This window comes from Enterococcus dongliensis, from assembly GCF_031927985.1.
GTDB lineage: Bacteria > Bacillota > Bacilli > Lactobacillales > Enterococcaceae > Enterococcus_A > Enterococcus_A dongliensis.
Window position 1 is genome coordinate 1 of the sequence record NZ_JARPZC010000012.1, and the last position, 57,671, is coordinate 57,671.

52 protein-coding genes (1 of these 52 running past the window's edge) are annotated in these 57,671 nt (G+C 37.8%); 25 read left to right on the forward strand and 27 right to left on the reverse strand.

Features of this window, described 5'->3' with window-relative positions:
- Positions 1-238: 238 nt before the first annotated feature.
- Positions 239-1,798 (reverse strand): NlpC/P60 family protein, encoded by a 1,560-nt coding sequence (locus P7D84_RS09355; protein ID WP_311806220.1) that lies wholly within the window; start codon positions 1,796-1,798, stop codon positions 239-241.
- A 244-nt stretch (positions 1,799-2,042) separates the two neighbouring features.
- Here P7D84_RS09355 and P7D84_RS09360 point away from each other — a divergent pair, with 244 nt between their 5' ends.
- Both P7D84_RS09360 and P7D84_RS09365 read left to right on the forward strand, forming a co-directional pair.
- Positions 2,043-3,005, forward strand: a complete 963-nt coding sequence (locus P7D84_RS09360; RefSeq protein WP_446493934.1) for a GIY-YIG nuclease family protein — start codon at positions 2,043-2,045, stop codon at positions 3,003-3,005.
- Positions 3,006-3,075: 70 nt separating this feature from the next.
- Positions 3,076-3,570, forward strand: a complete 495-nt coding sequence (locus P7D84_RS09365) for a GyrI-like domain-containing protein (protein WP_311806222.1) — start codon at positions 3,076-3,078, stop codon at positions 3,568-3,570.
- A gap of 341 nt (positions 3,571-3,911) precedes the next feature.
- Here the strand turns inward: P7D84_RS09365 and P7D84_RS09370 are convergent, their stop codons facing one another.
- Positions 3,912-4,526 (reverse strand): histidine phosphatase family protein, encoded by a 615-nt coding sequence (locus tag P7D84_RS09370; RefSeq protein ID WP_311806223.1) that lies wholly within the window; start codon positions 4,524-4,526, stop codon positions 3,912-3,914.
- Positions 4,527-4,792: 266 nt separating this feature from the next.
- Here P7D84_RS09370 and P7D84_RS09375 point away from each other — a divergent pair, with 266 nt between their 5' ends.
- Together P7D84_RS09375 and P7D84_RS09380 are read left to right on the forward strand one after the other, a co-directional pair.
- The gene (locus P7D84_RS09375; protein ID WP_137604139.1) at positions 4,793-5,053 is read left to right on the forward strand and encodes a DUF6442 family protein; all 261 of its coding nucleotides are present in this window, start codon (positions 4,793-4,795) and stop codon (positions 5,051-5,053) included.
- A gap of 89 nt (positions 5,054-5,142) precedes the next feature.
- The gene (locus P7D84_RS09380; protein ID WP_311806224.1) at positions 5,143-5,877 is read left to right on the forward strand and encodes a YdcF family protein; all 735 of its coding nucleotides are present in this window, start codon (positions 5,143-5,145) and stop codon (positions 5,875-5,877) included.
- Positions 5,878-5,916: 39 nt separating this feature from the next.
- Here P7D84_RS09380 and P7D84_RS09385 read toward each other — a convergent pair whose 3' ends face one another.
- Complete coding sequence (locus P7D84_RS09385) at positions 5,917-6,171, reverse strand: hypothetical protein (RefSeq protein ID WP_137604137.1); 255 nt, start codon at positions 6,169-6,171, stop codon at positions 5,917-5,919.
- Positions 6,172-6,572: 401 nt separating this feature from the next.
- On the opposite strand from P7D84_RS09385, the gene aspD reads away from it, so the two are divergent.
- Positions 6,573-8,168, forward strand: coding sequence for an aspartate 4-decarboxylase (gene aspD / locus P7D84_RS09390; protein ID WP_311806225.1), 1,596 nt, complete (start codon positions 6,573-6,575; stop codon positions 8,166-8,168).
- Between the two features lie 175 nt (positions 8,169-8,343).
- Here the strand turns inward: aspD and ilvD are convergent, their stop codons facing one another.
- Positions 8,344-10,047, reverse strand: a complete 1,704-nt coding sequence (gene ilvD, locus P7D84_RS09395) for a dihydroxy-acid dehydratase (RefSeq protein ID WP_311806226.1) — start codon at positions 10,045-10,047, stop codon at positions 8,344-8,346.
- 184 nt (positions 10,048-10,231) lie between these two features.
- Here ilvD and P7D84_RS09400 point away from each other — a divergent pair, with 184 nt between their 5' ends.
- From P7D84_RS09400 to P7D84_RS09435, 8 genes are all read left to right on the forward strand, one after another.
- Positions 10,232-10,573, forward strand: a complete 342-nt coding sequence (locus tag P7D84_RS09400; protein WP_137604134.1) for a metal-sulfur cluster assembly factor — start codon at positions 10,232-10,234, stop codon at positions 10,571-10,573.
- A gap of 237 nt (positions 10,574-10,810) precedes the next feature.
- The gene (thiD, locus tag P7D84_RS09405; RefSeq protein ID WP_311806227.1) at positions 10,811-11,629 is read left to right on the forward strand and encodes a bifunctional hydroxymethylpyrimidine kinase/phosphomethylpyrimidine kinase; all 819 of its coding nucleotides are present in this window, start codon (positions 10,811-10,813) and stop codon (positions 11,627-11,629) included.
- A complete protein-coding gene (locus tag P7D84_RS09410) occupies positions 11,619-12,167 on the forward strand; it encodes an ECF transporter S component (RefSeq protein ID WP_311806228.1) in 549 nt (182 codons plus the stop codon). The genes thiD and P7D84_RS09410 overlap by 11 nt, the downstream gene beginning before the upstream one ends.
- Positions 12,168-12,507: 340 nt before the next feature.
- Positions 12,508-12,654, forward strand: coding sequence for a hypothetical protein (locus P7D84_RS09415; protein WP_170999801.1), 147 nt, complete (start codon positions 12,508-12,510; stop codon positions 12,652-12,654).
- 307 nt (positions 12,655-12,961) lie between these two features.
- On the forward strand, positions 12,962-14,491 hold the full coding sequence (locus P7D84_RS09420) for an ABC-F family ATP-binding cassette domain-containing protein (protein ID WP_137604131.1): 1,530 nt from the start codon (positions 12,962-12,964) through the stop codon (positions 14,489-14,491).
- Between the two features lie 179 nt (positions 14,492-14,670).
- Entirely contained in the window at positions 14,671-16,239 is a 1,569-nt protein-coding gene (locus tag P7D84_RS09425; RefSeq protein ID WP_311806229.1) for an Nramp family divalent metal transporter, read from the forward strand.
- Between the two features lie 168 nt (positions 16,240-16,407).
- The gene (locus P7D84_RS09430; RefSeq protein ID WP_137604129.1) at positions 16,408-16,677 is read left to right on the forward strand and encodes a hypothetical protein; all 270 of its coding nucleotides are present in this window, start codon (positions 16,408-16,410) and stop codon (positions 16,675-16,677) included.
- A gap of 85 nt (positions 16,678-16,762) precedes the next feature.
- Positions 16,763-17,665 (forward strand): DNA/RNA non-specific endonuclease, encoded by a 903-nt coding sequence (locus tag P7D84_RS09435; protein ID WP_311806230.1) that lies wholly within the window; start codon positions 16,763-16,765, stop codon positions 17,663-17,665.
- Between the two features lie 144 nt (positions 17,666-17,809).
- On the opposite strand, the gene fsa is transcribed toward P7D84_RS09435, so the two are convergent.
- Complete coding sequence (gene fsa / locus P7D84_RS09440) at positions 17,810-18,463, reverse strand: fructose-6-phosphate aldolase (RefSeq protein WP_311806231.1); 654 nt, start codon at positions 18,461-18,463, stop codon at positions 17,810-17,812.
- 217 nt (positions 18,464-18,680) lie between these two features.
- Between fsa and P7D84_RS09445 the strand changes: the two genes are divergently transcribed.
- From P7D84_RS09445 to P7D84_RS09465, 5 genes are all read left to right on the forward strand, one after another.
- A complete protein-coding gene (locus P7D84_RS09445; RefSeq protein WP_311806232.1) occupies positions 18,681-19,055 on the forward strand; it encodes a YxeA family protein in 375 nt (124 codons plus the stop codon).
- A 297-nt stretch (positions 19,056-19,352) separates the two neighbouring features.
- Positions 19,353-19,667: a PadR family transcriptional regulator gene (locus P7D84_RS09450; protein WP_137604125.1), complete on the forward strand. Its 315-nt coding sequence runs from the start codon at positions 19,353-19,355 to the stop codon at positions 19,665-19,667.
- Positions 19,664-20,248, forward strand: a complete 585-nt coding sequence (locus P7D84_RS09455) for a DUF1700 domain-containing protein (RefSeq protein WP_311806233.1) — start codon at positions 19,664-19,666, stop codon at positions 20,246-20,248. The genes P7D84_RS09450 and P7D84_RS09455 overlap by 4 nt, the downstream gene beginning before the upstream one ends.
- Positions 20,245-20,406: a hypothetical protein gene (locus P7D84_RS09460; protein WP_170999800.1), complete on the forward strand. Its 162-nt coding sequence runs from the start codon at positions 20,245-20,247 to the stop codon at positions 20,404-20,406. Before P7D84_RS09455 ends, P7D84_RS09460 begins: the two co-directional genes overlap by 4 nt.
- Positions 20,407-20,650: 244 nt before the next feature.
- Complete coding sequence (locus P7D84_RS09465; protein WP_311806234.1) at positions 20,651-21,283, forward strand: pentapeptide repeat-containing protein; 633 nt, start codon at positions 20,651-20,653, stop codon at positions 21,281-21,283.
- 130 nt (positions 21,284-21,413) lie between these two features.
- Here P7D84_RS09465 and P7D84_RS09470 read toward each other — a convergent pair whose 3' ends face one another.
- Positions 21,414-22,055, reverse strand: a complete 642-nt coding sequence (locus P7D84_RS09470; RefSeq protein ID WP_137604122.1) for a carbonic anhydrase family protein — start codon at positions 22,053-22,055, stop codon at positions 21,414-21,416.
- A 36-nt stretch (positions 22,056-22,091) separates the two neighbouring features.
- A complete protein-coding gene (locus P7D84_RS09475) occupies positions 22,092-23,015 on the reverse strand; it encodes an alpha/beta fold hydrolase (RefSeq protein WP_311806235.1) in 924 nt (307 codons plus the stop codon).
- Between the two features lie 123 nt (positions 23,016-23,138).
- Here P7D84_RS09475 and P7D84_RS09480 point away from each other — a divergent pair, with 123 nt between their 5' ends.
- Complete coding sequence (locus P7D84_RS09480) at positions 23,139-23,507, forward strand: YccF domain-containing protein (protein WP_311806236.1); 369 nt, start codon at positions 23,139-23,141, stop codon at positions 23,505-23,507.
- Between the two features lie 35 nt (positions 23,508-23,542).
- On the opposite strand, the gene P7D84_RS09485 is transcribed toward P7D84_RS09480, so the two are convergent.
- Positions 23,543-23,713 carry a hypothetical protein gene (locus P7D84_RS09485; protein ID WP_311806237.1) on the reverse strand — a complete coding sequence of 57 codons (171 nt, stop codon included), beginning with the start codon at positions 23,711-23,713 and terminating at the stop codon, positions 23,543-23,545.
- 483 nt (positions 23,714-24,196) lie between these two features.
- On the opposite strand from P7D84_RS09485, the gene P7D84_RS09490 reads away from it, so the two are divergent.
- Positions 24,197-25,657 (forward strand): helix-turn-helix domain-containing protein, encoded by a 1,461-nt coding sequence (locus tag P7D84_RS09490; protein ID WP_311806238.1) that lies wholly within the window; start codon positions 24,197-24,199, stop codon positions 25,655-25,657.
- Between the two features lie 62 nt (positions 25,658-25,719).
- Positions 25,720-26,256, forward strand: coding sequence for a prolyl-tRNA synthetase associated domain-containing protein (locus P7D84_RS09495; protein ID WP_311806239.1), 537 nt, complete (start codon positions 25,720-25,722; stop codon positions 26,254-26,256).
- Between the two features lie 34 nt (positions 26,257-26,290).
- Here P7D84_RS09495 and P7D84_RS09500 read toward each other — a convergent pair whose 3' ends face one another.
- On the reverse strand, positions 26,291-27,241 hold the full coding sequence (locus P7D84_RS09500) for a hypothetical protein (RefSeq protein WP_311806240.1): 951 nt from the start codon (positions 27,239-27,241) through the stop codon (positions 26,291-26,293).
- 179 nt (positions 27,242-27,420) lie between these two features.
- Between P7D84_RS09500 and P7D84_RS09505 the strand changes: the two genes are divergently transcribed.
- The gene (locus P7D84_RS09505; protein ID WP_311806241.1) at positions 27,421-29,988 is read left to right on the forward strand and encodes a transglycosylase domain-containing protein; all 2,568 of its coding nucleotides are present in this window, start codon (positions 27,421-27,423) and stop codon (positions 29,986-29,988) included.
- Positions 29,989-30,043: 55 nt separating this feature from the next.
- On the opposite strand, the gene P7D84_RS09510 is transcribed toward P7D84_RS09505, so the two are convergent.
- Positions 30,044-31,006, reverse strand: coding sequence for a hypothetical protein (locus tag P7D84_RS09510; RefSeq protein ID WP_311806242.1), 963 nt, complete (start codon positions 31,004-31,006; stop codon positions 30,044-30,046).
- Positions 31,007-31,445: 439 nt separating this feature from the next.
- Between P7D84_RS09510 and P7D84_RS09515 the strand changes: the two genes are divergently transcribed.
- A complete protein-coding gene (locus P7D84_RS09515; RefSeq protein ID WP_137604114.1) occupies positions 31,446-32,846 on the forward strand; it encodes an amino acid permease in 1,401 nt (466 codons plus the stop codon).
- An 89-nt stretch (positions 32,847-32,935) separates the two neighbouring features.
- Here P7D84_RS09515 and P7D84_RS09520 read toward each other — a convergent pair whose 3' ends face one another.
- From P7D84_RS09520 to P7D84_RS09530, 3 genes are all read right to left on the reverse strand, one after another.
- Complete coding sequence (locus tag P7D84_RS09520) at positions 32,936-34,054, reverse strand: AI-2E family transporter (RefSeq protein ID WP_137604113.1); 1,119 nt, start codon at positions 34,052-34,054, stop codon at positions 32,936-32,938.
- 216 nt (positions 34,055-34,270) lie between these two features.
- On the reverse strand, positions 34,271-35,443 hold the full coding sequence (locus P7D84_RS09525) for a pyridoxal phosphate-dependent aminotransferase (RefSeq protein ID WP_311806243.1): 1,173 nt from the start codon (positions 35,441-35,443) through the stop codon (positions 34,271-34,273).
- Positions 35,440-35,934 (reverse strand): Lrp/AsnC family transcriptional regulator, encoded by a 495-nt coding sequence (locus tag P7D84_RS09530; protein ID WP_137604111.1) that lies wholly within the window; start codon positions 35,932-35,934, stop codon positions 35,440-35,442. Before P7D84_RS09530 ends, P7D84_RS09525 begins: the two co-directional genes overlap by 4 nt.
- Before the next feature lie 238 nt (positions 35,935-36,172).
- Between P7D84_RS09530 and P7D84_RS09535 the strand changes: the two genes are divergently transcribed.
- Complete coding sequence (locus P7D84_RS09535) at positions 36,173-36,502, forward strand: hypothetical protein (protein ID WP_137604110.1); 330 nt, start codon at positions 36,173-36,175, stop codon at positions 36,500-36,502.
- A gap of 115 nt (positions 36,503-36,617) precedes the next feature.
- On the opposite strand, the gene P7D84_RS09540 is transcribed toward P7D84_RS09535, so the two are convergent.
- From P7D84_RS09540 to P7D84_RS09585, 10 genes are all read right to left on the reverse strand, one after another.
- The gene (locus tag P7D84_RS09540; protein ID WP_170999798.1) at positions 36,618-37,166 is read right to left on the reverse strand and encodes a hypothetical protein; all 549 of its coding nucleotides are present in this window, start codon (positions 37,164-37,166) and stop codon (positions 36,618-36,620) included.
- A 94-nt stretch (positions 37,167-37,260) separates the two neighbouring features.
- Positions 37,261-38,202: a TMEM175 family protein gene (locus P7D84_RS09545; RefSeq protein WP_311806244.1), complete on the reverse strand. Its 942-nt coding sequence runs from the start codon at positions 38,200-38,202 to the stop codon at positions 37,261-37,263.
- 76 nt (positions 38,203-38,278) lie between these two features.
- Entirely contained in the window at positions 38,279-39,202 is a 924-nt protein-coding gene (locus P7D84_RS09550; RefSeq protein WP_311806245.1) for a DMT family transporter, read from the reverse strand.
- A 115-nt stretch (positions 39,203-39,317) separates the two neighbouring features.
- A complete protein-coding gene (locus P7D84_RS09555; protein ID WP_311806246.1) occupies positions 39,318-41,708 on the reverse strand; it encodes a Xaa-Pro dipeptidyl-peptidase in 2,391 nt (796 codons plus the stop codon).
- 161 nt (positions 41,709-41,869) lie between these two features.
- Entirely contained in the window at positions 41,870-42,235 is a 366-nt protein-coding gene (locus tag P7D84_RS09560; RefSeq protein WP_137604106.1) for a PqqD family protein, read from the reverse strand.
- A complete protein-coding gene (locus P7D84_RS09565; protein WP_137604105.1) occupies positions 42,228-44,147 on the reverse strand; it encodes an OPT/YSL family transporter in 1,920 nt (639 codons plus the stop codon). Before P7D84_RS09565 ends, P7D84_RS09560 begins: the two co-directional genes overlap by 8 nt.
- A gap of 85 nt (positions 44,148-44,232) precedes the next feature.
- Entirely contained in the window at positions 44,233-45,651 is a 1,419-nt protein-coding gene (gene pepV, locus P7D84_RS09570) for a dipeptidase PepV (RefSeq protein ID WP_311806247.1), read from the reverse strand.
- A 625-nt stretch (positions 45,652-46,276) separates the two neighbouring features.
- Positions 46,277-48,892: a pyruvate, phosphate dikinase gene (gene ppdK, locus P7D84_RS09575; protein ID WP_137604103.1), complete on the reverse strand. Its 2,616-nt coding sequence runs from the start codon at positions 48,890-48,892 to the stop codon at positions 46,277-46,279.
- 195 nt (positions 48,893-49,087) lie between these two features.
- Complete coding sequence (locus P7D84_RS09580; protein ID WP_311801459.1) at positions 49,088-49,600, reverse strand: YehS family protein; 513 nt, start codon at positions 49,598-49,600, stop codon at positions 49,088-49,090.
- Positions 49,601-49,734: 134 nt separating this feature from the next.
- The gene (locus P7D84_RS09585; protein WP_311806248.1) at positions 49,735-51,489 is read right to left on the reverse strand and encodes a glycoside hydrolase family 13 protein; all 1,755 of its coding nucleotides are present in this window, start codon (positions 51,487-51,489) and stop codon (positions 49,735-49,737) included.
- Between the two features lie 549 nt (positions 51,490-52,038).
- On the opposite strand from P7D84_RS09585, the gene abc-f reads away from it, so the two are divergent.
- Positions 52,039-53,535 (forward strand): ribosomal protection-like ABC-F family protein, encoded by a 1,497-nt coding sequence (gene abc-f / locus P7D84_RS09590; protein ID WP_311806249.1) that lies wholly within the window; start codon positions 52,039-52,041, stop codon positions 53,533-53,535.
- Between the two features lie 254 nt (positions 53,536-53,789).
- On the opposite strand, the gene P7D84_RS09595 is transcribed toward abc-f, so the two are convergent.
- The 4 genes in view from P7D84_RS09595 to iolG are tightly spaced (at most 29 nt apart) and all read right to left on the reverse strand, a layout consistent with a single transcriptional unit that may run on beyond the window.
- Positions 53,790-54,104 carry a PTS cellobiose transporter subunit IIC gene (locus P7D84_RS09595; protein ID WP_311806250.1) on the reverse strand — a complete coding sequence of 105 codons (315 nt, stop codon included), beginning with the start codon at positions 54,102-54,104 and terminating at the stop codon, positions 53,790-53,792.
- 29 nt (positions 54,105-54,133) lie between these two features.
- Positions 54,134-55,729 carry a solute:sodium symporter family transporter gene (locus P7D84_RS09600; RefSeq protein ID WP_311806251.1) on the reverse strand — a complete coding sequence of 532 codons (1,596 nt, stop codon included), beginning with the start codon at positions 55,727-55,729 and terminating at the stop codon, positions 54,134-54,136.
- A 22-nt stretch (positions 55,730-55,751) separates the two neighbouring features.
- On the reverse strand, positions 55,752-56,642 hold the full coding sequence (gene iolE / locus P7D84_RS09605; protein ID WP_311806252.1) for a myo-inosose-2 dehydratase: 891 nt from the start codon (positions 56,640-56,642) through the stop codon (positions 55,752-55,754).
- 4 nt (positions 56,643-56,646) lie between these two features.
- On the reverse strand, positions 56,647-57,671 hold the 3' portion of the coding sequence (iolG, locus tag P7D84_RS09610) for an inositol 2-dehydrogenase (protein WP_311806253.1). The gene runs 10 nt beyond the window's last position; only the last 1,025 of its 1,035 coding nucleotides appear in the window; its start codon lies off the right edge, out of view; the stop codon is at positions 56,647-56,649.

Genomic DNA, 57,671 nt, shown 5'->3' on the forward strand with positions numbered 1-57,671 from the left:
ATTATCGAACACCTTTGGAAGTATTTTTGAGTTACGTAAGTATTGATGATTTGTCTAACTTAATTTGACAATTAAGATTATTAAATAGCAAAAGCTCGTGCCTATAGGAAAAAATTGAAATAATTATGTAAAAATAAAAGATTTTTCACCGCAGAAGAGCCATTATTTTTAGTTATATACACAAAAAAATCCAAGAAGAACAACTACTGTCTTCTTGGACACTATCATTAGATTAAGTTTAATATACACGTACACCAAAGTCTGGAGTATAATATTGAGTCGAACCGTACTTCACGTTTTCTCCTGGCTGAGGTGCATGAATGTATTGATCACCACCAGCTGAGATCGCAACGTGATAGCTTGAACCTTTATCTCCCCAGAATAACAGATCTCCTTGTTGCGCTTGACTCACTGAAATCTGTGTACCTGAAGACTCTTGAGCAACTGTCCAGCTACCAATATCTTTTCCTGTCACTTGTTTGTAGACATATTGTGTAAGACCAGAGCAGTCAAAACCACTAGTGTCTTTTCCTCCCCAAACGTATGGAGTCCCAATATATTTTTCTGCTTCGTTAACAACTTGCTGACCTTGAGAAGTTTCTGTTGTTTGTTCAGGCGCTGTTTGTTGTTGATCTTGCCCTTGCTCTGGTTGTGTTTGTTCCGGTTGCACTTGTTCTGGTTGTGCCTCAGGTGTTGTAACTGGTACCTCCGGAGTTGGCGTCGCTTGTGTTGCTTGTTCTTCTTGTTGAGTATTCTCTTGTTGAACAGGAACTGTTTCTTGTTGAACTACTTCTTGAGCAGGTGTTTCCTGAACTGGTGTCACGTCTGCTACCGGTGTAGTATCAACAATTGGTTGTACAATTGGTGTGGTGTTTTCATTCGGTGTTTCAATCGGCATTGGATTTTCAATGGTCTCTGTTTGAGTAATCGGAGCAGTTTCGCTAGTTGCATCATCACCGACTACTACAGTTTGACCAGCATAAATAGTATTGTCATTAATATTATTCCACTCGATAAATTCTTGAATTCCAATTCCAAATTGATCCGTGATAGAATTAACCGTATCACCAGATTGAACAGTGTATTCTTTTGATTGAACAGACGCAGCTGGTTGTGCAACCGGCGGAGTCACTGGCTCAGTAGCATCATAACTTGTTAAATCATGTTCTTGAATTGTAGAAACTAATTTTTGAACATACGTTTCATCACTACTAAACCGTGCTGCTAGTGCAGTTGCAGCTGCTTGGTAATCTTTCGCATTGCTTCTCCAAGCTCCGCTGAAGTAATTTTCATTGCCATCACCAGAAGTTGTTTTTAAGATCTCAATATAATCTTGGACAGCCTCTTTATACGAATCGTATTGTTTCAGTTCTTTTTTCTCTGATTGTCCAGTTTCTGGATTTTCTTTGTCCAGCATCGCAGATTTTCCTTGATACTGTCCTTCTAGACCAAATAAATTATAATAAGGGGCTTGCGCATAATCATTTTGTCCCCAACTACTTTCAAGTCCAGCTTGAGCGATCATGATTGAAGCATAAAGATCATGTTTTTCAGCCAATGGTTTGATTATAGTTGAAATCTCATTTATAAAAGCTTTTTTATTTACATTTGATGTGGTGGCGGTCGTTTTTCCTTCAACAGCTTCTACTTCATTAGTGTTCAGCAAAGGAGCCGCTACTGAAACTGTTACTAATGCGGTCCCTACCACAGCCGAACCCTTCTTTAGGTAGCGATAGTTAGTGGCCTTCTGTCGTTTTTGTTGGCGCAGCTCGCGTCGGGTTAAAACTTTATTTGACATTTAACATCTCTCCATTCTTTCTCTCATTGCTTTCTTAACGTAGTTAATTATAACACAATAGAAATTGACGGTCATTGGGAAAGGATTTCTTTTTTGGATATTTCAGATTATTTTTTCAGAAATTAGACTAAAAAGTTGTTTTTATATCAAAAATTGAAAGATTTGAAAAAAATGAATCTAGAATAGTGTTTTTAAAAGTTGTTTAAAAATCTTTTTTTAGATAATTTAAAAATGAGGTGATCTTATACTGAAAGAAAAAATCAAAAATCTGCCAAAAACCCCCGGGGTCTACCAGATGAAAAATACTCGCGGTGAAATTATTTACATCGGAAAAGCGAAAAATTTAAAACAACGAGTCAGTTCCTATTTTGTTAAAAATAAGCAACATTCAAAAAAGGTTCAAGAGATGGTTCGTTGGATCGTAGATTTTGATTATCTATTAGTTGATACCGAATTTGATGCACTCTTATTAGAGTGTCAATTGATTCACCAAATTCGTCCGCAGTATAACCGTATGATGAACTATTATGAGGGCTATGGATACTTCCAATTTATAGATACAGCACCTTATCTAAAAGTTTTAAATGAATGGTCTGATGAAGGTCTGGTGATTGGTCCTTTTTTCAAACAAAGTAAAATTCAAGAGTTAAAGCAGATCATCAATAGTGTCTATCGTTTAGACGGACCTTTAAAATACGTAGCGGGAATTGTGAAAGATTACAATGAATGCTCTCCTGAAGAAGAATTTGATTTGCGGATTCAAGAGATCAAAGAAATACTTTTAGGCCAGTCAACTAGTTTACTCACACGGATTGACCAACGGGTCCAAGCTGCTAGTGAGCGCCATGACTATGAGGCCTCTGCCCAATGGTGGAACAATTATTTAACTGTTCAACGTTTTTTGCGTCGCAACAAACAATTAATCCAAATCATGCAAAATCAAACCTTTGTCGGCATCCTGCCGGAAGAACATGCATACTACTGCTATCTCTATGCTAAAGGAGAGTTATTGAATCGTGTGGTCTACCAGAAAAAACCAAGCTTTCAGCAAGCAAGAAAACGATTAGAAAAAACCATCTCTGCTAAAACTTGGCAACGACTTGAAACAAAAGAACGTTTGGATAAAGCCGATGTAGACGTATTCCCTATCTTCTTTAATTATTTGAATCAACACGGACAAGTCAGAGGATTCCAACCAGAAGAATAGTTCCTGTTTGTATTCGACTATGTTCCTTGTTACAATCACCATAGTAGTTTATGAAATGGGAGGTAACAGTATGCAAATTGAGAAGATCGTCAAACCTGCACAGACAATCGTTTCCATGTCCACTCATATTTCACATGAACACATCCCAAGCTATATCGGGACTTCTTTTGTGGATTTGCTAGAATACATCCAAAAAAATGGAGCAGAACCTGTAGGAACGCCATTTATTTCTTACTTAAATCTCAATGATGCCGGACAACCTAGAGATGAGCTATTAGATGTCGAGATTGGTATTCCAATCAATCAAGAACTTCCTTCCACAGAAAAGTTTCAAAGTTATGTTTTACCTAGTTATCAAGCAGTACGAACATTATATATCGGCGATTATGACGACTTAACAGACTCTTACAAAGAACTGATTACTGCCATCAAACAAGAAAACGGTATTTTTACTTTTCGCAGTTATGAGTATTTTTTAACCGATGCTTCTGCCCCCTTAGAAGAACAAGAAACGATGATCGAATTGACTTACCGTTTAAAACGAAAAGACTTATTTACAAACTAAGAATCTCTATTAAAAAACTAAAACTCCCTTCAAGTATATTTTGAAGGGAGTTTTTTGTACTTATTATTTTTTTTAAAGTCTAATTTTGAAAGGAATTTCTGTTTTTTTATTTGAAAGATTCTCTCAGAAATTTTATATAAAAAAACACAATAATAAAAACATTAAAAAGTTTTTTAAAAGTTATCTATAGTTTTTTTGCTATTTTGACAGTTCTGGCTCTTTTAGAACCTGTCTGGCCTTTACAGAAATTCCTTGGATGCTTTAGAATTTCTTATCTCTATCATAATCCTGTATCTTAACAAACTATTGATTATACTCTTAAAAAGGAATCACTCGTCTCATCAGAATGTTTGGCCCCAAGTTTCAAAAACTGATTTTTCTTTGGAATGATTTAAAATCGTCAAACTTGAATTATCTACGATCCCGCTTTCCCGAATCTTTGCTAGTGGGACTCCTTTTAATGTATTCAACAATGCCATCAGTAAGATTCCATGACTGACTACGAGCACTTTATCATTGGGATGTGTCCTTGTTACTTCTTCAATCACTTTAGTACTGCGAGCAATCAAATTAGGATATGCTTCAGCATGAATTTTTTCTGCATCAAATAAATCAGGCCGCATTCGATAATTCTTTAGCTCTTCAGGAAAATCTGCTGTAATTTGATCAATTTTTTTACCATCCCAATCACCTAAATGCATTTCTCGCAACTCTTCAATAATAGTTAGGATCGGTGCATTGGTACTTTCTGCCAAAATAATTTTTGCCGTCGTCTGAGCACGCATCTGAGGAGACGTCAAGGCCATGTCGAACGAAACAGATTTTAAATGTTGCGCCATCCGTTTAGTAGCAGCGACTCCTGCGGGGATTAAAGGAGAATCGACAGTTCCCCCATTGAAACGTCCTTCTGCGTTGATTTCCGTTTTCCCATGTCGGACAAAATAAAATTGAGTCACATTCTCACCTCTTTTACCCAACAAGTATACACTACTGGTTAGAAATTTCATTCAAAAAAAATGGGAAACGCAGGTAAAAAAACAAAAAATAACTTGTATTTCTAGTATAGAACACTTAGATACGTGACATTGTAATCGGATTCATTTATAATAAAAACAACAGTTTCAACAAAAAAATTTGCCTTTTGCTTGATCATCAGTAAAAAACATAGTACCTATTAATTCAAAAATTATTTGAAAGACTTTTGTATGGATGGAGGGAACCGATGGAAAAAGAACGTAAACAAACTAGTACGGATTTAGCTTTAGCTACAGCTGGTATTTTTAGCCTGATCCTTTTCAGCGTTTTAATGCTTGCACGTCTTGTAGAACATCGTGAAGTCATGGATCTATTCAGTCTCTTGACCGGAGCTGCGGCTGCTTTTTGTTATGGAAAATTTCTGTGGATCAAACAAAAAGTTTGGTTGCTTCTATCCGTTGTCCTCTTTGTCTTATGTATTTTCTTTTTTATTCGATATTTATTTTAATTCATAACCGCTGGTATAGTTTTATCAGTGGTTTTTTTCTTTTAAATTTTTTGCTACTATTGTATACGTATTTATTTAAGGAGGTTGAGATGTCTGATTTTGTTACCCTTGTTGATTATTTAACAACAGCTCCTGAGAATCCTGATTTTCATGCAGATACCTTGCTGATAGCCGGGAATAGTTTGCCTTATCTTATCATTTCTGCTGCAAAGTTTTGTGAAACAACAGCTGAAATACAACGCGTCATCTTTGTTGGTGGCTTTGGTCATGGTACTGCTCCTTTGATCGCAAATTGTCAAAAAAGTTGTCCAGAACTTGTTCGCCCCGAGTGGGAGCAACTCTCTGAAGCAGAGATCATCAAAGAGATATTTTCCTATTACTGTTTGCGTGATCTTTTACTACTTTTAGAAAAACGTTCGACAAATACCGGTGAAAATGCACGTTTTTCCTATCAACTTTTTGATCATGAGCCTCCTCAAAAATTTTGGCTCGTCCAAGATCCACTCGTCCAGAAGCGTTCCCATCTAACCTTTAGTAGGGAATGGCAATTACCGTTATCTGCTATTCAGCCGCTCTTTTTTGAACAACCGAAATTAATTGAGTTTGATCATCGCCCTTATTTTGAAAATGAAAAAATGGATATGTGGTGGACTGCTGATTATTTCTTGTCTTTAGTCATCGGTGAGATTCGCCGACTTAAGGATGATGAGAATGGTTATGGTCCAAAAGGGGCTGATTTCATTCCTCATGTGGACATACCAGAAAAAGTTTTAACGAGTTATCGACGTTGCCAAAAATATATTATCGGAAATCCTCGAATATAAGTAAAAAAGCAGTCAGTTTATAAACTGACTGCTTTTGAATTATTCAATCACTGTACTGACAAAACCGGTAACTTTCTCAAATAAATTGCCAAAGAAAGTTGAAATACTTTGCCATAGGCCAGCAAAATTAGGTTCAGCAATAAATTGCTGGATTTGCGAAAGGACTTGATCTTTATAAAGATAGATGATAAATAGCAAAAATAAGACCCCAGCTATCCGCCACAAGACTGAGCCGACTTTTACAACAAAGAAAATTAGTAATGCAATAAACGCAATAGCAATCAATTGTTCCATCTCTGATTCCTCCTGATCCATAATAAGTTCTGACAACTACTGTTACTACCCTTTGATTACACTTTTAATCAACTTGCGCTAGCAGACTCCCTTGTAATTAAGTGACACTTCGTTGGATAGTCATTAGTTTCTATATATAGTATGCCGATTTTTTATCTATTTAACATGGGTCGAAAGTCTGATATCTTCCTTAAAAAAACTCTAAATTCGTAATTCTTAGAATTTTGTAAGCGGTAACTTTATTGTCATATTAGCATTTGTAACCTGTTTTGAAAAAAACAACCATTATTTCTTTGTTTTTTAACAGAAATTTTCTCACAAACTCTAAGCGTATTTACGCTGTATTAAAAATTATTCTCGTTACTATAGACTTAAAATAAAGCGTAGAAGGAGTCATATTTGTGTCAACAATTGCCGAACAAGCCTTAGAAGAGTTAAGCCCTTTCGAATTGAGTCTTTTTTTAGAACAAAAAATTCATGAAAATAAAACTGTTACTAATCTTCTGAACGCTGGACGTGGAAATCCAAATTGGACTGCACCGACACCACGGGAAGCCTTCTTTTTACTAGGACAGTTTGCTACGCAAGAAACCTTATATGGCAGTGGTGAATTAACCGCTGGAATGATCCAAGCTGATACTGATTGTAGCCAACGTTTTGTAGAATTTTTAGCAGCGCATCCTGGTAAAGGAGCCGACTTTTTAAAAAAAATCTGGTTTTCTGATAATAATTATCTAGGGATGCCCAAAGAAGCTTGGCTAACAAGTATGCTCGATCACATTATTGGGGACAATTATCCAAATCCCGTGCGGTGCTTGAGTGCCTGCGAAGGTCCTATCAAAGCCTACTTGAATCAAGAACTTTTTTCTGACAGCACCGTGCCTTTTGATATTTTTGCTGTGGAAGGCGGAACTGCAGGAATCTGCTATATCTTTGACACTTTGCTTAATAACTTCTTATTAAATCGTGGAGATAAGATTGCATTGATGTTGCCGACATTTGCGCCTTATTTGGAAATTCCTGAACTGCCAAAATACTCATTTGACATCGTCAAAGTCCAAGCGGAACAAACGATGGTCGCCGGTAAAATGACTTATCAATATCCTGATGAAGAAATCAATAAGTTACGAGATTCTGATATCAAAGCAGTTTTTGTGGTAAACCCAAGTAATCCAACAGCCAACGCACTTTGTCAGCCAACCATCGATTTATTAAAAGATATCGTAGCTACCGATAATCCTGAATTGATGATCTTAACGGATGATGTATACGGTACGTTTGTACCCGTCTTTACTTCCCTGTTTTCAGCGATTCCTTATAATACTGCTTGTATCTATTCCTATTCAAAATATTTTGGTGCGACTGGTTGGCGTGTAGGCACAATTGCGGTAGCCAAATACAATCTTTTTGATGAATTGATCGCCCAGTTATCTCCAGAAAAAGTTGCCCAATTGAATGCACGTTACGCTTCGTTAACAGCAGATCCGACAACGATTACCTTTATTGATCGGATTGTCGCCGACAGTCGTGATGTTGCTTTGAATCATGCTTCTGGGCTTTCTGCTCCACAGCAAGTAATGATGGTCATGTTTAGTTTATACAGCTTATTAGATGAAGGCAAGGCTTACAAAGCCGAAGTAATGGATATTTGCCGCCAACGAGAACGCCTATTATTTGATACATTGGGACTCCAAGCACCATTAGAAGATTTAGATACTGCTTATTATTGCGAGATCAATTATGAAGATTGGAGCCGGAAACGCTATGGCAATGATTTTGCAGACTATTTGAAAAATAAATGGACAGTCACAAAGGTCTTGACTTCCCTAGCTGAAAAAGAACAATTAATGTTGTTAAAAGCCAATGCTTTCGGCAGCAGCGAATGGGCCGTCCGTGTTTCATTAGCAAACTTAGCAACGAATCAATACTCAGAAGTCGGCAAACGAATAATCCGACTAACAGATACTATCCGTGATCAATGGATCAAAAATCAATAAAGATATTTTGACGATAGCTTTTTGTAACCTAAGTTACGATTTTAGTTATCTTGACTACCTGTTTATCCCAGATTTATGATGCTTCATTAATCAAGCAATCTAAAAAAGCAAAGCTAGTTTTTGTACTAGCTTTGCTTTTTATTATCTTTTAACAACTAGCAATGAGTTTATTTGACTAGTCTTCTTTTTCCCAAAAATCAGTAATTGCCCCTTCAGCAGAACTGGAAACCAGATGTGCGTATTTTCCTAGAACACCACGAGTATGCAATGGCGGAATCACAAGATCTGCTTGGCGTTTTGCAAGCTCTGCTTCAGAAACTTTCATTGTAAGTTCTTTAGTATCTTGATCGATTACAACGATATCGCCTGTTTTTAACAAAGCAATCGCTCCACCATCTTGTGCTTCAGGCGCAATGTGCCCGACAACAAGTCCATGCGTTCCGCCTGAAAAACGACCATCTGTCAACAAGGCCACTGTCTCACCTTGCCCTTTTCCGACAATCATACTAGATAAAGACAACATTTCTGGCATACCAGGTCCACCTTTTGGTCCTACATAACGAACAACAACAACATCGCCATCAACGACTTCATCCGCAAGTACCGCATCAATTGCATCTTCTTCATTGTTGAATACTTTAGCTGGTCCTTCATGTCGGCGGACTTTCACGCCGGAAACTTTAGCGACTGCACCTTCTGTCGCTAGATCACCATGCAAGATGATCAACGGACCATCTTTACGTTTTGGATTTTCTAACGGCATGATGATTTGTTGGCCTTCTTTTAGTGAAGGAACGTCTGCTAAGTTTTCTGCAAGTGTTTTTCCAGTAACCGTCAAGCAATCACCATGTAAATAACCATTTTCGTAAAGGTATTTCATAACAGCAGGTACGCCACCAACTTCATATAAATCTTGGAAAACATATTTCCCACTTGGTTTCAAATCGGCTAAATGAGGAACCTTCTCTTGAAAATCATTGAAATCATCTAACGTCAATTCGACATTTGCAGCATGTGCCATCGCCATCAAATGAAGTACTGCGTTGGTCGAGCCACCCAATGCCATAACGACTGTGATCGCATTTTCAAAAGCCTTACGCGTCATGATATCTTTCGGATAGATACCTTTTTCTAATAGTTTCATAACTGCTTCGCCGGCTTCTTCAACATCTTTCAATTTTGCTTCTGTTGTTGCTGGATGAGAAGAGGAACCAGGTAAACTCATCCCCATTGCTTCGATTGCTGAAGCCATCGTATTTGCTGTATACATACCGCCACAACCACCAGGTCCAGGGCAAGCATTGCATTCGATCCGTCGAACTTCTTCGGCAGTCATATCATGATGATTCCATTGACCGATCGCTTCAAATACAGAAACTAAATCAATGTCTTCTCCATCAAGATTTCCAGGAGCAATTGTTCCCCCATAGACAAAAATCGACGGAATATCTGTATTCGCAATCGCAATCATACAACCAGGCATGTTTTTATCACAGCCTCCGATTGCCACAAATGCATCGCAGTTGTGTCCGCTAATTGCTGCTTCAACTGAATCGGCAATAATATCACGAGACGGCAAAGAAAAACGCATGCCAGGTGTTCCCATTGCGATACCATCTGAAACTGTAATCGTCCCGAATTGTACTGGCCAACCACCAGCAGTGATCACACCTTTTTTCGCAAGTTTTCCTAAGTCAGCTAAATGAATATTACAAGGGGTATTTTCGGCCCAAGTGCTGATCACACCAATAATCGGTTGCTCAAGTTCTTGGTCACCCATTCCCGTTGCTCGCAACAACGCGCGATTTGGTGATTTGACCATATTATCATAAACATTACTTCTGATGCGGATATCTTTTTTTGGCTGGTTATCAGTCATAGTAAAACTCCCCTTTCAAAATAATCGTTATTATTCCGGCATTAGCTTTGAATAATCTAATTGTATTTTAACATAAACATTAAAAAATTCTAAGTTAAAGCAAAAAAATTTCATAAAAACTATTGAAAAAAGGAATGTTTCATGAAAAAATACACATAATCTTTTCTGAAACGGAGGAAAAAAGATGCGAGAAGATATTCTTATTAACGATCGAGCTGCTGCAATCAGTGAACAGTTGATTGAAAAATTTGAAACGATTTATGATCCGGAAATAGGATTAGATATATATAATTTAGGATTGCTTTATGAAGTCGCTTTAGATGAGACTGGGCATTGTAAAGTGGTCGTTACCTTTACTTCAATGGGATGCGGTTGTATGGTAACTGTTCCTAACGAAATCGTTGTGGCTCTTAAAGAGATTACTGAAATTAAGGAAGTTTCAGTTGAAACAGTTTGGTCCCCTAGTTGGAAAGTCACACGAATCAGCCGCTTTGGTCGAATTTCTTTAGGAATTAGTCCAAGATAGATCATCTATTTAAACGTGCTGCTATAAGACAAATCTAGATTCAATACTAGATTTGCCTTTTTTTTATATAAAAGTTGATTTAGCTGGAACTTTTTCACTTTTTTCATAACTAAATTGGCTGAGGTCAAACAAAGCCAATTGGCTCTTTTCTTTAATGAATGAAAAAGATATGCTTTAAGAACGATTCATTATGTAAGAGCGGATTCTTACACGCTTATTGAAAAAAGGAGTGAAATGATGAAAAAAGTTGCAACAATTGCAGGCTCTGACGCTACTGGCGGTGGCGGCTTAGAGGCGGATCTAAAAACATTTCAAGAATTTGGGACTTTTGGCTTAGCTGCAATCACTTCGATTGTTACCTTAGATCCAGAAGATGGTACCCATCACTTACAAAAACTCCCGCTAGAATGGCTTCAAAAACAGCTTGCTTCGGTTTTTGCTGGACCAATCGATGCAATAAAAACAGGATTATTGCCCTCACAAGAAATGATTTATTTAGTAGATAACCAGCTGCCCAAAAATATTCCTTTGATTGTCGATCCTGTGATTGGAGGTAAAGACACACAAGATTTTATTCAAAGCGAACAGGTTCAGGCTTTACGAAAAAAATTATTGCCTCAAGCATTGATCACCACTCCCAATCTACGTGAAGCGGGTATTTTATCTGAACTAGGAGACTTGACTTCAGAAAAGCAAATGCAACAAGCAGCAAAAGTTATTGCCTCACTAGGTGTTAAACACGTAGTGATCAAAGGTGGGGCACGTTTAGCCAGTCATCAAACCTTAGATTTGCATTATGATGGGAAAAATTTTTATCGCTACCCTCACCCAGTCATTGATACAGCTTATAACCATGGTGCTGGCTGTACTTTTGCAGCTGCACTTACTGCAGCCATTGCTAAAAAATTTCCTGTTGATCAAGCCATTCAACTAGCCATCGACTTTGTACAAGCCGCAATTGCGATGGGTGAAAAAATCAATCCTTATGTAGGCCATGTTTGGCATGGTGCTTATACACACGGAGAAAAACGATTGGAGTATTCAAATGAACAGTGATAAACGAATTCAAACCCTAGTATTAATTGCTCTATTTGCTACCTTGACTTTTATTGGAACAATGATCAAGATTCCTCTACCAACCGGAGCATTTATTCATTTTGGTAATGCGGTTGTCTTATTAGCCGTTTTACTAATCGGTTATTGGCAAGGTTCATTAGCCGGCGGTATCGGTTTTTTTATCTTTGATATCCTAAATGGTTTTGCTAGTGAAGCGCCTTATTTTTTACTAGAAAGTTTTGTCGTTGGTGCAGCGGCCTATGCGGCATTTTCAATTTTCAAACAGAAACCGCAACGTGTCTATCAAATCGTGATTATCGGTGTTTTTGCTGGAATTGCTAAATTTATCATGTCAGTTATCAAAGTGACTGTTATGGGAATGATTGCTGGTGCGCAGTTAAAACCGGCCTTTTTAGCAGCTTTAGCCACTATGCCGGCCACCGTAATTAATATTTTTTCAACTATTCTGATCGTCAGCCTCGTGTTCTTTCCGTTAAGACGGGCGATGCAGCAGATTTTTCACAATCAACCCATTTAATGCTATACTTAGCTTCCTTGGCAGGGGCGCAAGCTTTACAAGTGTCTGAAACCTATGTAAGTATCTTCCATCTATTTTCTAATTGTTGGAAGAACGACTTACTTTAGGTTTAACGACACTCTTTTTTATTATTTTAAATAATCTGCTCTTGTTCCAAAACTGCTGTTACAAAAGAATTATTTTTTTGAATAATTTGGATATGGTTCTTTTACTAAGTCGATAATGTTTCATTTTTTGAATATCTCTAATTAAAATATTCTATAGATACTTCGTCTTTTCATTTTTTAAATATGTTATAATTTGTTTGTAAATTTGTTATTAATCGAAAGGAGGAAGCACTATGGCGTACTTTAAACAAGAAAGACCTTATCGCGTAACATTTGATTTAGAAGAAAATATTTTCATTGTTTATTCGACAAATACGAACCAGCATGGAATCGGTATCACTATTGAACAAGCAATTCATAACTTAAAAAATCCTGCTTAAGGAGCTATCTAAATGATGGATGTTTATAATTAAAAGCCTCTGCTTGAAAATGGAAAGCAGAGGCTTTTTTAGTGTCTTAAATGAAGACCTTAGTTTCTTTTCTACTCTTTTTTAATTACATAATAACTGTTCTTTATTGGTCAGCATCCTTCATTAAGAAAAAAGGAATTGCTCCATCGAGTGATTCCTGTTTTTCCTACACTAGTTGCTAGCGATTAGTTGGACAATCTGAAATTACTGCTTTTTCACTTGACTATCTTTTGTTTTTATTAGATGATGGGAAATTGAGTAAGAAAGTAGGAGAAACATGAGTATCTTAGATTTAACCGGTATCGCACAACAATTTGGCGATAAAATTTTATATGAAGATTTAGAATTGCATTTGAATAAAGGCGAACACCTTGGCTTGATTGGCCAAAATGGTGCGGGAAAAAGTACCCTGATTAAAATCATTACTGGGGAACAATTACCTGATGAAGGCACTGTTGCTTGGCAAAAAAATATCCATGTTGGTTATTTGGATCAATACGTTGAAGTCGATCCCACATTATCTATCAAGGATTTTTTGAAAACAGCTTATGCTGCTGACTTTGCCAAAGAAACAAGAATTGGTGAACTATACATGGAGTATGGGGAAACAATGGATGATAAATTGCTGGAACGAGCAGGACGCTTGCAAACAGAACTAGATCAAGGAGATTTCTATCAAATTGATACTTTGATTGCTGAGATGAGCAGTGGATTAGGATTGGATGTTTTGGGCATGGATACACCGTTAGAAGATTTAAGTGGCGGCCAGCGTTCAAAATTAATTTTAGCAAAATTATTACTAGAAAAACCTGATGTTTTGATTCTAGATGAACCGACAAACCACTTAGATGATGAGCATGTTGCTTGGTTGAGCCAATTTTTACAAGACTTCGGCGGTACTTTTGTGGTAATCTCTCATGATCGCGATTTTTTAAATCAGATTACGACTCACATTGCAGACATTGAATTTGGTAAACTGACTAAATATACGGGGAATTTAACCAAAGCCTTGAAACAAAAGGAACAGTTCCAAGAGACTTATATGAAACAATATGCGGCTCAAAAACGTCAAATCGAAAAAACTGAAGCATATATTCGCAAATATAAAGCTGGCTCTCGTTCAACTATGGCAAAAAGTCGGCAAAAACAATTAGATAAAGTAGAACGCTTGACCCCTCCTTCTACCAATGCTGTTGCTCAATTCGATTTTCCTTATGCCCCGATCGTGACAACATTAGCGCTTGAGACCACGGAACTTGAAATTGGTTATCAAAAACCATTACTTGCACCTATCAATATCACTTTGCGTTATGGAGAAAAAGTTGCGATCCGCGGATTTAACGGAATTGGAAAATCTACACTGTTGAAAACATTGATTGGAACTATTCCAAAAATAGCTGGTGAGTTTCATTTTCCGGCAAATACAACAATCAATTATTTTGAACAAGATTTGCAATGGGAGAATCCTTATCAAACTCCCTTACAGTATTTAAGCGAGCTTTTTCCAAAAGAAACAGTCAAAGAGTTACGCAAACATTTAGCAAAAGCCGGTTTGCCCAATCAATTAGCACAGGAACCCTTAAGTACATTAAGTGGTGGTGAACAAACTAAAGTCAAACTATGCCAAATGACTATGCAAAAAGGTAATTTGCTGATTCTTGATGAACCAACAAATCATATCGATCAAAATACAAAAGACAGTTTACGTAAAAGTTTAGCAAACTTTGCTGGAACAGTTATCGTCGTTTCTCATGAAGAAGGATTTTATCAAGATTGGACAGATCGTGTAATTGAAATCAGTCAATAATTAAGGCCTCCCGAATATTGGGAAGCCTTTTTTTATCTAGCTAAAAAAATCGCCTAAATAGACACACAAACCTAACTATTTTTCAATTATTTTAGGTATGCCGAATTTTTTTCTTCCATTTTCCTTATTTTGGGTGTATGATTGCCTCGTAGAAAAGTTTAGAGGAAGGTGGGAACATCTTGAGTCCAAAAAAACATCCCATTTTAGAACATACTAATGGACTTTCTTTAGAAGAAGTCAACGGCACTATAAACGTACCAAAAGGAAAAAGTTTTTGGCGCACACTACTTGCCTATTCAGGCCCTGGAGCTTTAGTTGCTGTTGGCTATATGGATCCTGGGAACTGGTCAACATCCATTACTGGCGGCCAAAATTTTCAATACTTATTAATGTCAGTTATTTTACTTTCTAGTTTAGTAGCGATGCTTTTACAATACATGGCAGCTAAACTAGGAATCGTCACCCGAATGGATTTAGCTCAGGCCATTCGCGCTCGTACAAGTAAACCCTTAGGAATCGTCCTTTGGATCTTAACTGAGTTAGCGATTATGGCAACAGATATTGCCGAAGTTATTGGCGCAGCCATCGCCTTGTATTTATTGTTTAATATCCCGCTAGTTATCGCTGTATTCATCACTGTTTTAGATGTATTTTTATTATTACTTTTAACGAAAGTCGGTTTTCGTAAAATTGAAGCCATCGTCGTCTGTTTGATTTTTGTCATTCTCTTTGTATTTATTTATCAAGTGGCTTTATCCGATCCTAACTGGCATGAGGTACTAAAAGGATTCGTTCCAACCAATGAAACATTTACCAACTCCCCTGCCATTGGCGGACAAACACCTTTGACCGGTGCATTAGGAATCATCGGAGCAACCGTTATGCCGCATAATCTTTACCTTCACTCAGCAGTTTCACAAACACGAGCAGTCAATCATGCAGATGAAGAAGATGTCGCAAATGCTGTACGTTTCACTACTTGGGATTCAAATATTCAATTGTCGCTGGCATTTTTAGTCAATGCGTTATTACTAATCATGGGGGTAGCTGTTTTTAAAACTGGAACTGTCAAAGATCCTTCATTCTTTGGTTTATACGAAGCATTATCTAATCCTGCCACGATGAGTAATGGGATTTTAATGAGTGTCGCAAAGACCGGTGCGTTATCCACTTTATTTGCCGTAGCTCTTTTAGCTTCCGGTCAAAATTCTACGATCACGGGAACATTAACTGGACAAGTTATTATGGAAGGATTCATCCACATGCGCATGCCCATTTGGTTGCGTCGCTTGGTTACCCGCTTACTATCAGTCGTTCCAGTATTGATTTGCGTTTTGCTCACTCGCGGCAGTACTGTGATTGAAGAACATGAAGCATTGAATAATTTAATGAATAATTCGCAAGTCTTTTTAGCCTTTGCCTTACCTTTTTCTATGTTACCGCTATTGATGATGACGAATAGTCGTGCTGAAATGGGAGAACGTTTTAAAAATAAACGAATCATCCAACTACTTGGCTGGATTTCTGTTATCGGATTGACTTACTTAAATCTAATCGGATTGCCTAGTCAAATCGAAGGATTTTTCGGAGATCATCCTACAACTGTTGAAATCACCACTGCAGACACGATTGCTTATATTTTGATAATCGCAGTTCTGGCATTGTTAATCTGGACGATTGTTGAATTGCATCAAGGAAACAAACGTGTGGCCGAAGCAAATGTTGCTGCGCTGAATGATGAATTATAATAAAAGCAGGAATCGATATGATTCCTGCTTTTTTTTAAAAAAATAAACTATTTCGTGTATATTTCCTCAAATTTACTGAATACCTTACCTGTTATGTCGTTATTAGAGCATTAATCTCACAAAAATGCTAAAATCTAGCTATAGATTTTTATAGAAAGAAGTGATTTTTTGGAAGAGTATCGCGGCCTATTAGAAAAAACCATTTTATTGCAAGAAAAACCGATTATGATGTCTTTATTGATTATGAGCAATGGAGAAGAAAAAACGGAGGTCTTGATTAAAGATCGTTACCTCTCAGGTTATGTCTTCCGCCTGCCAGAAAATAAATATAAAATAAGAATCGAAGGCCGACGGAACAAACGAAACCAGTTGGTGGCAAAACATTTTGAGATCTTAAATCCTGATGAGTATATCAAAATTATCGGTGCCCCTGAATAATCAACGGTTTTATGTACTTGTTTGCTTTATGGACAGCCGATTCTAAGTAAATAAGTGAGAAAGAAATGGAATAGGAGTAATTTTTTTGTCAAAAAAGAGAAAGCTAGCTGCAGTAATTTTTATTTTAGTAGCTAGTTTTGCTGTTTACAGCATACAAAATCAGAGCCACCCATCGAAACCGACAACACAAGATCAGTCACAAGTCGTTGAGTCCCAGCAAGAGTTGGCCAAGCTTGACTACCAAGGAACACAAACGATTGAAATCAATCAGAACAAACCTACTTTTTCCAAAAAAGATTTGTCTATTGCCAACGGACCTTGGGAAAAATATGGTGACTTAGATTCTCTCAATCGTGCAACTGGTGCTGAAGCCTTATTAAATAAAAAGCTGATGCCGACAGAAAAACGCGGAGACATCTCTAGCGTGACGCCTACAGGTTGGCATAGTAAGAAAATCAATGGTCAATATCTTTTCAATCGTTCTCATTTGATTGGCTACCAGCTAACCGGCGAAAATGCGAATTGGAAAAACCTGATCACCGGCACGCGTCAATTGAACAGTCCTGAGATGTTGCGTTTTGAAATGGATGTCACCTATTATTTAGAAAAAAGCGAGAAAAATTACGTCCGCTACTCGGTTGTCCCAATATTCCGCGGAGATGAGCTTCTCCCTCGCGGAGTCCATATGATGGCTCAATCTATCGATAGTAGCGATATTTATTTTAACGTCTATATTTTTAATGTCCAAAAAGGAGTGGAATTAAATTATGCCGATGGTACAAGCACCACAAAACCATCACAAACTACTGACTCTGCTTCTGGAACTGAGAAATATGTCGATAGTTCTGGCAAGGGTCTAATCAAAGGATCAAAAAGTGGGGTCTATCACTTACCCGGCAGTAAGTACTACGATAAGACGACCAATCCAAAAGCATGGTTCAAAACAGTCGATGAAGCGAAAAGAGCAGGCTATCGCCCCGCAAAATAATGGAAATCATTTTTCTTAAAATGTCCTGTTTTTTATCATTCAACTAAATAGCGAATCTGTAAGTCGGATCATCGGTTAAGACATTCGTTAGAATAAATCAATAACAGCGAAAGGATCGGCAAGTTGTCACTCACCGATCCTTTTTTATTTTTGTTTTTCTTGATAAGTTTGCCAATCTGTTTCGAATTGTTGAATTCCATTGGTCGTTAACGGATGACTCCATAATTTAGGAAATAGATTTCCTGGAATAGTTGCAATATCTGAGCCGGCTAAGGCTGAAGCTTCTACGTGTCCAAGATGGCGAACACTCGCTGCAATAATCTCCGTCTCAAAACCATAGATATCAAAAATCTCCCTCAAATCACTAACTAGTTGAATCCCATCAGAAGCAATATCATCCAAGCGACCTAAAAAAGGACTGACATAAGTTGCTCCAGCTTTAGCAGCCATTAATCCTTGAGCCGCTGAAAAGATCAATGTGACATTTGTTTTGATTCCTTCTTTAGAAATCGTGTGAACTGCTCTAAGCCCTTCTTCTGTCATAGGAATTTTTACTACAATATTATCGGCCCATTGATTGATTTGACGAGCTTCACGAATCATTTCTTCACTGGCTAAAGAAGTCACTTCAGCACTGACTGGACCATTGACTAACCCGCAAATTTCTTTGATGACCGTTTCAAAATCCTTGCCTTCTTTTGCGATGATTGTAGGATTAGTGGTAACGCCGTCTACCAAGCCGAGCTGATTGATTCGTTTGATTTCCTCAATGTTTGCTGTATCTAGAAAAAATTTCATGTTCTCCCCCTATACTTATTTTCTTTCCTATCAACACTTTTTAGAAAGCGCTTTCTAAGATGATATATGAAGTATACCACTTTTCTTTGTTTCTTCCTATCCGCTAAATGATTTGTGACAGTTTTGTTAGCTATAAATCAGTCTCTCGTCGGATTTCCCCTTCTCAAAACCTTGATAAGCTAGATTTATCAAGATTGAAGGGAAGATTATTTAAACAATGTTAAAAAAAATACTTAGTATGATTATCGGAATATTTATTTTATTAGTTGGTGCGATGCTCTATTCCAATCATTCAGCTAGCGAAGTCGCCGGTACCTTAGATCAGCTTAATCCCCTAGTACCAAAAGGCGTGCTTTATGTAAAAACTACGGAGCCAGAGTCAGTCAATGGATACGGAACCGCCAGTTACAAACAACTTGCTGCTAATAAAGACGGAAAAACTCGAACCATCCGCTTTAACGGACTCACGCGATTGAAAACCAACCGCTATTTAAAGCTGACCAACAAAGGAGCTCATATTGAAACATATGAAGAGGTACGACGCGATCAAGTACCAGAAAATGCCTTAAAGGAAATTGATCATCGAGCATAAATGTATAATCTGTTTTCTAGTTCTAAAATCGATGGACTTTCTCACTGGCAGTCCCTTTTATAATACATTTAACTGATGCTTTTGATCCAGAAACTATGACCGAAGAACTGTCATAGTTTTTTTGTACCCTAAAAGATAGTCTATCAGGAACCTGTTTATCTTCATCACTTAAAAGCTCGCTATTTCTTCAGTCATTTAGCTAGTAGACTTTCTTACAGTAGTGTTAAAAATAGGTCTTAAGTCGGATAGTTTCACTATACTATGTAATATATAGTATGGGTATAGCGAGGTGTTGGCATGGATAGTCAATTAAAAAAAGGATTAATCGAATATTGTGTATTAGCCTCATTGGTGCAGATAGATTCTTACGGTTATCAGATTATCAAAGAAATTCATCCGCAACTTGAGTTGACGGAATCGACACTTTATCCGATTCTAAAACGGCTAGAAACAACTAAAAAAGTCACTACGTATTCAAAAATCCATAATGGCCGTATACGAAAATATTACCACTTAACAGATTCAGGGTTTGCTAGCATCCAGAAGTTTTTACAAGATTGGTCTGACGTAGAAGCTGTTTATCATTACATTAAGAGGAGTGTTGAAAAATGAATCGTGAAGAGTTTATCAAGGCGTTTAGCAATTATTTAGCTTATGAGGTTAGACCTAATGAGATCCAGCGGTTGATCGATTATTATGATGAAATGATTTTAGATTTGATCGAAGATGGTTACTCTGAAAAAGCAGCCGTCGCAAAACTAGGAGATCCTAAACAACTAGCTGACGAAGCGATTGGTGTAGGTACTGAAGTAAAAGTTCCTCGTCGCTTCACTTGGTTATGGATTGTTCTTTTGATTCTCGGTTTTCCCTTGTGGGGAAGTTTAGCCCTTGCCTTCTTTCTGATACTTTTGAGTATAGATATTGTGATCTGGTGTATTCCGTTTACAGGCGCGTGTTTAGCAGGCGGAACAATTATTGGCGGTGTCGTTGCTGCGTTTACTAGTCCATTTGTCTTATTTGATTCATTCTTTATGGGAATCTCACAACTTGGTATTGGCATGCTTCTTTTTGGTTTTGGTTTATTATGTATGTGGGTGACTTATAAATTCAGTGCCGTCTTTATCACGATGCATTACAACTTAATGCGCATTATCCGCCGAAATATTTTTCAAAGAAAGGTCGTTTCAATATGAGAATAAAACATTTGGTTCCTAAAGTTGCCGCTTATTTAATTGGCAGCGGACTTTTATTGCTATTGTTAGGCTACGCTTTATCAGGCTTTTCCATCGAACAGTATAAAACAACATCTGACCATCATCGATGGTACAATGTTGTAAATTTAGGTGATTAGACGATCAAATCTGGCTGATTCGATTTTTTTACTATGCTTCAGAACGCAAATGACACCTTATTTTTAAAAATAGACAAAACTAATTCTTCCAAAAAGATTCCCATAAAGGATACTCAGCAGAAACTAGTCAACTATTCTCAAATTTGTCTGCGCTTACAATCGTTTCATCGTAGAAATCTGGCTTCTCATGCTATAGGGTGCTAAAATAGCTAGGAAGAAAGGTTTTAGAAAGGACAGGATTTCCATGAGTAACAGACTTAAAGATTATGACTATTCATTTCGCAAGCTAAGAAATGCAGATTTTCATGATATGACCTTCGAAAATGTAGATTTTTCTAATGCAGATCTGACTGGGGCGAATTTCGATAACTGTTTGTGCCGAGATTGTGATTTTTCTAGTGCCCTTTTACAAGGTGCTTCCTTAAAAGGAACTGATTTTCAAGGCTCCAATCTGCAAAAGGCAGATATCTCTGGCGCAAATTTATTTTTTGCTATGTTAGAACATGCAAATTTAGCAGGGATTATCCACGATGAACAGACGCAGTTTTTTGATCTGTATTGTCCAGCAACAGGGCCTTTCATCGGTTATAAGAAGTGTTTCGACTTTCGAATTGTACAATTATTGATCCCGGCTGATGCTCGCAGATCTTCAGCCACAAATACTTGTTGTCGCTGTGATAAAGCCAAAGTATTAACAATCAAAGACATGTATACAATGGAAGATTATGACGAGGCAGTCTCTTATGTTGATAGTGAATTTATTTACCGTGTCGGTGAATGGGTGGAAGCAAAAAAATTCAATCCCAATCGTTGGGCAGATTCTACTGGCGGGATTCATTTTTGGTTGACTCGCAAAGAAGCAGAGGGCTACATGTAATTTTTTTTAAAACAATTAAAAATTCGTTCCCTGCTCTTTTCTTGAGAAGTACATCTCTTTCAAACCGGAATACGCACTAACTTCAAGTCTTACCCAGCACCTAAAACAACAGCGGCCAATTAAGCGGCGATTATTCTTTAAAGCTCAATATTTTCCGATTATTCAGCGCTTGGCATCCACGATTGTTTCTTCCGTGGATAGCAATAAAACGTTGAATCTGCTCTGTCGATACTTCTAAAACGGTATGCATTAAATACCACTCTACCCCTTCTGTCAAAGGCGGTGTCGTCAACGAGCCAATGTAATGATAATAACTTTTATTTTCAGGAATCAAGTGGGTTACCGAGAACTCACCTTCTCCTTGCTGGTGATCATATTGGTTTAAAATATGGTCAAAATCAGGATTGTGTTTTCCTGCTCGATAAAATATTCCCATAACTGCCTGTTGACCATTGGACGTCTGGAATAAGAAATGTCCTTCTAAAGGAAACGTCTGTCCATCAATTCGATGTTCAGAATCGGCATGAAAATGCACTTGAACAAATTGAAACAGGCGCTGATTGAACAATGCTTGTCCGGATCCTAACAATTGCAAATTCTGTCCATTATTAAGAAAGGTAGCAGTCGTTTTAGCAAAGTTTACCTGCACTTTTGCAAGCGCATCGGTTGGTTCAATTCGAGTGGTTTGAATATCAATTGGTGATTGCTGCTGACCACATTGCGGCTGCCAATCCCCTTGGTGACAATAATCAATCAGAAATTCTGCTCTCATACAATCCCTCAAATACTTAGAATTTTTTCAATAATATCATTTTCCAGAATTTTTTTCCATCCATTTGCAAATATCATGAAAAACTGTAAATTTTTGAGCCTCATTTAACAATTCATGTCGAGCTTTTTCATAGAGCTGGACTGTCACGTGTTCTAGCCCGGCAGCTTGATACGTATTCGCTGCTTTCATCACTCCTTTTCCAAATTCACCAACTGGGTCCTCTTTACCAGATAAAAATAATAGTGGCAAGTCTTTAGGTATTTTCTTCAGTAAATTAGGATCTTGTGCCTGAATGATTAGGGTAAAAAGTTCCTGATAACCACTCAAAGTAAATAAAAATCCGCAGTTAGGATCAGCTAAGTAAGCGTCAACTTCTTCTGGCAGACTAACTAACCAATCTTTAGCTGTTCTTTTATTCGAGATTTTACGATTCATATTGCCAAAAGCTAGCTGATCGATGAATCTGCTAGGATGTTTGTCTCCTTGAAGCTTGCCTAATAATTTTGCAGCTTGTTGACCAAAACGCGTCAGCCAGATCGGCTGCTGGCCAGTCCCTACTAGAATGGCCCCTGTAATCGACTGACCAAAATCAGATAAATAATTGCGTAAGACAAATGATCCCATACTATGTCCTAGGATAAAAAGCGGGACATTCGGATAGCGATTATTTCCCCATTGAGTTACTTGATATAAATCTTGAACCATGCCGTGTGTTAGCGTTTGATCATGAAAATATCCTAAGGGCTGCCCTTGAACAGATCCGCCATGGCCAAGATGATCATGACCGATTACCGCGATTTTTTGTGTATTTAAATAATTCGCTAATGACTGGTAACGCAGTAAATGTTCTGCCATGCCATGCGTTATTTGGAGGACTGCCCATGGTTTTTCACAAGGCCAATGATAGCCTTTTAACATGGTTTTTCGATCAACAGAAAGCAATTCAAATTGTTCCAGCATAATAGACTCCTTTCTTCTCAGTTCATTTTAAATGAATTTAGCACAACGATAATTTTTTTGCTAGTGACTTTCTGGTATCTATTTAAAAAATGTTATACTGGTCAACAAATGGAGGAATGACATATGTCTTGTTTAGGTAATTTTATTTGGTTTATCTTTGGTGGTTTGATTGGAGGATTGACTTGGTGTGCTGCGGGGATTTTATGGTGCATCACTATTATTGGTATCCCAATCGGCTTGCAGTGTTTCAAATTTGCTCAGCTGAGCTTTGCCCCATTTGGCAAAGATGTCGTATATCACACAGCTGGTATGAATCTGCTGGTCAATATTATTTGGTTGATTGTTTCCGGTATCCCTTTAGCCTTAGGACATCTAATCAGCGCAGGTCTGCTTGCGATTACGATTATAGGTATCCCATTTGCGATGCAATCATTGAAACTTGCTCGGCTCGCATTGATGCCTTTTGGTGCACAGATTGTGTATACTCATTAAAAAAAAGAGGAACGACGACCGTCTTCCTCTTTTTCTTATCCAAAAATTAAATAGAACAGTCCTGCGACAACCAATACAATATTTAGCGTCACTTGAATATTGACCATCAGCGGAGTCAGCTTTTTTTTCTTTCGACGCGCAAGATTGAGATAGATATTATACGCTCCAACTAAAATGATAAAAATCACTAATATGATTAAATACAAAAAGCCACTTCCTTTTTTTATTGTAGTGTAACGTGAAATAATTGTGTCAGCAAGTAAAGTCCTAAAAATCTAATCCAATTGTTTGAAAAAATAGCATCATTTCTTCTTTAGTAAACAGCCCCACTATTAAAATAGTTTCTGCCTCTTTGATTCTTATCCATTACTCACCTACCATTCTTCAACAAGTTTTCTCTTTATCAGCTTCTATCGATAGAAGCACTCTTTACTCAATTACAATCGCTTGCTGATTAAAAATGATTTCTGAAAAAATAAGAAAACAGTTTATTCACTCTTTCTGAGCAAAAATAAATACTCTTAAATATAACTATAGTTATATTTAAAATAACTATTTTATGATATTTCTTTAGGATAATCCTTAATTTTTTGCCATTTATTAGTGATTAATTTGTATTAACTATTCTTTCATCTTATTATATATAACAGCGCGACTTGTTCTTAGTAAATCAGAATGGAGGAACATTCATGCTTGGGATGGATAGAAATACGCTGTTGAAGATTCAGATTATCGAAATCTTAGATCGTCTACAAATGCCGATCTCCTTAAAAGAATTACAAACACGTATCGGCTCAGCGAGTCTTGGAACGATTCGTGTAAATTGTAAGGAATTACAAACGATCATTGATGTACTTTATGCAGATAAAGATTATTCGTTAAATTTGCGGATAAATAATGGTCGTGGCATTCAATTAGAGCGTTCTTCGACCAATCTCCAATCACTGACCAATTATCTTTATCAACATGATCTTGCTTGTGAGATCATTCATACGATTTTAGCAAAACGAGAGCTGTCAGCTATCCAATTCTGCCTGGCTAAAAATATCAGCGAGTCAAAACTTCGACGAAAAATCAAAGAAATCAACCTTGAACTTAGCGATTATGGCCTTTATATTTCTTGTGCGACAACGATTCGTTTAAAAGGACGCGAAGTAGATATCCGGCGGTTCTATTATCTTTTTATTAGAGAATTCCACCAACAGTTCAGCCAAGTAGACGGAATCGATACGAATGCCTATTTCCAAATTGCTCAACAGCTCGAGAACGATTTAAAGCTCAGAAACAATCCAACAAATCTAGAAATCATCAGTTTTTGGTTATTGATCACGAATCAATCCCTGAGCAAAAAAGGCCAGCTTTGTTTCGATCAAGTCGAACTAAAACAGCTAGCTCGTTTTAGTTATCCTGAAAAACCAACTTATTTAAGAAATTGGAATACCGATGAATGGCAATTTTTTCTTTATGCACTTTATAGTTCCCTTTTGACTAATTTTGAATTACAGCCAAAAAATGCAGCGGAAGATTCATTCTTGGATCAAGCTGTTTTGCAGTGGATAACGTGTTTTACGCAGCATTTCAGGCCTTTGAATGAACAAGAACAAAGATTGATTGCTAAAAAATTAAACCAACATTACGCGGCACTAGAATTTTTCCAGTTAAATGATTTAATGATTGATAGACTTAGAAGCAGCGTGGCACTAAATTGCGTGTGTACTCAATTTCCTTATTATTCTCGCCGCTTTGAAACCTTTTGGAGGGATTTGATTCAAAAAATGCCTGATTATGAGCACAAGCAATTACGTGTCTACTCCTTTTTAACTTGTGTGACTCTTTTTCCTTTAGAGAATTGTTTACCAAAAATAACTGTTTATGTTTTTTCAGAGTATAGTGAGCTTTTCAGTGTCTTCATTCAACAAAAAATCCATTTATATTTCAAAAATCGTTATCAGTTGCACTTTGTTGAAGATCCTCGATCTGCTCAGCTGATAATTGGTACTTCACCATCTTGTAAAAATTTTCTACTAGAAGAGCAGGAATCCGTCATTATCCGGTCAAACATCTCTACTACCGATTACCAAGATATTGAAATTATTTTAGCTGCTCTGGTAAAAAAAGATTTGTCAAAAATCAGCGATCCTTCATCTTGAACTTGAGAACTTGATCAAAAACGGGTATTGTATTATTTATCACAAACAAAAAGGAGACTACTATGGTTTACGTAAGTGAGATGTATACGACCCCGCCGATCACATTTGGTTCTGAATTAGAAGAGTTGACCTACGAAACATTGACAAAATTAGCGATCCCTTTTTATCAAGTGGCCACTGGTGAAGCATTAACAATGAAAGATTGTAGCGCTATTGATGATCGCTTAGGAATCGAAGTAGTGAAAACGATTTTCTTGTGTAATCAGAAAAAAACGAAATTCTACCTTTATATCACACCGGCTGATTTTAAATTTATTACTAAAGATTTTGGTAAAAAATTAGCAATCCCCCGTGTTTCCTTTGCTTCAACAGAACTACTAAAAGAACGATTAGGCGTCATTCCCGGCGCAGCGACGATTTTTGGATTGTTAAACGATCCCGAACATGAAATCCAATTGGTCTTTGACCGCTCTGTTGCTCAACGTGAGTGGTACGGTTGCAGTTCTGGTTCAGTAACAAATTATATGAAATTGAAAACGGCTGACTTATTTGAGACATTTCTCCCTTATACTGGTCATAAGGCTGTCTTGATTGATTAGTGTTAGGAGCGACTACTCCTAACACTTTTTTTGATTAGTTTCGATTAATCGACACGATTTTTTGTTGGAGTCGATCATAGACTACTAGAAATTCTGCGATATTTTTTTCCGAAGTCGGGACACGGAAATAATAATCTGACTGGCCATCTGTCGGTGTATTGGTATGATAAAAGCCCGCCAAATACGCATGTGTCAAATCGCCGCGCGTTTCTTTGAATAAGTCAAAAAATCCGCTTGGATCAGTCAATTCGATGCTTTTTTCTAATGCTTTGAACTCGGTTTGATCACTATTTAGACCTACTTTTTTCATTTCACGATAAAGTTGCGTGTCCGTACCACGACGAACCACTTCCGACCAAGCTGTTTCAAAATCTGCTGACTTATCCAAATAGGTATCATCTGTTGTAATGACTGATTTGACCTCACTGCCTTCTTCAGCTGTCAATTCAGCTAATTCTTGCTCATTAAAACGCAGCCTTACAGTATAATCATGCCGCCTTCCATTTGTATCTGTAAAACTCCATACTTGACGTTGGACCGTCATCGGTTGATCGTTAACTAAGCGCTGACCAAAACCAATCAAATTCACACTGACAAAACCATTTTCTTCTGAACTCACCATAGGATAGATTTTTCGATAAAGGTCAAAACTATTTTTTCCCTCTTTAGCAGAACCGTAGATTTTCTCGATCGTGTCTGCCATTGCTTGTGAGCTTGAAAAGTTGACACTATCTTTAAATGCTTGATTTAAAGCTTCTACTTTCTCCATCTGCTGTTTTAGTAATTCTTGATCATTGACATCTCTAAGTGCTAATATTTTTAGTTTTGGCAATTCTTCTTTTTTCTTTGCTTTATCATCACTGGCAAATACACTAAACGGGATTGCAAATTGTGGGAAATTTCCACTTAATACAATGCCAAAAAAGCCAACGAACAACGCAGCCAGAACGCCCCAAAAGATCAACCATTTTTTTGCTGTGTTCATAGGTCACCTCATTTCCTCCTTATTGTGGCGACTAATTTATCAAGCGTCAAGTATTTCCAACAATTCTCAGACTATTTTAGGGATAATCTAAATTTTTTCTTGGAAAAATATGAATAGGATAGTTATTCTGTACATTTTCTATTACACTAGAAGAAATGATTCGATAAGGATAGGCAAATATGGCAAAAAGACAAGAACGACATCAGAAAAAAATAGAAAAAAAACTAAACACTCCGAAAAAAAAGAATTCCCGAAAAAAAATAGGCAAATCAACTAAAATCTCGCTAAGTATCCTTGCGGCGATTCTTTTATTAATAATCGCCGGAACGATTTTCTTCTTCCAAAAATATGGAAAAGAAGTGACTGCAGCGATTGATGCGGGTGAAGAACACGCCGCAAAAATCCAAGAGAGCGACTTCAAACAGCACCATCCTACAACGATTTTAGATAAAAATGGACAAGTCATCAAAGAGCTCAAGACCCAAGAACGGGATTATCTAACGTATGAAAAGATGGATCCATTAGTCTCACAAGCCTTGATTTCCATTGAGGACAAACGTTTTTATGAACATCACGGTGTCGATACACAAGGTTTGCTGACAATCGGATTGAACGCCGCAACCGGACGAGGGATTCGTGGCGCATCAACGATCACTCAACAATTAGTGAAGAATATCTATCTAACGCCGGAAGTCTCCATCTCCCGGAAAGTTGAAGAAATGGTGATGGCACAAGCTCTAGAAAAACGCTTCACGAAACACCAGATCTTAGAATATTATTTGAACAATGTGTATTTTGGTCACGGAGCTTATGGAATCAATGCCGCAGCGAAAGTTTATTTGGGTAAATCCATCAACGATACTACCTTACTAGAAAAAGCTACATTGATTGGCATCACCAATAATCCTGGGATTTTTGATCCAACAACTAACAAAAAAAATGCATTAAAACGAGCCAAACTAATTTTAAAAGAAATGAACGCACAAGGCTATATCACAAACAAACAATACGAAGAAGCTTTAGCAGATGATTTTTCAGCAAAGATTCACAGCAATGCACTGAATAATCAATTGGACAATAATGAAGTCGCCTTAGCCGTCGATTCTGCAACAAAAGTATTGATGGGACAACAAGATTTCCGTTTCCAATACCAGTTTGATTCAAAGGAAGAAGAAGAGCGTTATAACAAAGAGTACAAAACGGCATACAACAAAGTATATCAACGGATTCTTTCCGGTGGGTATCAAATCAAGACAACCATTGACCCTGCCCTGCATGACCAATTGCAAGGAATCTTGACAACTGTCATGAACGCTTGGCAAGATCGTAACGCTGAAAATGATTTTTATACTAAACAAGCGGCCATGACTGTCATTGATAATCAAACAGGTGACGTCGTCGCAAGTATTGGCGGACGTGGTGAAGAAGGCAATCATTACAATCGAGCCTTTCTTTCTTACCGCCAGCCGGGATCAGCGATCAAACCATTAGTATCTTATGCTCCGGCTTATGAACGCGGCCTGTTAGAAACAAGTACCGTTTCAGACGATCGGCCTAATAGTACGTATCCTAATAATGTGTATAACGGATCAAAAGGAAATTTGACCTTGCGGAATGCACTGGCAATTTCTTCTAATGTCGTTGCGTATAAATTAGCTGAGGAAAATCGAAATGAACTGAAAGAAGCAATCTACCAACCACTTGCACAGATGCAGTTTACTGGCTTAGATGTGGCGGATGATAATCCAATCATCGCTGTCGGTGGTATGACTTACGGTGCAACTACACAAGAAATGTCCAGCGGAATTGCAACTTTAGTAAACCAAGGAAACTACCGTACGCCTTTAAATATCGACACGATTAAGCGCAAAGATACTGGTCAAGAAGTCTTTACTCAAAATGATCTTACACAACAAAAAATTTACAGTGATGATGCCGCCTATTTGACCATCGATACGATGAAAGCTGTCCATCAAAACGCAGATGGAACAGCAGCAAGTTTAAATTTGGCGCACAATCAATATTGGGCCGTCAAAACTGGAACAACTGATGAAGCCAAAGATTTATGGACTGTTGGTGCCACACCTCATTATACCGTGGCCGTCTGGGCTGGCGATGACACGCCACAACCACAAGATAATACCAGCGTTGGTCAGGCAACTAAAGAGATCTTCAAGCAAACGATGGACCTTTTGAACAATGGAAAAGAAGACATTGATTTCCAAATGCCTGCTTCTGTACAAAAAGTTGGCGGTCAATTGATTACACGCTCTAGCCAAACCAAACAAGTTTTACAGACCCGTCAAAACGCGTTACAAACAGCAACAGCTGCGATTGATACATTAGCAAAACAAAAAGCGAATGAATTAACAGCTGCTAAGTTGAATACACCAATGGTCGAAGAAGCTTCTACCTTCAGTAATCAACTAATCGCTGAACGAATCGATACATTGAGTCAGCTTGAGATCATCGTGACCGACTCACAAGATAATTGGCAAATCTTTGATCAATATGCCCAACAAGTCTTCGCCCTGATTCAACAAGTCGAACCATCTGGTGGGACTCTTTCTGATCAATATACTAATGTCTATCGTAATAAAGAGGTCGAATATGCTCATGAAAAGGCCGCACGTGATTCAGAATTAACTACGATAAAAAATCAAATTACTGACACAAAAAATCAGAGCGCTGATCTCGATAAACGAATCAATCAATTAAAGAAAAAATTAGCTGAAGAAAAAGAGTAAAAAAATCTCCAATCAAAAAGAGCAATGATCTATGAGAGATCATTGCTCTTTTTATTTAGTCATCTTCTGCTTCTTCTGAAGAATTTGAGTCTGAGCTTTCTGAACTGGTGTGGGAATCAGAATCATGTGAGCGAGAATCTTCTGCTTCTTTGTGGGAAGACTCTTCTTTTTTACTATCTTCAAGTGATTCGAGAGCATCTTTATAAGAATCATACGTTTCTTGTTTCTTCATTAGCTCTTTTTTCAGCGCTGTCAGTTCCTTATTCCGTTCTGCCAATACTTTTGCTTGGCGTTCTTGATAATTCTTTTTTGCGTTTTCCATGGAGGCATCACTTTGCTGGATTTGGGTAGCAAAGTTAGCATTTTCATTGGCTAATTGGTTTTTAACGGGGGCTAACTTATCTAACAGCTGCTGTTTGAATTTCCCATCTGGTAACACAGCCAATGTTTTAACTCCGGTTAAATAATCTGATAAGGTTAAGTCGCTTCCTTTATTGACCAAATTTTCTACATCGTTCTCAGCACTGGAAAAATCCTTTGATTGGGTCTCAGCGATGCTTAAAAGCATCGCGATGTCTTGTCCCCACTCTTTCTCTTTTGCTGAACTTTCCTTTAACTGTTCCTTTACTGTTTGGATCTGATTTTCTTTAGGCGCTTTTAAAACTGGATGTGCAGACAAATCTAGACCGTTCAACACATCTCTTTCAAAAAGATCATTCAATCTGATTTGAATCTCAAAATTTTGCTTTGCTTGTGCAATATCTTCTAAGGTGCGACTATCTCCTCGTTGATTTTTTACTTCAGTTGCCAAATCATCAAACGTAGCAGACGAGATATCTGGTTTAAAATACCCCGACTGTTGATCTTCGTAAAGTTCAGTCAAGCGTTTATTCAACATTTCTTTGTTTGCTTTTTCTGATTGAATCATTTTTTCTTGATAGATATGGTAGCTGGCAAAACTAACTGCACCAAATACAACCAATCCTAATAATATCCAACCGATTGTCTTTTTCTTCACATCGGTTCCTCCTTCTCGTTATTGGATAATCGTCTCATTTTAGAAGTTTCAAATTTTGTTCCCTTATCATGTAAGGAACTGTCAGTCTAAAACCAAGTAAAAACTGTGCTCATTTCAACAGTTGAAATGAGTATCCTTTGTTGCATCATCAACAGTTTCATCTATCTTGCACTCATTTTTTTCGTTTCTTCTCTTACCTTGATTTACTGATCAGCTAAAATAGTCCCTCTAATATTCTTACATGAATTTTCAATATTATAGCATTTTAACCATTATCAGACATACTTTATAGTAAAATCGTCCATAACTCTTTTTGTTTTTTTGTTATTTTTAAATTTTCGTAATATTTTAATCGTTTTATTATTTTTGGAAGTTTTTTTAAACTAGCTCGTAGATTTCTGATAAAATTCTTTTATTCTTAAAAAAAGGACTGATTTTATTGGAAAGTCATGAAGAATTGGATAGAGGATTAAAAAATCGTCACGTTCAATTAATTTCAATCGGAGGAGCAATCGGTACTGGACTATTTCTTGGGTCTGGGAAAACCATTCAATTGACCGGCCCCTCGATTCTTCTATCATATACAATCACAGGTTGCATTATTTTCTTGATTATGCGCGCGTTAGGCGAATTGATGCTATCTAATTTAAATTACCATTCTTTTCTTGATTTTATTGCTGACTACTTAGGGAAAAAAGCGGCCTTTGTAACCGGCTGGACTTACTGGTTTTGCTGGATTGCTATCGCAATGGCTGATTTAACAGCAACAGGTATGTACGTGAGTTATTGGCTGCCAAATATTCCCCAATGGTTGCCAGAGATTATCGCCCTAGCTATATTATTAGGATTAAATTTAGTCGCAGTAGGTCTCTTTGGTGAATTAGAATTTTGGTTTGCTCTGATTAAAGTAGTCGCGATTATCGCTTTGATCATCGCGGGAGCTTTTATGATCTTCACCGGTTTTAAAACAGGAGCTGGAACAGTTTCGATTAGTAACTTATGGCGACATGGCGGTTTCTTTCCTAAAGGTGCCAGTGGCTTTGCTCTTTCTTTCCAAATGGCAACTTTTGCTTTTTGTGGAGTAGAACTTGTTGGGCTGATTGGCGGAGAAACTTCCGATCCAAAAACAGTCTTGCCAAAAGCAATCGATACGATTCCGCTACGGATTATCTTGTTCTATTTAGGTTCATTATTTGTCATTATGTCCATCTATCCTTGGTCAAGTTTATCTGCAGATCAAAGCCCCTTCGTTCAAGTTTTTTCAGAGATTGGGATTGCTGCGGCTGCTTCAATCGTCAACTTAGTCGTTTTAAGCTCAGCTATGTCTGCTTGTAACAGTGCGATTTATAGTACAAGTCGAATGGTGCGTTCGCTAGCACAAGAAGGCAGTGCTCCGAAAACTTTTACAAAGCTAACTAAAAATCGGGTGCCTGGTAATGCATTGGTTTTCTCAACACTGATCATCTTTCTTGCTGTTTTGATGAATTTCTTTGTACCTAGTCGCATTTTCACCATGATCAGTTCAATCGCGACGATTTGTTTTATCTTCATTTGGGGAATGATCGTCTTTACACATCTGCGTTATCGTAAAACTAATCCAGAATTAGCTGCCAAAAGCACGTTTAAATTACCGCTCTTTCCTTACACTAATTATTTAGTCTTTATCTTTCTTGCTTTTGTTTTGTTTGTTTTAGCACTAGCTACAGATACACGTGAAGCGTTGATTTTCTCTCCCGTTTGGTTTATCGCTCTTTTAGGGATTTACCATTTCAAATTCGAACGAAACAAACCGATATCTAGTAAAATTTTGCAAGATTTTGACAAACAAGATCAAAATTAGTTATTTATTACAACAGTGATTTATGAATATATTTCACAATAAAAGAACCGTCCACCAAATTATTTGATGGACAGTTCTTTTTATTTGTTTTAACTTTCATTATTATCTTTGAACAGCTGGCTTTCTCGACGCAGTTGATAGATTTTATGAATATTGATAATCAATGTTTTAATCACTGCATAAACCGGAATACAGATCAACATACCAAGGATACCGGCAACACTGCCTGCTCCGATCAAAACTAAAATAATCGTTAATGGATGGATATTCAATGACTTACCGAACAGTAGCGGCTTGATCAAATTCCCGTCTAATTGTTGAATAACTAGGACAGACAGTCCCATATAAAGTGCTTGCACAGGCGAAATAAATAATCCGACAATAATCGCAGGTACTGCTCCGATAAAAGGTCCCACGTAAGGAATAATATTTGTAATCCCGCAAAAAATAGCCAACAACAAACTATATGGTTGCTGAAAAATCGTCATCGCAATAAAACTCAATATTCCGATGATAAAAGCATCTAAAACGGTACTGCTGATATAGGCTGAGAGTGTTTCATTCAATTCTCGAACAGTTTGACGTAATTCTTTACGTATCGTTAAAGGAAAAAACTGAGAAACTGCATCCAAAAATTTATGGCCATCTTTAAACATAAAAATCAAAATAAAGGGTACAGTAAACAACAAAACAAAAAATTTCATTGCAAAGCTCACGATTAATGAGAGACTAGAAGTTATACTGACGATGCCCATTTGAATCAAATTATTGATTGTTAGATTTGCTGAAGCCAATTGATCTTCTAAATTGAAATTTTTAAATTCTTCTCGGCTGCCTAGCTCATTCAACCACTGCCCCGTCTCTTCGGCATAAACAGGTAAATTTTGTGTGAGCTGTACGGTTTGCTCAATCATCTTGGGAACGGCATTCATCATGATCAAAATGATTACAACAGCAATTACGATAAATGATAAAAGAAATCCGATGACCCGTGGCACCCCTGCTCTTTCCTCTAAAAAAATAACGATTGGATCAAACATGTAATAAAGAAAACCCGCAATCAATAGCGGCAACAAGATTGCAGAGATCATGCCGATTATTGGTTTAAAGATATTAGGCATTTGTAAAATAAAATAAATTCCTATAATAGTCAAGACAATCTCGACCGTCCAAAAAATGAGTTTTGACTGCTTGAAACGTGACAGCATAAAAGCCTCCTTTGAAAATTTTTATCTCGAGGATATGGCTTCATCTTATCATTTATCAGCAAAAGTAAGAATGCTTTTAGTAAAAATATAGAAGAAGTTTTATTTAAATCACAGATTTTTAGTCATTATCACTGGAGCCCGCCATTGATTGCTTTACTTTATTAATCACCAAGCAAAAAAAGAGTGGATTTCTCCACTCTCAATGAATCTTATTTTTTAAATTTGGGTAGTTAAACGTGCCACAAAACGCTCCAGTCGTTGGATTGCTTCCTTTAATTCATAAATCGAATAGGCATAGGAAAGACGTAAAAAACCTTCACCGCTTTTTCCAAAGGCAGAGCCGGGAATTACCGCTAACTTCTCTTCTTCTAATAACTTCAGTGCAAATTCTTCACTGCTTAAACCAAATTGGCTAATCTGCGGGAAAAGATAAAACGCTCCTTTGGCTTTGTAACAAGGCAAGCCCATCGTCTCCAATGCATGATGCAAATAATTTCGCCGTTCTTCATAAGATAGCCGCATAGATTCAACAGTTTCTTGCCAATTATTTTTCAAACCTGCTAAAGCTGCATACTGACTAGCTGTTGGTGCGGTCATAATAGTATACTGATGAAGTTTCAACAGTTGTTCCATAAATACTTTCGGACCAGCCATAAAACCCAAACGCCAACCAGTCATCGCAAAACCTTTGGAAAATCCGTTAATAACAATTGTTCGTTCTCGCATGCCTGGCAGTTCTGCGATACTAGTGAAAGGCTCATCATACATTAATTCTGCGTAGATCTCATCGCTGATTACTAACAAATCATATTTTTTCACAACATCAGCAATTTTGATTAATGACTCGCGATCCATCGTGCCTCCTGTGGGATTATTAGGATAGGACAAGATTAAGATCTTGCTATTTTTAGTTACTACACTTTCAAGTTCTTCAGGTGTCAATCTAAATTGATTTTCTGCCTTAAGATCAATCGTCACCGGTGTTCCGCCAGCCATTTGTGTAATCGGCTCATAACAAACAAAACTTGGTTGTGGGATGATTACTTCATCACCTGCATCCACAAAAATCCGCAACGCCAGATCAATGGCTTCACTTCCACCAACAGTTACTACTACCTCTGTTTTAGGATCATACGTGACCTTATTCCGAAACGATAAATATTCGCTGATTTTTTCACGTAATTCAAGTAATCCGGCATTGGCAGTATAAAAAGTACGACCTTCTTGAAGTGAACGGACACCTTCTTGAACCATATGAGAAGGCGTATCAAAGTCCGGTTCACCCACTCCTAAAGAGATCGCATCTGGTTGTTCAGATACAATATCAAAAAATTTACGAATACCTGACGGTTGAATATCTGTGATTCGTTTGGTTAAAAAATTTCTCATAGGCTCACCTGAATTCTAGGATCAGAGTCAGATTGATACAGATCAATTCCCCATTCTTTGTACTTATCTAATACAAAATGCGTCTGAGTTCCCGAGACATCTGGGATTGATGCCAGATTGGTCGAGATAAATTTTGAGATTTCTTTGATATTGCGGCCTTGTAATAACAAAATAAAATCAAATCTGCCACTGACAAAAAAGAGGGATTTGACTTCAGGAAATTTGCGAACCCGCTCAGCGATCTCTCGATAGCCTTCTTCTCCTTTAGGAATTGTTTGAACCTCAACGAGAGCCTCGATCCAATCATCTTCCACTTTATCCCAATCAATCAAGGCACGATAACCGCAAATGATTTTTTCTTGTTCCAATCGTTTGATTTCTGCAATAATGATTTGGACCTCTTCACCCAACATGATTGCATATTCTTCCATACTTAATCGACAATCAGATTCGATTAGTTTTAGTAATTGTTTGCGCTTTTTTTGTTCCATAGGACATCTCCTTTGATTCAGCAGTTTATCAGATGATTTTAATCTTTTGTCTATTATTCCCAAAAAATGATTAATTGTCAAATTATTTTGAAAATTCATGAATCAATGACCAAATAAGTACCAGTCCTTCTTTTGTTTAAAAAATTTTATTTTTTTTATAACACAAATAACTAGTTTCATAGTACAATAATTAAGATGAGTACTATGAAAAATATGCGTAAAGTCAGGGGGATTGTGAATGGAACAAGTAATCGAGCTATTTATTGAAAAACAGCGTCAGCGATTGGCAGACGGCAAGATCCGGCAAGAGGAATATGAAGCTTTTTTAGATGGGATCAATGATGCCCTTTCTTTTTTAGGATTACATTATGTGAATGGTTCAGAAACTGTAGAAAAAAATGAACGTAAACCTGTAACTTTTAATGAGATCGAAGAAAAGTACAAAAAACTTCATGAGTTGGCGATGTACAAAAATAGTTTCTTACGCGTAGCAGATATCATTAAACACTCTGGTCAAATGACTGATAACCTAAAAAAAATCACTGAAACTGTTCGAGAAGAACTCTAAGAAATGAAAGAAGCGATTACTCGCTTCTTTTTTGCTTATTTGTGGAAGAATCCAAAAATATTCATAGCGCAAATTGAAATACTCTAACTAAAAAATAGACTCAGAATTTCCGAGTCTATCCTTTCATTAATAGTTCATTATAAAAAGCTTGTCCAATTTCTTTTAGCTCATTTTTATGAAAAGATCTTGCGATCCAAGTTGGCAGCGGCACTTCAACTGTTCCATAGATCTCAATCATTGCTTGGATAAAAGTTTGCGCATCCAACTGATCGATTGCTTTTCTCAAACGACGAGACGGTTCAAGCAATTGACTTTCCATTTGGCGCGTACGATACATTCGGTAAATCGTCCGACCTTCCTCTGCCGCTAGTGAAAACAACGGTTGTTCATCTGCAATTGCTTGTAAACTTTCCTGTTTATAACGATCATAGCGCTGCTGCCATTCCAATAATTCCCCATAGACCAATTCGATTTTTTGCTTACGCACAGTTGCTAGAGCACTATAAAAATCAATTGGCAATTTTTCTACACGACGGTCACGCTTGATCCAAGTTGCTAATGTTGATTGTGGGATGCCTGCAAGTTTGCCAAATTGTTCAACTGTGATACCCAAATCACGGCGAATGTACATTTTTATTGGATGTTCGATCATTGTTATTCCCATTTTTTCACCTAGCTCTCCTGCGATATTTATACTTCATTATATAAAAGAAGGAAAAAAATACCAAGCCTAAAAGCTTAACTTTTAGACTTGGTATTTACTTTCGAGATCGACGTTGCTTCAAGTGTTGTTTTTTCAATGGCTTAGGATGATTGAGCTGCTCTTCTGTCAGCGATTTTTGCATCTCCATTCGTTGTCTTTGTTTTTCTAAACGAGCGATCTCATTTTTCACCCGGCGTGTTTCATTCTCGTTCAATGAAGGAAGAAGCCGCTTGCGTTCATTGATCTCCCCATTGATATACTCTTCCCAATCAGCCATGATTTTTTTCCATCGATCAGAATCATACGCTCTGCCATCTTTCATCGAGTCTCGCAGCAAAGCTGAATAGCGCCGCATCGAATTACCCCAGACTTGGTTTCGATCTTGAAAATAATCGGCTTGCTGTTGACTATCTAACGAGGCAATCAAATCATTTTCCTCACGCTCTACCATATTTTGTAAGAAAGCCATAATAGGTAGAACTAAATAGATGATCAATGTCGGTCTTATAAAAAACAGTCCAAAAATCAAAACGACCACTCGAAAAATTACAGACAATCCGTCTTGCTTATTCAGCAATTTGATGCGCAGTTCTCGTTGGTTATCGTCCAATACTTGTTTAGTCAGTGCAGTAATCAAACGCCGCATGACTACTGTCACAATAAGGGTCAATACACCGTAAATCAAGAGTGTCTGCTTTGTTGTATCTTCAATCAATAGACGTGTTGCAGAAGGGACTAATGATAGAAAAAACAACAACAGTAAATAAATGACCAGATCTCTATTTTTTACTTGCTCAATTTTATTAAAGGCATACCCTGTCTGAAACCACAAATTAGCTACAAAGCAGAAACTAATAAAATAAATCCCAATAGCTCTAAATAAGACAACTATATCAACCGTCCCATTTGCCGCTGTTTGAATCGGTAATTCCAAAACAATAATAGTCAAGATAATCGCAATGATTGCATCACCAAAAACGACAACCCGCTCTTTCATGTACTCAACTCCTATTCATCTGTTGAACCATCATATACTAAATAATAAAAAAAGAATATTGATACGTCGTCCTTAGTCAATCGATCACTTTGTCTTCTGGCAAGGTATTTTTGTCTGATAAACGTGTCAATAAAATTACCGAAACAATCACTACTACAAAACCTAATAACTGAATACTAGTAAATCGGCTATGGAAAAACCAAACGCTCAAAATAGTTGCTAAGATTGGCTCAGTTACGGTCAACACACCTGCTAATGATGCCTCAATAAAACGCAAACTAGATAATTGAAATAAAAATGGCAGTGCTGTACCAAAAACGACAATACTGATTACTAAGCCTAGTGAACTGACATCTAACTGAAATTGGGGCCGCCAAATTGGTCGAATCAATTGAAATACCAGACCCGCAAGCAGCATTCCTAAACCAGCAATCCGCATCTCTCCATATTTTACTAATATTTCTCGTGGCTGCACCGTATAAAAAGCCAATGTGACTGCCGAAGCAATCCCCATCATAAATCCTGTCGTTGAAATATTCAATGTTTGTAGACCGCCTTTGGCTACGATCAAAAAAACGCCGATAAAGGTCACAAGCAACAATACAACTTCGATAAGCTTGAGCTTTTTTTCTTTATGTAAAACTAAATAAACAAAAATAAAGATTGGCCCTGTGAATTGTAAAATCGTGGCGATTGCCGCACCACTGTATTGAATAGCCTTAAAATACGTATATTGGACTCCTAACATACCGATTAAAGAAAATAATAGCAAACTCACTAGATCTCTAGCCGAAAATTTCTTTGATAGAACCTTTTGCTGTTTTCTTGAAGTCGGCTGAAAAAAACTGATACTCGTAAGTAATAATCCCGCCGCTAACAGACGTACACTCACCAACCATTCCGGCGAAACAAACTTTTCAAAAAGAAATTGACACATAATACCTGACAACGCCCATAAAGCACCTGCTGAACAAGCCAATGCTACCCCTTTTAACTTCATATTCTACACCTTTTCATTTTTTTCTCAGTATAGCATTCAGCGAAAAAAAATCTAGTCATCCCAAAAACAGCAAAAACCCTAAAATTGGATGTATTCGCCAATTTTAGGGCCTTGTTTATTCACCAATCGGTAAGATCAAATGTGATTCTGCTAAGTCGATAGTATAATCAATGTCTTGGTTTCCGCGGACAGTCATCCCAAAATCTGTTCCATAAACAGCTAGACCAATTTGACGTCCTGCTGGTAAATGATACATCGTCGGCTGCAAGCTAATCTCGATTTCCACAAATTCATTCGCCTTTAAGTCATCAACTTTCCAAGGGTTCTCTCGATTTTGCATATTGATATGCCCCCGCGTAATCAGTTTGTACTCATCTTCAGCACCTAACTTAAATTCAACAAGATTGTCTTCTCGCCAATTTCTTCCTAGTGGCAGCCCATGCAATGCCAAAACATCCGGCACAGGTTTCAAACGTTTAGCAGTACCAAAATCGATCAATTCGATACTCAACATCCCAAAATCAACACTCGAAGCAACTCTGAGTTTTACTTTTGGGCGACCATTTAAGAAAATATCGTCACTAAGGATGGCTGTTTTAGCCAGATAACGATGGGATTTCATTGAATCAGCCATTTTCAAATCTTTTTCCCAAAGTGCAATATTCTTCGTATAACTTTTGTATTGTTCTTTTGGCAGCTGATCATTAAATGAGACTTGACCAGAACTGACTGTTGGCGTTAATTTATCAGCACCTAGGTAGTAAGTCTTTTGATTGATCGGTGACCAGTCAGTCAGCGTCTCCCACGTTTGAGCCGTCGTATTTTTTTGATAAACGATGTCTGGTAAGAGAACTTTGGCATCATTTTCTACACCATATAATTTATGACTCAACCACACATTCATCATATCTTGAAAATCTAAAGATGGCATATTATTGATATAAATATGCTGCCCTTGATGCAGAATCAATTTTTTTGCAACAGGTACTTCTTTTAACGCATCCCATAGATCTGCAACTTGGCGAGGTTTCACATTCCAGTCATTTAACCCATGGACCATTACCACATCACATTTGATGTCTTTAATGAATGGTAAATAATTTCGTTCATCCCAGAAAGTATTGTAATTTCCTGTTTTGCGATCTTGCAACTTCGCCATTTCTTTTAAGTAATCAGCGAAGAATTCTTTACTATGCAGATAATCCCCCGCGTTACGCATTTTGCTGAAGGTCTCGATTGCTAAAACATCCGCATCTTCGCCGGGGAATCCTCCTGGTGCAATGACTAACCCGTTATCACGGTAATATTGATACCAATCAGAAATCGCCGCCTCAGAGATGATTGTTTCTAATCCTTCTACTTGGCGAGTCGCACACGCTGTCGCTAAGGTACCAAGATAAGATTTTCCTGTCATTGCTACTTTTCCATTGCTCCACCAAGCTTTGATTTCAATATTATCCGTTCGATTCGTGAAGGCCCGACGATTGCCCGCCAACCATTCGATATAAGCTACCATCGAGGTTGTTTGTTCTACCGAACCACAGGTTTGAATCCCATCAGAATCCCGCGTCCCGATTCCTGCTCCATAGACCACTGCAAAGCCGCGTGCTAAAAAGAAATCATTCAAACTATGATTATTTTCACGACTAAAAGTCTCGGTCGCATGAGTCGCTTTGCCTTTTACTTCTCGTTCTGCCGGCAATTCTACTGGAGCTGGTTTATACTTAATCTCTTCGTATGTCGTCTCAGTTGGTTCTTTGCGTTCTAATGGGACATTCACATCATAGGTCAATTCTTCTCCTGCTGGACCATTGACACCTTGACTATAAGGACTCGCAGTAAATAATGTAGCCACTTGCAGACCATTTTCTGTTTCGGCTGGACGTAAAATCTCCAATTTCAAAAGATCGCGTTTTCCGTCTTTATCTGTGTCTAACGGGGCTTCCACATAAACTACTTCACGAATCAAACGTGCCGTATCAAAAACAGCTTGTGCTTTCCCATTGAAGAAAAATGGCTTACTGACTTCTTGATTCTCATAATAGCCATCTGAAGCAAGTTTATCCAAAAAATTCAAACCATTTTTTGTATGACTAGTCAGCAACAAATACCAAGCTTCAATCATCGTTTCCGTCGTTGTACATTCTCCCACAAAAATTGGGACACCAATGTTCTCTGCCTCTGTTAATACATTTTTAGGATCGAAATCAATCATTGGTTCAAATTCCAATAGTTGCAAACCTACAGTGTAAAAAACTTCTTTTGTTAACGTCGCTCCTGAGTGATAGAACGTTTTTAAATCCGTCTTTTCATCGGCCAAAAAGTTGCCAAGTTTATTTATAAATCCGCTTTCATCACGGACATTCAAAAAACTTTTTTGTAAAAATTCAAACCATAATTTTGTCATATCTTTTGACGAACCGATCGTCAAAAAACCTGCTGCCAGCAGTTCTTTTTTTGCTTCTTCAAATGGGACACGTTTTAAACCAAACTGATTAATCTTCATTCTCTTCGCTCCTTGCTCTTTTTTCTTGATAAAATAATTATAACAAAGACTGCTAATAAGTTCGGTTAAAGTTTAATGAAAACGATTACTTTATTTAGAATCCATCGCTTTGTTGAAGGAAAAAACATCCTCCAAGCAACTAAGCTTGGAGGATGTTTTTTTTAGATCAATTCGATATATTTTTCATTTTTTTCTAAATGATTTAAATAGATCAACAAACGATCATACAATTGAGTATTGGCTTCTTCAATGGCAGCACCAAGGTTTTCACCAATTTCTCTGACAGTTCGTTTCCCATCGATTTGTTGAAGGATAAAACTGCCGTATTTGTCGAGTTCCATCTCAGAAGTTTCTGGAATCTTGTAATGGATCTTACGTAAAACGCGTTGGATCCAAGCATTTTGCTCCGTAATGACAAAGACGATGCCATCCCGCACTTCATAATGCAGATCTTCTTTTTGACGGTATACTCGATCTAATAATACCTCAGTTTCAGGATTCACAGCGCTTCGCTGTTCATTAGTCATTGTGTTTCACTTTCTTCACACTTAACAATGGGACAACGATTGCAACAACTAAGATTGCTAGCAATAAGAATGCCGCACCATTAGATCCTAAGAACCCAGTTGGTGAACCTGGCGTAACGATACCAGTAATTTGTAAAATGATTCCGATCAACCCGATGATTGAACCACCTGCGATCAAACCAGATGACAAGCTGACACCTAAAGTGATACGTTCTTCAGCAACTTCTTCTGTTTCTTTTTTGTTCATTGTATCAATCAATTGACGGATCAACGCACCTACTAAGATGATTGAAGTTGTTGAGATTGGTAAATAGAAACCAATTGCAAATGTCATAATTGGAACTTTCATGAAGTGCAATACGATACCCATCACGACCCCAGCGATAACCATGTGCCATGGAAGTGAACCAGACATGATTCCTGAAGTTAGTGTTGCCATCAAGTTCGCTTGTGGCAAACCAAATGGTGGGTTAGAACCAGTAATAGCCAATTGTGGAGCCAAAATTACCATCATACCTGTAACAATAACTACACCAACAATGTTAGAGATTAAGAAGTAACGGCGACCTTCTGAAAAGTTTCCGCCCATTACAAAAGTAACTTTTTGAGATTGTGAATAACCACCAGCAACTGAGATAGCTAATACGATAAATGTACCGAATAATAGCAATTGTTGCGTATTTTCAGTGGTTGTCCAACCCATCATAACAAAAACTAACGTTAGGATAACCATTGATGCAATCGTCATACCAGATACTGGTAAGTTTGATGTTCCGATCGTACCAGTCAAACGACCCGCAACGATAACGAATAAGAAACTTAAGATGATTGATAGTAACCCGCCGATAAGTGCCATTGCGACACTTCCTGTGATGACAAATCCCATCACGATACCGATAACCGCACCGATGATCAATGGCAGCATACCGCCGCCTTCTTGTTCAACACCATCTTTACGGCCTTTTAATGTTGCTGAGATTGATGAAATGATTGTTGGGATCAATTTGATCGCACCGATCAATCCACCAGAAATCATCATACCAGCACCAATGTATTTCACATATGAACCAGAAATAACTGCAAAATCAGAAGCACTCAATAATTGAGAAGCATTATCCCAAATATGTGCACTGCTATCTGCCATGCCCATAAAGTAGCCTAATAATGGAGCAATCGCAAAGTTTGCTAAGATTGAACCTGCAAACATCAAGACAGAAACGTCCATTCCTACGATAAAACCAATCCCTGCTAACAATGGGTTCACTTCTGTTTCAAATTTCCATTTGTAGAAGCTTTCGTTTACATAACTGATCACATTGTTCATTACACCAAAAACCGAACCAGTCAAAGCAGTTAAAACACCACCGATTCCAAATCCGATTCCCATGTATTTCAATGAATCGCCACCAGTATCAGAAGCAACTAGTGTTTCAGAAATAGCCATCGCTTCAGGATAAACTAGTTTTCCGTGTTCGCTAACTAACATGTAGTCTTGAACGAGTGAGAAGACACCAACACCTAGTAAAACAGCACCGATTCCAAGACCAACACCTTGAATAAAGTTTACTTTACCACCGACTAAAATTACGGCTGGTAATACGAAAATCATTCCAGATGCTACAGATTCCCCACCACTTGACATTAATTGCAATAAGTTCTTACCTAAGATTGTTTTAGGTTTTACAAATAGAGCGACTAGCCCTGATCCAATAATTGCGCCTGGAATACCTGCAGCTACGGTCAAACCGGCTTTCATACCTGAGTAAGCTGTTGATGCAGCAAATAATGCTGCAAGGAAAATACCTAAAATCAGAATGATTGGTGAACCAGATTTTTTAGGCTTTTCTGCAACGTACGGGACATAGTCCTTACCGTTAATTCCGCCAAAAGCGTCTTTCGAGAGTTTTTTCATTATTTGAGATTCCTTCCTTACTATCTTTTCCCCAATGAGATGAGGAATCCCGTAAAGACAGGATTCCGTATCCTCTCATTACCGACTATTTAACTAAGCGATAAATTGCGTCAGCATAAATAGCTGTTGCTCTGAACAAGCTATCAATAGGCATAAATTCATTTGGTTGGTGCATTACGTTTTCTTCACCTGGGAACATTGCGCCATATGCGACACCACGTTCTAAGATTCGTCCATAAGTGCCTCCACCGATTGATTCTTCGTGGCCTTCAAGACCAGTATGTTCTTCATAAACGTCCAATAATGTTTTCACTAATGGATCAGTTGCGGGAACATAATGAGGTGTTTTCACATCACCAATGATTTCAATTGAAACATCCGCAGCTTTAAGAACTTCTTTCATGTTCGCTAAGATTTCATCTTTTGTGATTCCTTCAGGGTGACGAACATTCAAGGTTACTTTCTTATCGCCAGCTAGACTATAATCGAATAAGTTTGCAGATGACGTCGTTTCTCCCATTACATCGTGTTTCGTGTAAGCATTCAACTTCTTACCATTATAATCTAGGTGCATATATTCAGCGATTGTTTGGATATAATGTGCCCCGTTACCGTCAAGTTTGTAATCAACTAAGAAAGTAGCTAAGAAAGTAGCTGAGTTGACACCAAATTTTGGTTCTTGTGCATGAGCCGCTTTACCAATCACAGTTAAAGTAACTTCACCGTCAGCTTCAGCAAATTCGCCCTTTACGCCAGATTTTTCGATAAATGCAGTAAATGCTGTTTTCATGTCTGCAACTTTGGCTGCATCGTTTACTTTAAGAACAGCAGTTGCATCCCCTGGGACCATGTTTGTCCGTAAACCTGATTTAAAGCTTACAAGATCAAAGTCGCCAGCTTCAGCATCAGCTTGAGGTGCAAAAGTTACTTCGTAAGATAAGATTCCTTTTTCACCATTAATAATCGGAAATTGTGCATCTGGAGAAAAACCGACTTTAGGCATTTCTTCAACTTCCATGTAACGGTGGATCCCAACCCATTCACTTTCTTCATCAGTACCGAAAATAAAGCGAATTTTTTTAGAGATTGGTAATTTTAGATCTTTGATGATACGCATTGCATAATAAGCCGCGATTGAAGGACCTTTGTCATCTGCTGAACCACGAGCAAATAATTTCCCATCTTTGATCACTGGTTCAAAAGGATCTGTATCCCAGTTATCATCAACAGGAACAACATCCACGTGGCCTAATAAACCAAACATTTCTTCGCCATCGCCATATTCGATATGACCGGCTACGTTTTCGATATTCTTCGTAACAAAACCGTCGCGTTCGCCAAATTCCAATACTTTGCGTAAAGCTGCCGCTGGACCAGGTCCAAGAGGTTCTTCTTTGGTGCCGTGTTCCACGTCACGAATACTATTGATTCGGATAAGATCACCTAAATCTTTTAGTAAATCGTCTTTGCGTGCTTCTACTTCTTTTTGCCAATCAATTGTCATTGTTTAATCCCTGCTTTCTTTTTTTTGTAACAAGTTTTTAGACCTGTTAAATTCATTAGAAAGATCATGTCTAAATCTTTTTTCAAATTTTGACAGCTTAGAATAACTATTTCCAAAAAATAAGTTCATGGCCTTTTTTGAGAATGTACTACATTAAAACAATCAACGGAAAAGACCGTTCATGAATATCGAAATGTTATTCTATAATTTCTAATTCCGCAGTTTGTTTCACCTCCCAAGTTGACATTATACCGTAATTTTATTCATAAGTCATTGTGGAAAAGCCATCATTTAGAAGAAAGAAACTGATTTTTATTAAAAATAATATTTCCTCTAAAAATTTTTTTGTTATTCAAGCTGTGAAAAAAAGCGTCTGTTTTATTATGACATGATATATTCAAACCCTATAAGAAGTATAACTAAGGTTGTATTCGTTTACAAATTATATTTCATTCATTTAATCGTGTTTTTATCTCATTACTTTGTTATCTTTTACTAATTTGTCTATACTTGAATCAGTTTGTAAATAACAAAAAAGAGAGAGCACAAAAAAAGTGTCTCTCTTTCTTAAAACCTATCATTTTTTAATCAAAAATTCATATTAGTGTTTTTTTATTCGTTTCCCTTATACTTTTAACGCTCTTTGTGCCAATGTCATTTTTGCTTGGGGGATCCTAAATGGCGAGCAAGAAATATAATCAATTGCCAAATCATTTAAGAAAGTAATCGATTTTGGATGTGCCGCTGCTTCACCGCATACACCGATCTTCAAATTTGGATTTACTCGTCTCCCGCGTTCAATCGCTAGTTTCATCAAAGCACCCACACCCGACTCATCCAATACTTGGAATGGATCCTCTTTGAAAATACCATTCTCTAGATATTGCGTAACTATCCGCGGCGAGTCATCTCGGGATAATCCTAGCGCCATTTGAGTCAGGTCATTCGTTCCAAAACTGAAGAAGTCAGCATGTTCAGCAATCTCATCAGCGACAAAGCAAGCTCTTGGTATCTCAATCATCGTACCGATCTGATAATCAAGCTCTTGTTTTTGCTTCTCAAGACTTGTTTGAATTGCTCCTTCAATCGAAGCACGGACTTGTGCAAATTCATCGGCGTCAATAGTGAATGGAATCATAATCTCAGGTTGAATCACAAAATCTGTTTCTTTCATCACTTCACATGCTGCTTCAATGATTGCTTCTGCCTGCATTTGATAAATCTCTGGGTAAGCTACGCCTAAACGCAATCCCCGAAATCCCAGCATCGGATTAACCTCTGCTAAATTATCAGTTTTCCGCTTTACTTCATTAAATGTTTTTCCTAATTCTTTAGCGACTTCTCGACATTCATCTGCCCCTTTAGGTAAAAACTCATGCAATGGCGGATCAAGTAGCCGAATCGTCGTCGCTTTCCCTTTTGCTGCCTCATACATAAATTTGAAATCTTGTTTTTGGACTTTTTTCAAATGATCTAATACTTCTAGCCGTTCGGCTAAACTATCAGCTAAAATTAGTTGACGAAATTGTAATAGGCGGCTCTTTTCAAAAAACATATGCTCAGTCCGAGCTAAGCCAATTCCAACCGCACCTAAGGTCATTCCTGTTTTGATATCATTAGGCGTCTCAGCATTGGCACGTACTTTGATTGCAGCATGGCGTTCCCAAATAGTATGCAATTCATCTAATGCAACCAAATTGGTGACTTCTTCCATTGGTATTTCGCCAAAATATATCTTTCCGCTCGTTCCATTGACAGATAAGATCGTCCCTTCTTCGATGAGGTTATCACCAACTGTGGCTTTATTTTCTTCCGACACGATTAATCGTTCACATCCTACTACTGAACAAATTCCCATACCTCGAGCAACAACCGCCGCATGAGAGGTCATTCCGCCGCGACTGGTAATCACCGCTTCACTGACAGCGATTCCTTCGATATCTTCTGGTGAAGTTTCTTCTCGTACTAAGATTACTCTTTCTCCCCGTGCTTTAGCCGCAGTCGCTGCTTCGGCAGTAAAGTATGCCGCTCCTGTTGCAGCGCCTGGACTAGCTGCTAATCCTGATAAGAAAGATTCACGATTTTTCAATGCTTTTTCATCAAAATTTGGATGTAGAGCAGCTTCTAAATCTTTGGCTTCAATTCGGCTGACTAATTCTTTCTCATCGATGATCCCTTCATTATAAAAATCGAGTAAGATTGTCAATGCTGCTTTTGATGTTCGTTTACCACTCCGAGTCTGCAAAATAAATAATTTTTCCCGCTCAATTGTAAATTCGACATCTTGCATGTCGTGGTAATGCTTTTCTAAGCTTTCACAAATAGTTTTTAACTGTTGAAACTGCTCTGGTAGTTCATCAGCTAAGACTTGAATCGGCTTAGGTGTTCGTACACCGGCTACAACATCTTCCCCTTGAGCATTGATTAAATATTCTCCGAACAAGCCAGAATTACCTACTGATGGATTGCGGGAAAAGACCACACCAGTACCGGAACTTTCACCAAAATTCCCAAAGACCATTTCTTGAACATTCACAGCTGTCCCCAGATCATCGCTGATGTCATGTAGCCGCCGATATGTTTTCGCCCGTTGATTGTTCCAACTGCCAAAGACCGCTTCGATTGCTAAGTACAATTGTTCGATTGGATCTTGCGGGAACTCTCGTTGCAATTTCTCTTGATAAATTTTTTTGTATTCGGTTACAATTTGTTTCCAGTGCTCTGCCGTCAACTCCGTATCAAACGTTAGCCCTGCCGCCTTTTTTACTGCCGTAATCCGACTTTCGAAATCATTATTATCCATTCCCATCACAACATTCCCAAACATTTGCAGCAATCGACGATAGCAATCATATGCAAAGCGTTCGTTTTGACTATTTTCTGCTAATGCCACGACCGTACGATCATTCAGACCTAAGTTCAGCACAGTATCCATCATCCCAGGCATCGAAAATTTTGAACCACTTCGAACAGAGACTAATAATGGATTTTCTAAATCATCAAATTTTTTGCCAGTTTTTGCAGCCAATGTTTCAACAGCTGTCATTACTTGTTCTTTTATTTCATCTGTTAATTGTTCGCTATGATCTAAATAATATAAGCAAGCTTCGGTCGTTACCGTAAATCCAGTAGGAACCGGCAGACCTAATTTTGTCATCTCTGCTAGATTAGCACCTTTTCCGCCTAATAAATCTTTTTGTTCTTTCGAACCTTCTGAAAATAAATAAACCCAACGATTCATGTAATTCTCCTCTTAAAAAGTTTTATTTGATCTATTTACAGTTTAATACGCGGATTATATAAAGTCAATAAGATGTTTATATAATTTAATCATACACATATATTGCATATAATGATTTGTTTGCCAATAAATGATTGACTATTTTTAGTTACAAAAATAGACCAATCTTTTATAAAAGATTGGTCCTCATCACATCTATTCTCGGTAACACAGCGCTAATCCCTTTAGAAAATTACGCGCATACTTATCTCCGCAAGGTTTAAAATTGCGATGACCTTCCTTTCGTAAAATCGCTCCAAGTTCTCCTTTTGAAGGATAGACACCCGCTGCCGCTAAAATATCCAGCATATCCTCACTAGTCAACGCTAAGGCGATCTTTATCTTTTTTAATAAAATATTATTGATATGCCTGATCTCTGTATTTGCTGTTTGGATTGATTGGGTTGCTTTATTCTTTGGCTCTCCACGCTTGACTATAATAAAACCATTTAAAAATGTATCCAGTGCTTTATTATTGATCATTTTCACATAAAGATTTTTTTCGAAGGAATCACTAACTTCTCCTTCTTGGTTGTTTATTTTCGTCAGCATCGCTTTTTCTTCTTCTCTAGAAATATCTATTCCGCCTAATTGAAAGGCCTTTATGATCTCTGTATCTTTGATGTCTAAAGCATATCTTAACCGTAACAATATATCATTATTGTTCATGACTTACCTCCGCAAGTTTCGACTGATCCTCATACTATACCATAAAATAGACTTCTGCGATTGGCGAGGAACAACTTAACAAAATTCTTGATATTTTATTTTGCCTTCTAAGTTTGACACAAAGATGCTGAGGATTATTTAGCGAGCTCTTCAATCACAAATCCGTGCTGCAGCAATTGATACGTAGCATTTTCATGATAATTTTGACCAAATAAACACTGACCTGCTTTTTTTATTTCTATTGGATCACCTTCATTAAAAGTAGCAATCACGGTTTTTTCTTTGTAATTTCGTGTTAAAGAGACTATCTTTTTATCATCATCATAATGCCAGAGCATATTCCCATAGCTAAAAACTTCAAAAAATTGTTTTCGTACCGCGATCAACTGCTTGACAAACCGTTGAAGCTCTTCGTCTTGTCCTTCCCAGATCATGCAACGACGACAATCTGGGTCCATTCCTCCTTCCATTCCTACTTCGGTACCATAATAAATACAAGGCGTTCCTTTTTGAATGAACATAAAGGTCAGCAGAGCTTTCAGCAACGCTTTATTGCCCTGACACAAAGTTAAAATTCGTGGTGTATCATGCGAATCCAATAAATTAAAACTGACCTCATTGGTTTGATCACGGTAAAGCAGTTGTTGACGATTCATGCCAAAAATCATTTGGGAAAGAGAGAGAGACTGCTCTACAAAAAAAGCTTTGATGCGGTCAGTAAACGCATAGTTCATGACTGCGTGAAATTCATCGCCTTGCAGCCAGCGTTGAGAGGAATGCCAAATCTCTCCCAAGATATATACATCCTCTTTTTGACGCAAGACTGTATCATGGAATTTTTTCCAAAAATGATGATCCACTTCATTTGCAACATCCAAACGCCAGCCATCGATATCAAACTCACGAATCCAATACGTGGCGATCTCCAATAAATAATTTTGAACTTCAGGATTGGCAGTATTTAATTTTGGCATATGAGGATTGAAATTAAATGTAGCATAATTCAAGTCCTTAGCATTTTCAGAGTCAGGAATTGCTGTATAACGCGGAGGAAAAGAATCAATATGAAACCAATCCGCATACGAAGACGCCTTACCATGTAAAATCACATCTTGCCATTGATGTGAACTCGCTCCTAAATGATTAAAAACGGCATCAAGCATCACTCGAATCCCACGTTCATGTGCTTTTTCGACCAATTTGCGAAAGACTTGTTTATCGCCAAAATGCGGATCAATCTCATAATAATCCACCGTATCATATTTATGATTTGAAGGAGCCGTGAAAATCGGACAAAGATACAAACCATTTATCCCTAAATCTTCTAAATAATCCAGCTGATCAATCACGCCTTGTAAATCACCGCCAAAAAAATTTTCACGTGTAGGTCTCTCACTTTCCCAAGCTAGCACGTCTGCTGGATCATTGGTAGGATCACCATTATAAAAACGTTCTGGAAAAATTTGATACCACACCGTTTTTGCTACCCAATCCGGCACCTTGAAACGGTCAATTTCTTGGAAATAAGGCATCCGAAAATATAAATAATCCCGGGTTAAAAATTTTTCTTCATATTTGAAGATTCCTTGATCAGTATAAAAAATTTCTGTGCCGGAAAAATCTGTCACACAAAATGCATAGGCTAACCGCCGATGAGGTGCAGTCACTTCGATTTCCCAATAATCGTGGGTATCTGTTGTATAAGTTTTATGCATCAATTGCTGTTTCTGATACCATTTTTCTTCGGCAAACAAATAAAAGTCACCGCTGATTAAGCCGACAGATTTTGTATCATCTCGCGATGTCTGTATACGAATCCGCAATCGATCTTTTGTATAAAGAAACGCAAATTCACTTTCAGGCCGGTGATAGATTCCTGCATTGTTCATCTTACTCCCTCCTCTTCTGTATTCATTGTATCAGATATCTCGATGGCGTCTCTATTTGAAGCTATTCACAAGCGTACAAAGGGATTATTGACGCTGAAATATGCTATTATAATAACAGAATAAATATTTTCTTCGCCTCGTTTATCGAGGATCACTCCAGGGCGTAGCATGTTTGGGGAAGCGGCTGCGTCCGTTTTTTTTTTGACAAATATTAAAAATTTTGTTTTAATGAATTCATCAATATTGAAACGAGGGATCATGCCATTGAAAAACTAAGCGAATGTTGGAAGTTGTACACTAACCTTAGAGTAACTTATGTTAACGGGATTAGTGGGCAAATTTTCAGGATTGGCTTAGGGTTTCAAAGGTAGGTCTCTTTTTGTTCATTATACATATTTTGCTGACAGTTCCACTTTCTGGCAATACGGATGTGAATGAATATTTTTTCAAGATATTGAAAAATGACTAAAGAGCTCATTATCTCTGATCCTTTCCTGAAAATTGGTTAGGATTTTTTTGTTTCCGCCTGGAGACAAAGGAGGGATATTTATGACAACCATTCACATCACCCATCTGACTTTTGGTTTTGATAAACAAGTCGATTTATTATTTGATGACACTGACCTAGTCATTGATACTAGTTGGAAATTAGGATTAGTCGGCCGAAATGGTCGAGGAAAAACGACATTGATGCAATTACTATTAGGAAATTATCCGTATCAAGGAGAGATTCAGTTTCCTTTACAACCCGTCTACTTTCCAGTAGCAGTTACTGAGACAGACCAGCTGACGTATTATGCCTTATCAGAAGTTGTTGATTTTGAATTATGGGAACTAGAACGAGAAATGAATTTGATTCAACTAGATCCGCAAGTGCTTTGGCAGCCTTATCAAACGCTGTCTGGCGGTGAACAAACCAAAATATTATTAGCTCTGCTCTTTACTCAAAACGAGTTTTTCCCCTTGATTGACGAACCAACCAATCATCTGGACCTGCAGGGCCGCCAACACGTAGCAGACTATTTGCAACGCAAGGATGGTTTTATTGTCGTCAGCCACGACCGACAATTTTTAAACCAAGTCACCAATCACACTTTGGCAATCGAAAAAAGTCAATTAGTACTTTATCAAGGTAATTTTTCAACTTATGAAGAGCAAAAAAAATTACGTGATGAATTTGAGCTAGCTCAAAATAAAAAACTAAAAAGAGAGATTGGCCGATTGAAAAAAACAGCGGCAGAAAAAGCCGAATGGTCACGATCTCGAGAAAAAAACAAGTACGGGAAACCGGCAGAAAAAGGCAGTGGCGCTATTTTTGATACTGGTTTTATCGGTGCTCGAGCAGCACGAACGATGAAACGTTCAAAAACTATTGAACAACGGATGTATGATCAAATCGAAGAAAAGCAGGATCTATTAAAAGATCTGGAGGATGTCGATCGTTTGACGATGAACTATCGCTCAAGCCGGCATTCACAGCTTTTAAAAGTAGAAGAGTTGACTTTGCGTTATTCTGACCAAGACTTGCTTTTTTCCCCGCTTTCTTTTGAATTGAAGCGCGATGAAATTATTGCTTTGACTGGGCCGAATGGAATCGGAAAATCGAGTGTCTTGCATTACTTGCTCGGCTCTTTTACCGGCGAAGCTAGCAGTCGCTTGTTTCGACCACACGCAAAAATCAGTTATGTAAGACAAAACTACGAAAGTAACCATGGAAATCTACAAGAATTTGCTGAAGCCAATCAATTGGATTACTCTGCTTTTTTAAACAACCTGAGAAAATTAGGTATGGAGCGCAATGTTTTTCAAAATCGAATTGAAGAAATGAGCATGGGCCAACGAAAAAAAGTAGAGTTAGCTAAATCATTAGCACAAGAAGCAGAACTCTATATTTGGGATGAACCATTAAACTATCTTGACGTCTTCAATCAAAAACAATTAGAAGAACTCTTGTTGCAAGTCAAGCCGACCATGCTGATCGTTGAACACGATCAAACCTTCTTGGAAAATATCCAAGCACAACAACTTCTATTACAAAAGAATTAACTATTATACTAACTCCCAAAATTTTCTTATCATAAAACAAATAGCTAGAACTGCTTGATTAGCAGCTCTAGCTATTTGTTGGCAATAACAACAGAAAATGGCTTTCTGTCTACCTATTGAATAATTATTTTCGGTTGGTCTTTTAATATCCGCCCTTACTTTTGGGGTGATTTAGGCGGAGATTCAGCTACTTCATAAATCACCTCCTCAATTTTCCGTATAAAATTATCAAATAAGATTATCAAAAATTTCTATTAATTTTCTTCGATACTTGCAATAATATTCTCGATATTCATATAACGAAAATCATCTTTGTTGATAAAAATAATCTGAGCTTTACACTTCTCCTTTTTGATAATCTCTTTTACTTTTTCCTCCGAACGAGCAACTTGAGGCGTCAGAAGCAAAACATCATATCCCTTAGAATTCAGCTTTTCCTCAACTCGTCTTATCGGTGCATAATCTATCTCATACGATAGCCTTTTTTCTCTGATCGCTTCGAGTATTTTTGATACTAGCAGCGATGCACTGATCCCTGTCTCACAAATAATCAGTATATCCTTATGCATAATACTCTCCTATCTTTTACTTTTTCCTTTTAGTGAGCAAACCCTATTGGCGAAAACGCCACATAAGTTAAGATAACAACGACTACTAATACTACCGCAGCGATTTTACTGTATTTCCAAGGCTCGATGTTTACTTTTGTATCAAATGAATTCAGGACAAATTCTCCATCTGGTTTCACTTTAGAGACAACTAACAGAATAATAATATCTAGGATAAACAACGCACTTAGAACATACAGAAAATGAATATCTTTGAAAAGCATTTTTGACAATGCGTACAAGATGATGTGAATAGCGATTGTCATTTTTGCTCCAAAGGCAGTTGCTTTTTTTGAATAAAAAGCAAAGAGAATAATCACTAACAGCGGCATATTGTACAATCCATTAAATTCTTGAACAAATTGATACAGGCCTGCTGGAGCAAACGAAATGAAAGGTGCTACAATAATGGAGATGATCCCAACAACGACTGTTACTGTTTTACCAGCACGAGCGATTTGTTTGTCATCTGCTTGCTTATTGATGATTGGTTTGTAAAAATCTAGTGAGAACAATGTCGATGTCGCATTTAATGCTCCTGCAAAGGAGGACAAGATTGCGCCAAAGATCACCGCGGCGAAAATACCAAAAATCATTTTCGGCAGGACTTCAGTTACTAAATACGGATACGCGTTATCTGGATTTGACATCAAGGCATCACCGAAAATGTTTCGCGCGACGATACCAGGAAAGACTAAGAACAACGCACCAAAAATTTTGAAAATTCCTACTAGAAAAGCACCTTTTTGTGCTTCTGCTAAATTTTTTCCTGACAGTGCTTTTTGGACAATCATCTGATTGGTACACCAGAAATACAAATTATTAAATAGCATTCCTGTGAATAGTGTATGCCACGGTACAATTGCCGAATCGATTGCTCCTACAGAGTTAAGTAGCCACGGCGTATTTTCAACGACGTGTTCAATCCCGCCGACAAAGCTGCCACCCCCAAGCTTCATTAAGCCTAAGATTGGGACCAGGAGTCCGCAGATTAACAGACCAACACCATAAATCGAATCACTATTGGCACTTAGAGATAAACCACCGATCAGCAGATAGAGAATCCCAACAACTCCAATCACCATAGCAACAATAATAATTGCCACGATCGGCTTGACCCCCAGCAGCTCATCAATATGAAAAATCTTATTGAATACTAGCGAACCTGAGTAAAGGACCACAGGTAAGAAAGAGGTCATGTAGGTAACAATAAATAAAATCGAAATAATTCGTTTTGTAACCGTATCATAACGAATTTCAATAAAATCTGAGATCGTATTAATTCCATACTTAAAATATTTTGGCAAAAAGATGACAGCCAACGCCACAATCGCGATCGTAGCAGTTACTTCCCAAGCCATTACTTCCATTCCGGCATGGTAGCTTTGACCATTTTGTCCGACAATTTGCTCCGTGGACAGATTCGTCATAATAATCGTGCCGGCAATAGGCAATGCGGCTAAGCTTCGGCCACCCATGAAGAAGCCTTCTGATCCAGAGGTATCGACATTTCTGGATCGAGAATAGGCAAAAATCCACACAAAGATGACAATCACTAGGAAACTGATTATAGAAAAAAGATTCATCGTCTAGCTCCTTCTCAATAAATTAAAGACCGGTGACCTCTCGGATATAGCTGCGTGCTTTGACTGCATACTCAAATGGATTTGCTTTGGCTGGATCTTGCTCCGCTTCAACAACAATCCAGCCCTCATAGTCACTTGCTTCAATCGCTGTCCAAATCGGGGAGAAATCAATCATTCCATCACCAGGCACTGTAAAGACGCCCTTTTTGACTGCATTTAAGAAGCTGTCTTTTTCTGTTTTAATTTCCTCTGCCATTTCTTGCCGAATATCTTTGAAATGGATGTGTTTGATGCGATCTTTGTAGCGATTATAAATCGTGATTGGGCTTTCACCAGAAAAGACGAGATGCCCCGTATCAAACAATAGTTTAACTTTCGCTGGATCAGTCATTTCCATTAAGCGGTCGATTTCTTCCGTTGTTTGGACCCCTGTTCCCATGTGATGATGGTAAACAATTTCCATATCCTTTTCGTGAGCCAGATCCCCTAGTTTTTCCAACCCTTCAGCTAATTTTTGCCACTCTTCATCCGTAAAAATCGGCTTCTCATCGAAAACTGGTGCTGTCATAATACCTTGGATACTGTGCCCCTGCTCTGCTACTACGATGACCTTCGCCCCCATCTCGTGCAGAAAATCCCGATGCGCTTTAAAGGATTCAGCAGTCTCTTCGAAAGGTTTAGTTGTCAGAAATGCACTGAACCATGCACTAGCCACCTTTAAGCCACGAATGCTCAGATATTGGTCCAAAACCTTCGGATCTTTTGGATACTTGTTACCAATCTCTGTTCCGGTAAACCTAGCGAGCGACATTTCACTGATACATTGCTCAAAAGTATTTTCACTTCCAAGTTCTGGCATATCATCATTGGTCCACGCAATCGGTGCAATAGCTAGTTGAATTTGTTTGACCATTATTTCACTCTCCTATTTTTTTTAGTTGTACTAAACTATTCGTATCAAATGATTCTTGACAAGCTAATGCGATTCTTGTTGCTTGTAGACCGTCCTCTGCATTAACTACTGGTTGGCGGTTTTCTTGAATGCATGAAACAAATTCTTGCGCTTCACGAATAAAGGCTTCTCTAAATCTTTCTGGGAAATTTTGAGAGCATGGACGAATAACCCCCTGATCATTCATAATCGTTACAAGATTTTTTTCAGGTACTTGTGCTACTCGCAGCATTCCTTTGGTTCCAATAATCTCTGTTTCAACATGATAGCCATGAGCTGCGTTTCTTCCAGCGACTAATAAAGCCATTGTTTTATCGCTAAGACTCATCATCGCTGCCCCAGTTTCAAGTTCACCGGCTTGATCCAGTTCCGGATAAGCAGCATTCTTCCCAATCGCCCAAACTTGGTCGACCTCTTGACTGGTAAACCAGCGGACTAAATCTATATCATGAATTGCCATATCTAGGAATAAGCCACCACTGTCATTATTCATCGCGAATTTTACAAAGCTTTCCAATCCTTCGCTTGGATCGATACCATAGCAGCGAATCAGCGTAATATTTCCGATTTCTCCGTCTTCTACCATCTTCTTTGCGTACTGGTAAGATTCATCATAGCGGCGCATGAAGCCTAACATGAACACTTGCTCAGGATGGGCTTCAATAACCTTCTGAGTTTTTTGAATATCTTCTATCTCAAGTCCTAACGGTTTTTCAGTAAAGACGTGTTTCCCATTTTCCATTGCCAAACGTACCTGTTCACAGTGAAAGCCTGAAGGTGATACAATAAAAACTGCGTCAATGACAGAACTTTGGACCATTTCCTCATAATCAGAAAACGTATGCTTAACGCCTAATTCCTTCTGTGCAAATACCAGTTCTGATTCAACTAAACTACATGCAGCAGTGAGCTCACACCCATTAACAGCAGATGATAAATTCTTTGCATGCACTTTTCCTAATCTTCCTAATCCCACAATTCCTACTCTAA

Bases quoted from the DNA above. Each gene is read 5' to 3' on its own strand.
- P7D84_RS09495 (WP_311806239.1), top strand. From the start codon at position 25,720: ATGGTTTACGTAAGTGAGATGTATACGACCCCGCCGATCACATTTGGT.
- P7D84_RS09450 (WP_137604125.1), top strand. From the start codon at position 19,353: ATGGATAGTCAATTAAAAAAAGGATTAATCGAATATTGTGTATTAGCC.
- P7D84_RS09525 (WP_311806243.1), bottom strand. From the start codon at position 35,443: ATGAGAAATTTTTTAACCAAACGAATCACAGATATTCAACCGTCAGGT.
- P7D84_RS09580 (WP_311801459.1), bottom strand. From the start codon at position 49,600: ATGAACAATAATGATATATTGTTACGGTTAAGATATGCTTTAGACATC.
- P7D84_RS09520 (WP_137604113.1), bottom strand. From the start codon at position 34,054: ATGCTGTCACGTTTCAAGCAGTCAAAACTCATTTTTTGGACGGTCGAG.
- thiD (WP_311806227.1), top strand. From the start codon at position 10,811: ATGAAAAAAGTTGCAACAATTGCAGGCTCTGACGCTACTGGCGGTGGC.
- P7D84_RS09365 (WP_311806222.1), top strand. From the start codon at position 3,076: ATGCAAATTGAGAAGATCGTCAAACCTGCACAGACAATCGTTTCCATG.
- P7D84_RS09540 (WP_170999798.1), bottom strand. From the start codon at position 37,166: ATGGGAATAACAATGATCGAACATCCAATAAAAATGTACATTCGCCGT.
- iolE (WP_311806252.1), bottom strand. From the start codon at position 56,642: ATGGTCAAACAAATTCAACTAGCTATTGCACCGATTGCGTGGACCAAT.
- ilvD (WP_311806226.1), bottom strand. From the start codon at position 10,047: ATGACTGATAACCAGCCAAAAAAAGATATCCGCATCAGAAGTAATGTT.
- P7D84_RS09470 (WP_137604122.1), bottom strand. From the start codon at position 22,055: ATGAGAGCAGAATTTCTGATTGATTATTGTCACCAAGGGGATTGGCAG.
- P7D84_RS09585 (WP_311806248.1), bottom strand. From the start codon at position 51,489: ATGAACAATGCAGGAATCTATCACCGGCCTGAAAGTGAATTTGCGTTT.
- P7D84_RS09380 (WP_311806224.1), top strand. From the start codon at position 5,143: ATGTCTGATTTTGTTACCCTTGTTGATTATTTAACAACAGCTCCTGAG.
- P7D84_RS09490 (WP_311806238.1), top strand. From the start codon at position 24,197: ATGCTTGGGATGGATAGAAATACGCTGTTGAAGATTCAGATTATCGAA.
- P7D84_RS09595 (WP_311806250.1), bottom strand. From the start codon at position 54,104: ATGCATAAGGATATACTGATTATTTGTGAGACAGGGATCAGTGCATCG.
- P7D84_RS09600 (WP_311806251.1), bottom strand. From the start codon at position 55,729: ATGAATCTTTTTTCTATAATCAGTTTCCTAGTGATTGTCATCTTTGTG.
- P7D84_RS09465 (WP_311806234.1), top strand. From the start codon at position 20,651: ATGAGTAACAGACTTAAAGATTATGACTATTCATTTCGCAAGCTAAGA.
- P7D84_RS09355 (WP_311806220.1), bottom strand. From the start codon at position 1,798: ATGTCAAATAAAGTTTTAACCCGACGCGAGCTGCGCCAACAAAAACGA.
- ppdK (WP_137604103.1), bottom strand. From the start codon at position 48,892: ATGAATCGTTGGGTTTATTTATTTTCAGAAGGTTCGAAAGAACAAAAA.
- abc-f (WP_311806249.1), top strand. From the start codon at position 52,039: ATGACAACCATTCACATCACCCATCTGACTTTTGGTTTTGATAAACAA.
- P7D84_RS09550 (WP_311806245.1), bottom strand. From the start codon at position 39,202: ATGAAGTTAAAAGGGGTAGCATTGGCTTGTTCAGCAGGTGCTTTATGG.
- P7D84_RS09460 (WP_170999800.1), top strand. From the start codon at position 20,245: ATGAGAATAAAACATTTGGTTCCTAAAGTTGCCGCTTATTTAATTGGC.
- P7D84_RS09530 (WP_137604111.1), bottom strand. From the start codon at position 35,934: ATGGAACAAAAAAAGCGCAAACAATTACTAAAACTAATCGAATCTGAT.
- P7D84_RS09480 (WP_311806236.1), top strand. From the start codon at position 23,139: ATGTCTTGTTTAGGTAATTTTATTTGGTTTATCTTTGGTGGTTTGATT.
- P7D84_RS09565 (WP_137604105.1), bottom strand. From the start codon at position 44,147: ATGAAAAAACTCTCGAAAGACGCTTTTGGCGGAATTAACGGTAAGGAC.
- P7D84_RS09555 (WP_311806246.1), bottom strand. From the start codon at position 41,708: ATGAAGATTAATCAGTTTGGTTTAAAACGTGTCCCATTTGAAGAAGCA.
- P7D84_RS09500 (WP_311806240.1), bottom strand. From the start codon at position 27,241: ATGAACACAGCAAAAAAATGGTTGATCTTTTGGGGCGTTCTGGCTGCG.
- P7D84_RS09545 (WP_311806244.1), bottom strand. From the start codon at position 38,202: ATGAAAGAGCGGGTTGTCGTTTTTGGTGATGCAATCATTGCGATTATC.
- P7D84_RS09375 (WP_137604139.1), top strand. From the start codon at position 4,793: ATGGAAAAAGAACGTAAACAAACTAGTACGGATTTAGCTTTAGCTACA.
- fsa (WP_311806231.1), bottom strand. From the start codon at position 18,463: ATGAAATTTTTTCTAGATACAGCAAACATTGAGGAAATCAAACGAATC.
- P7D84_RS09475 (WP_311806235.1), bottom strand. From the start codon at position 23,015: ATGCTGGAACAATTTGAATTGCTTTCTGTTGATCGAAAAACCATGTTA.
- P7D84_RS09455 (WP_311806233.1), top strand. From the start codon at position 19,664: ATGAATCGTGAAGAGTTTATCAAGGCGTTTAGCAATTATTTAGCTTAT.
- P7D84_RS09415 (WP_170999801.1), top strand. From the start codon at position 12,508: ATGGCGTACTTTAAACAAGAAAGACCTTATCGCGTAACATTTGATTTA.
- P7D84_RS09505 (WP_311806241.1), top strand. From the start codon at position 27,421: ATGGCAAAAAGACAAGAACGACATCAGAAAAAAATAGAAAAAAAACTA.
- P7D84_RS09560 (WP_137604106.1), bottom strand. From the start codon at position 42,235: ATGACTAATGAACAGCGAAGCGCTGTGAATCCTGAAACTGAGGTATTA.
- P7D84_RS09420 (WP_137604131.1), top strand. From the start codon at position 12,962: ATGAGTATCTTAGATTTAACCGGTATCGCACAACAATTTGGCGATAAA.
- P7D84_RS09410 (WP_311806228.1), top strand. From the start codon at position 11,619: ATGAACAGTGATAAACGAATTCAAACCCTAGTATTAATTGCTCTATTT.
- P7D84_RS09445 (WP_311806232.1), top strand. From the start codon at position 18,681: ATGTTAAAAAAAATACTTAGTATGATTATCGGAATATTTATTTTATTA.
- P7D84_RS09400 (WP_137604134.1), top strand. From the start codon at position 10,232: ATGCGAGAAGATATTCTTATTAACGATCGAGCTGCTGCAATCAGTGAA.
- P7D84_RS09385 (WP_137604137.1), bottom strand. From the start codon at position 6,171: ATGGAACAATTGATTGCTATTGCGTTTATTGCATTACTAATTTTCTTT.
- pepV (WP_311806247.1), bottom strand. From the start codon at position 45,651: ATGACAATTGATTGGCAAAAAGAAGTAGAAGCACGCAAAGACGATTTA.
- P7D84_RS09535 (WP_137604110.1), top strand. From the start codon at position 36,173: ATGGAACAAGTAATCGAGCTATTTATTGAAAAACAGCGTCAGCGATTG.